The sequence below is a fragment of the Gemmatimonadaceae bacterium genome (genome assembly GCA_020852815.1).
In the GTDB taxonomy this organism is placed as follows: Bacteria; Gemmatimonadota; Gemmatimonadetes; order Gemmatimonadales; family Gemmatimonadaceae; genus SCN-70-22.
This window is the reverse complement of sequence record JADZAN010000015.1, coordinates 172,659-230,329: the sequence shown is the minus strand read 5'-3', so window position 1 is coordinate 230,329 and position 57,671 is coordinate 172,659. Positions and strand designations below refer to the sequence as shown.

Annotated in this window: 40 protein-coding genes (2 of these 40 cut by a window edge); 29 read left to right on the top strand and 11 right to left on the bottom strand. The window is 68.3% G+C overall.

Annotation, left to right across the window (positions count from 1 at the left end):
* Positions 1–479, top strand: the 3' portion of a protein-coding gene (locus tag IT359_09000; protein MCC6929112.1) for a hypothetical protein. The gene continues 1 nt to the left of window position 1, outside the view; only the last 479 of its 480 coding nucleotides appear in the window; only part of the start codon is in view: it crosses the left edge, with 2 bases visible at positions 1–2; its stop codon occupies positions 477–479.
* Here the strand turns inward: IT359_09000 and IT359_08995 are convergent.
* The gene (locus IT359_08995; GenBank protein MCC6929111.1) at positions 476–3,046 is read right to left on the bottom strand and encodes a protein kinase; all 2,571 of its coding nucleotides are present in this window, start codon (positions 3,044–3,046) and stop codon (positions 476–478) included. The two genes, IT359_09000 and IT359_08995, sit on opposite strands and share 4 nt — an antisense overlap.
* Before the next feature lie 227 nt (positions 3,047–3,273).
* Here IT359_08995 and IT359_08990 point away from each other — a divergent pair, with 227 nt between their 5' ends.
* Positions 3,274–4,464 (top strand): ATP-dependent 6-phosphofructokinase, encoded by a 1,191-nt coding sequence (locus IT359_08990; protein ID MCC6929110.1) that lies wholly within the window; start codon positions 3,274–3,276, stop codon positions 4,462–4,464.
* Positions 4,465–4,518: 54 nt separating this feature from the next.
* Here the strand turns inward: IT359_08990 and IT359_08985 are convergent, their stop codons facing one another.
* The 3 genes from IT359_08985 to IT359_08975 form a co-directional block, all read right to left on the bottom strand.
* Positions 4,519–5,622, bottom strand: a complete 1,104-nt coding sequence (locus tag IT359_08985) for an MBL fold metallo-hydrolase (GenBank protein MCC6929109.1) — start codon at positions 5,620–5,622, stop codon at positions 4,519–4,521.
* 57 nt (positions 5,623–5,679) lie between these two features.
* Entirely contained in the window at positions 5,680–6,069 is a 390-nt protein-coding gene (gene apaG / locus IT359_08980) for a Co2+/Mg2+ efflux protein ApaG (GenBank protein MCC6929108.1), read from the bottom strand.
* 111 nt (positions 6,070–6,180) lie between these two features.
* Entirely contained in the window at positions 6,181–8,625 is a 2,445-nt protein-coding gene (locus IT359_08975; protein MCC6929107.1) for a S9 family peptidase, read from the bottom strand.
* Positions 8,626–8,842: 217 nt separating this feature from the next.
* Here IT359_08975 and IT359_08970 point away from each other — a divergent pair, with 217 nt between their 5' ends.
* The 5 genes from IT359_08970 (at position 8,843) to IT359_08950 (ending at position 18,544) form a co-directional block, all read left to right on the top strand.
* Complete coding sequence (locus IT359_08970; protein ID MCC6929106.1) at positions 8,843–10,516, top strand: beta-lactamase family protein; 1,674 nt, start codon at positions 8,843–8,845, stop codon at positions 10,514–10,516.
* A 17-nt stretch (positions 10,517–10,533) separates the two neighbouring features.
* Entirely contained in the window at positions 10,534–12,417 is a 1,884-nt protein-coding gene (locus IT359_08965) for a CocE/NonD family hydrolase (GenBank protein MCC6929105.1), read from the top strand.
* On the top strand, positions 12,414–12,983 hold the full coding sequence (locus IT359_08960) for a nuclear transport factor 2 family protein (GenBank protein ID MCC6929104.1): 570 nt from the start codon (positions 12,414–12,416) through the stop codon (positions 12,981–12,983). Before IT359_08965 ends, IT359_08960 begins: the two co-directional genes overlap by 4 nt.
* An 831-nt stretch (positions 12,984–13,814) precedes the next feature.
* On the top strand, positions 13,815–17,153 hold the full coding sequence (locus tag IT359_08955) for a PD40 domain-containing protein (protein ID MCC6929103.1): 3,339 nt from the start codon (positions 13,815–13,817) through the stop codon (positions 17,151–17,153).
* Between the two features lie 35 nt (positions 17,154–17,188).
* Positions 17,189–18,544: an amidohydrolase family protein gene (locus IT359_08950; protein MCC6929102.1), complete on the top strand. Its 1,356-nt coding sequence runs from the start codon at positions 17,189–17,191 to the stop codon at positions 18,542–18,544.
* A gap of 46 nt (positions 18,545–18,590) precedes the next feature.
* Here IT359_08950 and IT359_08945 read toward each other — a convergent pair whose 3' ends face one another.
* On the bottom strand, positions 18,591–20,537 hold the full coding sequence (locus IT359_08945; protein MCC6929101.1) for a S9 family peptidase: 1,947 nt from the start codon (positions 20,535–20,537) through the stop codon (positions 18,591–18,593).
* Between the two features lie 179 nt (positions 20,538–20,716).
* Between IT359_08945 and IT359_08940 the strand changes: the two genes are divergently transcribed.
* The 10 genes from IT359_08940 to IT359_08895 all read left to right on the top strand — a co-directional run bounded on the left by IT359_08940 (position 20,717) and on the right by IT359_08895 (position 32,926).
* Positions 20,717–23,827, top strand: a complete 3,111-nt coding sequence (locus IT359_08940; GenBank protein ID MCC6929100.1) for a SusC/RagA family TonB-linked outer membrane protein — start codon at positions 20,717–20,719, stop codon at positions 23,825–23,827.
* Between the two features lie 52 nt (positions 23,828–23,879).
* Complete coding sequence (locus tag IT359_08935) at positions 23,880–25,229, top strand: hypothetical protein (GenBank protein MCC6929099.1); 1,350 nt, start codon at positions 23,880–23,882, stop codon at positions 25,227–25,229.
* A 213-nt stretch (positions 25,230–25,442) separates the two neighbouring features.
* A complete protein-coding gene (locus IT359_08930; GenBank protein ID MCC6929098.1) occupies positions 25,443–26,267 on the top strand; it encodes a hypothetical protein in 825 nt (274 codons plus the stop codon).
* 3 nt (positions 26,268–26,270) lie between these two features.
* Complete coding sequence (locus tag IT359_08925; protein MCC6929097.1) at positions 26,271–27,089, top strand: BtpA/SgcQ family protein; 819 nt, start codon at positions 26,271–26,273, stop codon at positions 27,087–27,089.
* Positions 27,086–28,495, top strand: a complete 1,410-nt coding sequence (locus tag IT359_08920) for an amino acid permease (GenBank protein ID MCC6929096.1) — start codon at positions 27,086–27,088, stop codon at positions 28,493–28,495. The genes IT359_08925 and IT359_08920 overlap by 4 nt, the downstream gene beginning before the upstream one ends.
* 44 nt (positions 28,496–28,539) lie before the next feature.
* A complete protein-coding gene (locus IT359_08915) occupies positions 28,540–29,862 on the top strand; it encodes a M20/M25/M40 family metallo-hydrolase (protein ID MCC6929095.1) in 1,323 nt (440 codons plus the stop codon).
* 419 nt (positions 29,863–30,281) lie between these two features.
* Positions 30,282–30,752, top strand: a complete 471-nt coding sequence (locus IT359_08910; protein MCC6929094.1) for a hypothetical protein — start codon at positions 30,282–30,284, stop codon at positions 30,750–30,752.
* A gap of 85 nt (positions 30,753–30,837) precedes the next feature.
* On the top strand, positions 30,838–31,833 hold the full coding sequence (locus IT359_08905) for a c-type cytochrome (protein ID MCC6929093.1): 996 nt from the start codon (positions 30,838–30,840) through the stop codon (positions 31,831–31,833).
* Positions 31,830–32,309 carry a copper chaperone PCu(A)C gene (locus tag IT359_08900; GenBank protein ID MCC6929092.1) on the top strand — a complete coding sequence of 160 codons (480 nt, stop codon included), beginning with the start codon at positions 31,830–31,832 and terminating at the stop codon, positions 32,307–32,309. Before IT359_08905 ends, IT359_08900 begins: the two co-directional genes overlap by 4 nt.
* Positions 32,306–32,926 (top strand): SCO family protein, encoded by a 621-nt coding sequence (locus IT359_08895; protein MCC6929091.1) that lies wholly within the window; start codon positions 32,306–32,308, stop codon positions 32,924–32,926. The genes IT359_08900 and IT359_08895 overlap by 4 nt, the downstream gene beginning before the upstream one ends.
* Here the strand turns inward: IT359_08895 and IT359_08890 are convergent.
* The gene (locus tag IT359_08890; GenBank protein ID MCC6929090.1) at positions 32,859–34,718 is read right to left on the bottom strand and encodes a M20/M25/M40 family metallo-hydrolase; all 1,860 of its coding nucleotides are present in this window, start codon (positions 34,716–34,718) and stop codon (positions 32,859–32,861) included. The genes IT359_08895 and IT359_08890 overlap by 68 nt on opposite strands.
* Before the next feature lie 246 nt (positions 34,719–34,964).
* On the opposite strand from IT359_08890, the gene IT359_08885 reads away from it, so the two are divergent.
* The gene (locus IT359_08885) at positions 34,965–36,659 is read left to right on the top strand and encodes a beta-lactamase family protein (GenBank protein ID MCC6929089.1); all 1,695 of its coding nucleotides are present in this window, start codon (positions 34,965–34,967) and stop codon (positions 36,657–36,659) included.
* A 77-nt stretch (positions 36,660–36,736) separates the two neighbouring features.
* Here the strand turns inward: IT359_08885 and IT359_08880 are convergent, their stop codons facing one another.
* The 4 genes from IT359_08880 to IT359_08865 form a co-directional block, all read right to left on the bottom strand.
* Positions 36,737–38,308 carry a serine hydrolase gene (locus IT359_08880; protein MCC6929088.1) on the bottom strand — a complete coding sequence of 524 codons (1,572 nt, stop codon included), beginning with the start codon at positions 38,306–38,308 and terminating at the stop codon, positions 36,737–36,739.
* Positions 38,305–40,503: a DPP IV N-terminal domain-containing protein gene (locus IT359_08875; protein MCC6929087.1), complete on the bottom strand. Its 2,199-nt coding sequence runs from the start codon at positions 40,501–40,503 to the stop codon at positions 38,305–38,307. Before IT359_08875 ends, IT359_08880 begins: the two co-directional genes overlap by 4 nt.
* A 613-nt stretch (positions 40,504–41,116) precedes the next feature.
* Positions 41,117–43,507, bottom strand: coding sequence for an ABC transporter permease (locus tag IT359_08870; GenBank protein ID MCC6929086.1), 2,391 nt, complete (start codon positions 43,505–43,507; stop codon positions 41,117–41,119).
* 9 nt (positions 43,508–43,516) lie between these two features.
* Positions 43,517–46,900: a PD40 domain-containing protein gene (locus tag IT359_08865; GenBank protein MCC6929085.1), complete on the bottom strand. Its 3,384-nt coding sequence runs from the start codon at positions 46,898–46,900 to the stop codon at positions 43,517–43,519.
* Between the two features lie 881 nt (positions 46,901–47,781).
* Between IT359_08865 and IT359_08860 the strand changes: the two genes are divergently transcribed.
* From IT359_08860 to IT359_08820, 9 genes are all read left to right on the top strand, one after another.
* Positions 47,782–48,888: a polyprenyl synthetase family protein gene (locus IT359_08860; protein ID MCC6929084.1), complete on the top strand. Its 1,107-nt coding sequence runs from the start codon at positions 47,782–47,784 to the stop codon at positions 48,886–48,888.
* Between the two features lie 53 nt (positions 48,889–48,941).
* Positions 48,942–49,310: a hypothetical protein gene (locus IT359_08855; GenBank protein ID MCC6929083.1), complete on the top strand. Its 369-nt coding sequence runs from the start codon at positions 48,942–48,944 to the stop codon at positions 49,308–49,310.
* Between the two features lie 42 nt (positions 49,311–49,352).
* Complete coding sequence (locus IT359_08850) at positions 49,353–50,159, top strand: hypothetical protein (protein MCC6929082.1); 807 nt, start codon at positions 49,353–49,355, stop codon at positions 50,157–50,159.
* An 11-nt stretch (positions 50,160–50,170) separates the two neighbouring features.
* Positions 50,171–50,875: a hypothetical protein gene (locus tag IT359_08845; protein MCC6929081.1), complete on the top strand. Its 705-nt coding sequence runs from the start codon at positions 50,171–50,173 to the stop codon at positions 50,873–50,875.
* Positions 50,876–50,901: 26 nt separating this feature from the next.
* A complete protein-coding gene (locus IT359_08840) occupies positions 50,902–51,666 on the top strand; it encodes a hypothetical protein (protein ID MCC6929080.1) in 765 nt (254 codons plus the stop codon).
* The gene (locus IT359_08835) at positions 51,663–52,118 is read left to right on the top strand and encodes a hypothetical protein (GenBank protein MCC6929079.1); all 456 of its coding nucleotides are present in this window, start codon (positions 51,663–51,665) and stop codon (positions 52,116–52,118) included. Before IT359_08840 ends, IT359_08835 begins: the two co-directional genes overlap by 4 nt.
* Before the next feature lie 3 nt (positions 52,119–52,121).
* A complete protein-coding gene (locus IT359_08830) occupies positions 52,122–53,177 on the top strand; it encodes a hypothetical protein (protein MCC6929078.1) in 1,056 nt (351 codons plus the stop codon).
* On the top strand, positions 53,174–53,626 hold the full coding sequence (locus IT359_08825; protein ID MCC6929077.1) for a hypothetical protein: 453 nt from the start codon (positions 53,174–53,176) through the stop codon (positions 53,624–53,626). The genes IT359_08830 and IT359_08825 overlap by 4 nt, the downstream gene beginning before the upstream one ends.
* 114 nt (positions 53,627–53,740) lie before the next feature.
* A complete protein-coding gene (locus IT359_08820; protein MCC6929076.1) occupies positions 53,741–54,037 on the top strand; it encodes a carboxypeptidase regulatory-like domain-containing protein in 297 nt (98 codons plus the stop codon).
* Between the two features lie 214 nt (positions 54,038–54,251).
* On the opposite strand, the gene IT359_08815 is transcribed toward IT359_08820, so the two are convergent.
* The gene (locus IT359_08815; protein ID MCC6929075.1) at positions 54,252–55,721 is read right to left on the bottom strand and encodes an amidohydrolase family protein; all 1,470 of its coding nucleotides are present in this window, start codon (positions 55,719–55,721) and stop codon (positions 54,252–54,254) included.
* 254 nt (positions 55,722–55,975) lie between these two features.
* Here IT359_08815 and IT359_08810 point away from each other — a divergent pair, with 254 nt between their 5' ends.
* Both IT359_08810 and IT359_08805 read left to right on the top strand, forming a co-directional pair.
* Positions 55,976–57,382: a cbb3-type cytochrome c oxidase subunit I gene (locus IT359_08810; GenBank protein ID MCC6929074.1), complete on the top strand. Its 1,407-nt coding sequence runs from the start codon at positions 55,976–55,978 to the stop codon at positions 57,380–57,382.
* On the top strand, positions 57,379–57,671 hold the 5' portion of the coding sequence (locus tag IT359_08805; protein ID MCC6929073.1) for a cbb3-type cytochrome c oxidase subunit II. The gene runs 739 nt beyond the window's last position; only the first 293 of its 1,032 coding nucleotides appear in the window; the start codon lies at positions 57,379–57,381; the stop codon falls past the right edge of the window. Before IT359_08810 ends, IT359_08805 begins: the two co-directional genes overlap by 4 nt.

Here is a 57,671-nt window from a genome sequence, read left to right as displayed (position 1 = left end):
TGGCAAGGATCAGCGCGAACCAGCTCCGGTGGCTGGCCGAGGCGGCGGATGGAATTCGCGGCAGCTCGGCGGTGATGGTGGAGCGGGCGAACGGCGACATCGATGTCATCTCGGAGGCGAAGCGCACGGCCAGTGACAAAGTCCTGGTCGAACTCGAGACTGGCCTGCGCGGGCCAGGCATCGACGGCAGCGCCTTGGTGCGTGTGTTCGTGGACGGGAGGACACTGGACCCCGCGGCCGGACTCACCGAGCGCGTGGACGCGCTCTTCGTCACCCAGTCGGCGATCCAGAAGTTCCTGCTCCCGTACTACATGCGGTTCATGTCCGCCGCGCAGGTGCAGGCGCTCGAAAACCGCCTCTTCAACGATGCCAGGGTGAAAGCGGCCGTGCACATTCCGCCGTCTTCAACCGGAGGATTTCGCGTCGGGTGCGTCTGTACCGAGGCCGGGCGCGACGAGCCGTTCGTGAGCTTCAGCTAAGCCGGCGGCCTAACGAGCGCCTCGAACGCCGGGTCGCCGCGCAGCGCACGCCAGCGCGCGTGCCGTGCGACCAGGACGCGCATCGATTGGCGTGTGCGCAGGTACTGCGCCAGCAGCCGCAACGATTCCGCGCGTTCACCCAGCAGCAGGCGCAGGTACGCTTCATCGTACGCCAGGTCCGCCGTGAGCTCCGCACTCGGCGCGGCCTGGCGGCGAAGCTCCAGCGCAATCCGTCGCGCGGCGTCCCGGTCGCCTGCGCGGGCGAGCACAGCCGCCACCATGAGTTGGCGATAGAGCGGGACATAGTCACGACCCTGCTTCCGCGCACGCTCAGCCGGCTCGAGCGAGTCACAGATGGCGGCCAGCCGGCGCGCACGTGCGCGATCGGGAGCGATCGACGGGTCCTCGGCGAGGCGGGTCAGATCACACTGCACGAACGCGGCACGCGCGGGAAAGTCGGCGTGCGCGCGCGCGCACCACAGCGCGACAGCGTCATAGTCGCCGCCCACCAGGTACGCGTCGATGAGCGCCTGGTGAATCGTCGCCGCATCGTCGAGAAACGAATCGGCGGCGAGCGCGAGACGCGCCGTGCGCGCTGCAGCCGGGATCGCCCCGCTGGCCACCTGCACCAGGCTCAATGTTCCGAGCGCCGCGGCGCGCGACGAGTCGAGCGCGATGGCCTCGCTCAAGTCAGCCTCGGCGCGGCCAATGCGATCGCGAAAGAGCGAGTCGGCAAGCGGGAGTCGCGCGGCTTCCCAATACCGCGTGGTGCCTCGCAGTTCGAGCGCGGCGGGGGTGTGCGGCGCCGTCGCCAGCGCGCGCTCGGCGAACGAGACGGCGCGTTCGAAGGACTGTCGCTGTGGCTCGCCGGCCTGGCGCAACGCCAGGTCGAGGGCGATACGCCCCCTGTCGAGCGCGAGCTCCTGCCATTGCGGGTCGGCGCGTTGCGCCTCCTCCAGCAACGAGTCGGCGCGCTCGAGGCGCGTCACCCCTTCGGCCAGGTCCGACGCTTCGGGGCTCGCCGTCACGCGCAGAGCATGTTCGCGCTCGCTGTTGGCGCGAAACGAGAGGTCCCGCGCGCGCGCGTTCCGCGTCGAGGTGATCGACCCGCGCACGCGGACCTCGGCGCCGATTCGCCGGCGCAACAGCGACGCCACCTGGTGCGTGACGTCGTCCTCCAGCCGAAACACCTCGCCAATCTGACGCTCGATGGTGGCGCTCTCCAGCGGTGAGTGCGTGGACGGATCGACCAGCTGCACGAAGACACGCAACCGGCCGTTGGACTGCTGCACGCTCCCTTCCACCAGGCTGCCGATGTGCAACTGCGAGACGATGGAGTCGAGCGAGCTGCCACGCTCCCTAAGTGTGCGAAGCTGGTTTCGCGAGACGACCTGCAGCGCGGGCACCGCGGCCAGTTCGTGGACCAGGCTCACCGTGAGTCCGCTGGCGATGTGCTGCAGCGCGCCGCCTTCGCTATGGTCCTCGAACTCGGTCACGGCGATGCGCGTCGGGACGGCTCGCTCCTCGGCACGGGGTTGGCCGGCATCGCCGAGAGGGAGGAAGCGCGAGGCGATGCCCACGGCGACCGCGCCGGCGAGCGCGGCCAGGAGCCAGCGGCGAGGCAGGCGCCTGGTCCTGACGCTTCCCGGGGTCCTTGCACCTGCTCCCGCGCCGTGAACGTTGCGCGCCGCCACGCTCCCGGCCGGCGTGCCGCGACCCATCACCCATGGCGGAGCCAGCGCCGCGGCAAAGATCGCGGCGCTACGCGGGCGGTCGGCCGGTGCCTTGGCCAACGCCCACTCGATCGCGCGTTGCACCTCGGGGGCGAGCTCCGGTCGCAGGATGCGAAGCGGGCGCGGCGACTCCTGCATGTGACGCGCAATGACGGCCTGCGCGGTCGCGCCGGTGAAGGGGGGTTCTCCCGCCAGCATCTCATACGTGACACAGGCGAGCGAGTAGATGTCGCTGCGTCCGTCCACGTGCGACTCCGCCGCGGCCTGCTCGGGACTCATGTACGTCGGGGTCCCGAGCGTGAGCCCGGTGCTGGTCACGCTGGCAAGGTCGGCCGATCGTTCGATGGCCCTGGCGATGCCGAAATCGGTGACGAGCGCATGACCGTCGCGATCGATCAGGATATTGTCCGGCTTGATGTCGCGGTGCACGATGTTGTGGCCGCTCGCGTACTCCAGCGCGCTGGCCACGTCGCGGGCAATGCCGAGCGCCTGGTCGATGGGGAGCTGGCGCTCGCGCGCGAGCAGCGAGCGGAGCGACTCCCCCTCGACAAAGGGCATGATGTAGAAGAGGTGCGCTCGCGCCTCGCCCACGGCGGCCACGGGGACGATGTGCGGGTGCCGCAGGACTACCGCCACCTGGATCTCGCGGCGAAAGCGCTCCTGGTTGACCGAGGTCGCCAACTCGGGATCGAGCACCTTGATGACGACCTGCCGCGCGTGCGCCGTGTCGTCGGCGAGAAAGACGTGCGACATCCCGCCGCGCGCGAGCCGCTGCCTGATGCGATAGGCGTTCCCGACCGCCTCCTGGATTTCCCGCTCGAGCTCGTGCGACACTCTCGACCTCCCGACGGCAGCCGGTGGTTGGAGAATAGAGGGAGCGACACCGCGCCGAGCAAGAGCGCCGAACTTCTCGTCCCATCCAACCGGACGAGTTTCCCCCGTTGGCCGGGACCGCCGCCGCCGCCGTCGTCGCCCCCCGCGAAAATCGCCCCCGCACGCCTTAGTTTCCGGGCGATGGCCCGACCACACCGAGGCCATTCGAACCAGGAACGGAGACGCACATGTCGGGCTCGAAGGGGACGATCGGTATCCTCACTGGCGGGGGCGATGTCCCCGGCCTCAATCCGGCCATTCGCGCCATCACCATCCGCGCCCTGCGCGAGGGCTACCGCGTGATCGGCATCCGGCGCGGATGGGCCGGACTCGTCGACTACAACCGCGAGAAGGGGGCCGACAACAGCGACAACATCCAGGTGCTGAGCGAGGCGATCGTCAACCGTGCCGGCCGTACCGGCGGGACCTTCCTGCACACCTCGCGCACGCGCCCGTCGCACCTCCCGCTCGAGCGCGTCCCCGCGCACCTGACGGGCTACAGCGAGAAGATCAACGACGTCACCCCCGACATCCTCAAGAACCTCGAGGACATGGGGATCGACACGCTCATCCCCATCGGGGGCGATGATACGCTCTCCTATGGCAAGCGCTTGCACGACGCGGGTGTAAACGTTGTCGCTATCCCCAAGACGATGGACAACGACGTCTACGGGACCGACTACTGCATCGGCTTCTCGACCTGCGTCACGCGCACGATCGAGCTCACGCACGCGCTCCGCACCTCGGCGGGTTCGCACGAGCGCTACCTCGTGATCGAGGTCTTTGGTCGTTATGCGGGGTTCACCGCCCTCCTCCCCACCATGGCCGGCGCGGCCGATCGCTGCGTGATCCCCGAGCACGCGGTCGACGTCGAACTCCTGGCCGAGCTGCTCACGTACGACCGCAATCGCCACCCGTCGCGGTATGCGGTCGTGCTCGTCTCCGAAGGGGCGCAGCTGGCGACGCATGAGGGGATGAGCTTCGAGGGGAACGAGGCCGACATGTTCGGCCATCGCAAGCTGGGCGGCGTGGGCGACAAGGTCGCTGCCGCGCTCAAGGAGCTCTCCCCCAAGTACAACAACGGGCGCCGTATCGACGTGGTCTCGCAGCGCCTGGGCTATCTCGTCCGCTCCGGCGACCCCGACGCGCTCGACTCGATTGTCCCGATGGCGTTCGGCAACCTCGCCCTCGACCTCATCCTCAAGAAGCGATTTGGGAGGCTGGTCTCGATCCACCGCGGCTTCTACGACAGCGTCCACATCGGGAGCGTGACGTCGGAGAAGAAGGTGGTCGACGTTCCCAAGTATTACGAGACGACGCGCCTGCGCCCCATCTACGACTTCGACAGCGCGCCGCTGTTCATCATGACGAGCGACTGACGCGCACTACCGCGCACTGACGCGCACTTCCGTGCATCGGCGTGCATCGGCGGCTCAGTCCGGGAGCCACTCCAGCGACTGGCGCGAGAGCCCGTCAGCAGCAATTCCGTCGGTGCTGGTGGCGCCAACCTCGCGCCACCACGGGGTGAGCCGCTCCACCAGCGCCGGTTCGATGGGCTCGCCCATGCGCGGCATCAGCAGTGGCACACCGGCGTTGGGGGCCAGGCGCAGGATGGTCTCCGCGGGCTCGTCCCACGCGTGCATGGCGAGGTTGAACGTTCCCCAGTGAACGGGGAGGAGCGCCCCGCTCCCCAGCATGCCGCGCGCGGCGAGCGCGTTCACCGGCCCCAGGTGAATGTCGCCCCACGACGGATGATAGGCGCCGATCTCCAGCGCCACGACGTCGAACGGTCCCAGGCGCTCGCCGATTTCCTGGAACTCGGGGGTGAGGCCGGAGTCGGCGCCGAAGAAGAACGAGTGGCGCGCCCCCTGGAAGTGCATCGACGACCAGAGGGTGGCGTTGCGGTCCTTGATGCCGCGCCCGGAGAAGTGCTGCGCGGGAGCAGCCGTGATCGTGACACCGGCAACCTCGGCGCGTTCCCACCAGTCGAGTTCGGTGATGCGCCCCGGCGGCACCCCCCAACCTTCGAGATGCGTCCCCACGCCTAACGATGCGACGAACGGGAGGTCCTGCCGCGCCAGCGCCCGCACGGCCTGGCGGTCCAGGTGGTCGTAGTGATCGTGCGAGAGGACGACGACGTCGATGGGCGGGAGCGCAGTGAGCGGGACCGGCACTGGGTGAAAACGCTTGGGGCCGGCGAAGGCGAGCGGCGAGGCACGCGGGCTCCAGACGGGATCGGTGAGGATGCGCGCGCCGTCGATCTCGACGAGGAGCGTGGAGTGGCCGAGCCGGGTGACGCGCAGCCCGGTGGCCGGCGCCGACTTCCACATGGGGCGCGGGTCGACGAGTGGGAGGGGCGCCGAGGGGACGCGCCGCTCGCCGCTGCACAGGAAGTCGCGCAACGTGGGCCGCTCGACCCCGGGCTTGAGCCCGCTGGAGACGGGATACGTATTGGCAAACGTCCGCCCGTTGAACCGCGGGGATGCTTGGATACGTGCAATACGCGCGGCCGCCGACCCACGGAGCTTCGTGCTCATCGACGCGTTTCCTGGTACGATGACGGAAGATAGCCGTCCGCGCGCGGCGATCGCTCGCTAGGCATGCAGCAGGAAGCGCGGGATGAGGGCGTCAAAGGCAGAGCCGTCGTCGCGCAGGAAACCATACGATCCCTCCATCCATCCGCGCGGGCAGGTGAGGACACAGAACGACCGGTACTCGTGCACGTCGCCCGGGCTCAGGTACGGCTGCTCCCCTACCACCCCGTCCCCTTCCACCACCTGCTCCCCCGCCGCCTCGTCGTGGATGACCCACCGGCGCGTGCGCAGCTGCGCCGACTGCTCACCGCAGTTCTCGATCCGGATGCGGTACTCGAAGACGTACTGCCCGATCGAGGCGCTCGAGCGTTCGTGCAGGAAGGTTGGTCGCGCGGTGATGCGGATACCGTCGGTGATCCGGTGGAAGAGCGGAACGCGCGTCGGCGCCATCGAGGAACCTCGCGGAGTGGGAGGGTGTGCGATCGGTATTCTAGCGCGATCGGCGCCCCATGCGACAACCGCCACGCCAGCATTCCGCTAAGGCAGCGCACGGTTCACTCGCTACTTGTCCACCAGGTGCTGCCGGAAGAAGGCGGCGAGCCGCTTGTGGAAATCGACCAGCGTCGCTGCTCCCTCGATCACGTGCGGCTCGGTGGGATAGAACGCCATGTCGAACGGCTTCCCCAGCTCGAGGAGTCGTTGCACCAGGCGGGCCGCGTCCTGGAACTCGACGTTGTCGTCGATCATCCCGTGCTCGATGAGCAACGCGTCACGCAGCCCGGCCGCATGGTTGATGGGGCTCGAAATGGCGTACGCGGCGGAGTCGTCGCTGGGGCGCCCGAGGATGCGCGACGTCCAGTCGTCGGAGTAGTGCGCCCAGTCGGTGACGCCGGCCGCCGAGATCCCGGCGGCAAAGGTCCCCGGATAGCGAAAGAGCGACATCAGCGTCATGAAGCCGCCGTACGAGACGCCGTAGATCCCGATGCGCGATGAGTCGACGCCTTGCGTGCGCGTGAGCCAGCGCGCCGCCGCCACAGCGCCATCCACGTCCTTGACCCCCATGGAACGGTGAATGTCGGTGCGGTAGCCGCGCCCGTAGCCGGCACTCCCGCGGTAGTCGAAGTCGAGGACGGTGTAGCCGTTCTGCACGAGCCAGTTGAGCATCCCGTAGTGCGAGGCGTGCGAGAAGCCGTACACCGACCAGCCGCGGTGGGCAAACTGCCGATAGCCGCCACCATGCACGTAGACTACGGCCGGGTGCTTGGGGTTCGGCTGCGCGGGGCGATAGAGCCCGGCCCACACCACGCCGCCGTCGGGGTGCGGAATGGTGACGATCTCCGGACGCAGCCAGCGGTGCTTCCAGTAGTTGTCGCTCCCACTCACGGTCACGCGCGTGGCCTGGGGCGCAGCCGCGGCTGCGGGATCGCGCAGCCAGAGGTCGGGGAGCCGGTCGTTGCGCGACGAGATCACGGCGAGGCGCTTGCCGTCGGGCGACAGCGTCCCGTCGTGGCGCCCTTCCTCCGTCGTGAGGCGGGCGAGCGGGCCGCCGGTGGCCGGCATGGTGTAGAGGTGATCGTCCGACGGGTGCTCGCGCGAGGCGCCAATGAGCCACGTCGACCGGTCGCGCGACAGGGTGGCGGCGCGCACTTCCCATTCTCCGCTGGTGAGCGGACGCACGGTGCCGTCGGCCTCCGCCAGGTACAAATGGCTCCACCCGCTCCGTTCACTCGCAAAGGCAAGCCGCCCGCCCGGCAGCCATTCCACGAGCCCCGGCTGCGTATAGTTGGACTGCACCGGCGGCCCGCCAAGCCAGGCGTCGTCGTGCTGGTGGTCGACCACGGTCGTTGCACCTGTGGCAACGTCCAGGCGGGCGATCCACAGGTCGTGATCGTCCTGCGTGATGACCTCGATCACCGCCAGGCTGCCCTCCAGGCTCCACCACGGCCCGTGCACGTTCACCGCGCGCCCCTTGGACTCGGGGAGTGCAAGCCACTGCACGCGCACGCTGTCGGCCGGGATGCGCCGGTCGGCGCGCACGATCCCCAGCCGTATCACGTCGCGCGGCTCGCCGACCTTGGAGCGCGACGCCTTCGACTCGGCGTGGCCCGACGCGGTCACGAAGTCCATGTACAGCGTGGGTTGGCGCGTCCGGTCCGGCGTGATGGTCCGCACCGTGAAGGCGCTCCCGTCGGGTGAGCGCTGCACGTCCTCGATGGTCGCGTTGGGCTCCACGGGGATGACTTGCGGCGCGTCGGGGTCGAGTCGGCGCGCACGATCGCCGGCGGCACGCACGCTGTCGGCCTGCTTGCGCACGAGGTCGAACAGTTGCAGCTGCTGCGTCGCCAGCCAGCGACCGCCCTCGGTGCGCGCATCGGCCGCGCGGTGCAGCGCCTGCGTCAGCCTTCGCACCGAGCCGCGCGCGGCGTCCCAGCGGAACAGGTCCTCACCCATCATGAAGTCGACCGCGCGCTCGCCGGCCACCATGCGCACGTGGCGCGCCGGGAGCGCGCCGGCGCTGACTACGCGCGTCGCATCGCCCCCCGTGCGCGCGGCGTCCCACACCACCACGCGCCCGCGCCAGGTCCATGCCGCCAGCGTGGCGTCGCGATTCCAACTCACGCTCCCCTCCGGTATGCGCCACACGAGCGAGTCGGCGACCGGCTCGGCGCCGCGCCCCGCACGGTCCACGCGCCACCACGGATCGTCGTCCGGGTTGTCGCGCGTGGTGGGACGCTCTGGCCAGCGGAAGTAGAGCCACGCCCCGTCGGGCGACCAGCGCGCGTCGCGCGCGCCCACGCCAATCCACCGGTCCAGCTGCGACACGTCGCCCAGCGTCAGCGAGTCCCGGGCCGCCGATTGGTCCAGCGACGACTGCCGCAGCGGGAGCGTTCGTGCGGCGGGGCGCTGGGCGTGCGCGACGCTGGGCATGACACCACTCCCGGCAATGGCGAATGTGGCAAGCAGGACGAGATTCGCGGCGCGACGCGTGAGGCGAGAGCCTGACATGGTGGAGGCGTGCGGGGTGGGGTAGCCGGCGTCCGAAGCTGCGCCGCGCTGGCGCGTCTCGGAAGAGCCAAACGTGTGACGCGCGGTACGAGCCGGCCGCGTGGCGTGTCGTGCATTCCTTGACGCGGCGTGTCGAAGGGGGGATGCTATGCACGCCGCGCCCGATGCCGCGCCGGCGGGGATTGCACCTGCCGGAACGCCCCAACTCCGCCCTCCCATGATGCGCTCGCACGCCCGTGCCGTCGCGCTCGCGCTCGCCCCACTGGCGATCGTCGCGACCGCACCCTCGCTCCGCGCCCAGTCCGCCGCGCCCCTCATCGTCCCCGCCAAAGTCGATGCGGTCTTCAAGAACTTCACGCGCGCCACCCCCGGTTGCGCCGTCGGCATCTATCAGAAGGGGAAGGTCGTGTACGCGAAGGGGTACGGCATGGCCGACCTCACCTTCGGGGTCCCCATCACCCCCATCACCGTCTTCGACATCGGCTCCACGTCGAAGCAGTTCGCCGCGGCCTCGATCATCGTGCTGGCCAACGAAGGGAAGCTCTCGCTCACCGACGACGTGCGGAAGTACGTCCCCGAGCTCCCCAACTACGGAAAGGTCATCACGATCGACCACATGCTGCGGCATACCTCCGGCTTGCGCGACTACAACGGACTCCTCTACCTCGGCGGACACCACTTCGAGGACTACACCACCGACGACGACGCGCTCTCCATCATCCTGGCGCAGCGCAACACCAACTTCGTCCCGGGGACGCGGTGGGACTACAGCAACTCCGGCTTCTTCCTCCTCTCCGTCATCGTCAAGCGAGTCACCGGACAAACACTCGGCGATTTCGCCAAGGCGCGCTTCTTTGCGCCGTTAGGGATGAACGTCACGCACTTCCGCACCGATCACACCGCACTCGTCCCCAACCGCGCCACGGCCTACGAGCCCGCGGACAAGGGGTTCACCATCGACATGTCCGACTGGGATCAGGCCGGTGACGGCGCGGTGAACACCAACGTGATCGAGCTGGCCAGGTGGGATGCGAACTTCTACGACGCCAAGGTGGGGGGGCGAGCGCTGGTGGATCGCCTGCAGGAGGTCGGGGCGCTCGACGACGGGACCTCGCATGGCTACGGGCGCGGGCTCTTCGTCGACACGTATCGCGGCGCGCGCCGAGTGCATCACGGCGGGTCGTGGGCCGGCTATCGCGCCATGCTCATGCGCTTTCCCGAACAGGGGGTGGCAATCGGGCTCACCTGCAACCGGGGCGACGCCAACACCCAGCGGCTCGCCGAGCAGGTGGCGGACGTGGTGCTCGACAAGTCGTTCAGGGAAGGGAAGTCGTTCACGCCGCTGCGCCGCGCGCCTGGCGTCGCGCCGGCAGCTGCAAACATCGACCCCACACCGTATGTCGGGACCTTCTTCTCGGAGGAGGAGCAGGGGGCGCTGGGCGTGGAGGCCAAGGATGGCGCGGCGGTCCTCTCGTACAGCGGGCGAAACATCCCGCTGACGCGCATTGCCGACGACGAGTTCATCGGCATGGAGGGGATGATCAAGGTGAGCTTTGTCGATGCGCGGCAGGAGGCGCGGCTCTCCATCGCCGGCCGCCCCGCTACTGCCTATCGACGCGCCGAGCGGTGGCAGCCCAGTGCGGCAGAACTCGCGCCGCTCGTGGGGACGTATCGCAGCCCCGAGCTGCTGTCGTCCTGGACGATTCGCCAGTCGGGTGACTCGCTCTTCATCAAGGGGCGCGCCGTGGGTGAGTCGCCGCTGGTGCCGGTGATCCGAGACGGCTACTCGTCAGGCAGCGGCTTCGTGCGCATCACGCGCGACGCGAACGGCGCCGTGTCCGGCTTCGAGTTGAGCGCCAGTCGCATGAAGCGTATCCGCTTCGATCGATGAGCCACACGATGAGCCGCATGATGAGAGGCATGGTGCGCGTAACTCGGCGGCGTCGTGCCCCGGCCATCGTGTTGCTGCTGGCGGTGGTGCTGCCGCTGGCCTCCGTCGCGGCGCAATCGCTGGCCTGGCCCGACACCGCGTGGCTGCGCGCGCACTACGCCAAGCGCGAGGTGATGATCCCGATGCGTGACGGCGTCCGGCTCTTCACCGCGATCTACACGCCGCGCGACAGCTCGAAGTCGTATCCCATCCTCCTCACGCGCACGCCGTACAGCGCGCAGCCCTATGGCGAGGCGCGCTATGCGCGCTACCTGGGGCCCGGCCCCGGCTTCGCAGCGTTGGGGTACACCTTTGTCACGCAGGATGTGCGCGGGCGCTACCGGTCCGAGGGGCGCTTTGTCCACATGACGCCGCACAAGGCGGTCAAGCGCGGAGCGCGCGACGTGGACGAGAGCACCGACACGTACGACACCATCGACTGGCTGGTGACGCACGTCGAGCGCAACAATGGGCGCGTGGGGTTGTGGGGAATTTCGTACGGCGGCTTCTTTGCGGCTGCCGGGATGCTCGACGCGCACCCCGCGCTCAAGGCGGTGTCGCCGCAGGCCCCTCAAACGGACTGGTTCGCCGGCGACGACACGCACCACAACGGCGCCTTCCTCCTCGCCTCGACCTTCAACTTCATGGCGATGTGCGGGAAGAAGGGGGCGGGGACGTCGATGTCGTGCGGGAAGCCGTTCGACTTCGGGACGGCCGACGGTTACCGCTTCTTCCTCGACATGGGGCCGCTGGCCACGGCAGAGCAACGCTGGTTCAAGGACTCCGTCCCCGGATGGAGCGACATGATGCGCCACGGGACGTACGACGCGTTCTGGAAGGCGCGCAACATCCTCCCGCACGTGAAGCGGGTGAAGCCGGCGGTGCTCACCGTAGGCGGCTGGTACGACGCCAACAACTTCTACGGCGCGTTGCACCTGTACCTCGCCATCGAGCGGCAGAGTCTTGCCACCGACAACGCCGTCGTCCTCGGCCCGTGGTACCACGGTCAGTGGGCGCGCGACTCGGGGAGCAAGGTGGGCGACCTGTCGTTTGGCGCGCCCAGCTCGGACCGGTACCAGCGCGAGATCCTCACGCCGTTCTTCGAGGGGCACCTCAAGGGGAGCGGGATGGGGACACATCCCAAGGCGTGGGTCTTCGAGACCGGGACCAATCGGTGGCGCACCTTCGACCAGTGGCCGCCGCGCGAAGGCGGGGCGCGGTCGCTGTACCTGGGGGCGGGCAACACGATCGCGATGGAGCCGCCAGCCGCAACGCAAGCGCCGTCCTACGACCAGTGGGTCAGCGATCCCGCACGCCCGGTCCCCTTCGCGGGCGCGCCGAGCACCGACATGGACCACGACTACATGGCGAAGGACCAACGATTCGCCGAGTCGCGCCCCGATGTGGTGACATACCGTGGCGAGGTCTTGACGGAAGACCTCACCATCGCCGGCCCGGTGAAGCCGTCGCTCCACGTGACGACCACCGGGACCGACGGCGACTGGGTGGTGAAGCTCATCGACGTGCATCCTGACGGCTTCCAGGAGTTGGTGCGCGGCGACGTGGTGCGTGCGAAGTTCCGCCACTCGCTCTCCAAGCCCGAGCCGCTCGTCCCCGGGCGGGTCACGCGCCTCGACTTCGAGATGCCCGACGTCTTCCATACATTCCGCCGGGGACACCGCATGGTGGTGCAGGTGCAAGGGAGCTGGTTCCCCCTGGTCGACCGGAACCCGCAGACCTTCGTCGACATCTACAAGGCCAAGGCGAGCGACTTCCGTGCGGCGACGCAGCGCGTGTACCGGAGTGCGGGCTACCCCTCGCGCATCGAGGTGCGCGTCCTTCCACCACAGGTTGTGCCATGACAGGCGTCTTTCGCCGCTCAACGTTCCGGTTGGTGCTTCTCGCGGCCACCGTCGCCGTTGCGGTCGCCGCCTGCGGGCCGGGTGCCGTGCCCGGCGCGGGGGATGCGCGCGTCACGGGCGAAGCGACCGTCGGCGCGGCGCCAGCCGCAATTCGCGCCGACGCACCGCCGGCCACTGATCCAGCCGCCGACGAGGCGGCGATCCGCGCCGTGCTGGACCGGTGGTACGTCGCCATGCAGGGCGCCGACTCCGCGGGAACCCTCGCCCCGCTCACGCGTGACTTCCTCCTGCTCGAGGACACGTTGCCGCTGACGGGCCCCCAATTGGCCGCCCGCCTCAGGGAAGGGGCGGGAACCCGGTGGACCGCATCGTTCAGCGACTTCCGCACGCGCCTCAACGGCAACGTGGCCTGGACCACGCTCAGGAACCACGAGGAGTCGACCGGTGGCGATGGCAAACGCTGCCAGGCCGACTTTCTGGAGACGATCGTCTTCGTGCGCGAGGGCCAACGGTGGCTCATCGACCGCTATCACGCGGCTGCGCTGCATCGGTGGAGTTGCAGCTAACGGAGCATGGGCGGGGTGCGGGGCGCGCTGCCGAGCGCTCGTGCGCGGCGCGCCGGGAGATGGGTCCCAGCTTTCGCTGGGACGGGGGGCGTTGCGCTGGCGAGCGCGCCGCTCGCCTGCGCGCCCCCGCCTTTGGCGTCTTTGCGGCTTCGCGGGAGACCGAGCTTTCTCTCCCGAAAGCCACCGCCAGTGCACGGCGTACCGGCAAATGGGTCCCAGCTTTCGCTGGGAAGGGGGGGTGCGGCTTCGTGCCTTCGTGTGACACCGATCTTTCTCGGCCGGGAGCCACTGGTCGTGCACGGTGCAGCGGCAAATGGGTCCCAGCTTTCGCTGGGAAGGGGCGCGGGGGCTTCGTGCCTTCGTGTGACACCGATCTTTCCCGCCCGGGAGCCACTGGTCGTGCACGGTGCAGCGGCAAATGGGTCCCAGCTTTCGCTGGGAAGGGGGGGCGCGATGCTCGCATGCTCGCTCCCCCCCCGTTGCGCGTTCGCGGCTTCGTGTGACACCGATCTTTCTCGCCCGGGAGCCACTGGTCGTGCACGGTGCACCGGCAAATGGGTCCCAGCTTTCGCTGGGAAGGTGGGGGCGCGATGCTCGCATGCTCGCTCCCCCCCGTTGCGCGTTCGCGGCTTCGTGTGACACCGATCTTTCGCGCCCGAGAGCCGCCGGTCGTGCACGGTGCAGCGGCAAATGGGTCCCAGCTTTCGCTGGGAAGGTGGGCCCCCGCTCGCTCCCTCTCTCGCGCCTTGAACGCGGCGAGGCCCCTTGCCGCGCGCCGGAGCGCCGCATAAGTCAGCGGGCGTTGCACACGACCGCCGCCCAGGAGCGACCATGCTGCGCCTCCCCGCCTTCGCCCGTCCCACGTTTGCCCTCGCGCTGCTCTCGGCGCTCGCCGCCGGCGCCCTCGCACAGGGCGCCCCCGACTCCACGCGCCGCACCGCCCCCGAGTCGGACCTTCCGCTCATTCCCACTCGCCCACTCTCCTTCACCACCGACGAAGGGACTTGGCTCTCGCTCGACCTCTCGCCCGACGGGCGGACGATCGTTCTCGATCTCCTGGGCGATCTCTATACGCTCCCGGCCGGCGGCGGCGCGGCGACGCGCATAACGAGTGGCTCCGGCTTCGACGGGCAGCCGCGCTGGTCGCCGGATGGGCGCGCGATCGTCTTCGTCAGCGATCGCTCGGGGAGCGAGAACCTCTACCTCATCGACCCCGACGGAAAGAACCTTCGGGCGCTCACGCGGGGGACGGGGATGGCGTACGTCTCTCCCGACTGGACGCCCGACGGGGCGTACATCGTCGTCTCGCGCAGCAACGACCTCTGGCTGTATCACAAGGACGGCGGGAGCGGATTGCGGCTGACGGGGCAGACGCCACCGGCCACCGGCGGCGGCCCCGGCGGCGGCACGGCCCCGGCCAACTTCATGGGCGCCGCCGTTGCGCCCGACGGACGCTACATCTACGCCAGCGCCCGCACCGGCCCCGCCGGCTACAACCAGATGATGGGCTCCACGCAGGTCGTGATGTACGACCGCGAGACGGGACGCGTCGCCACGCGCACGCTCAACCTCGGCACCGGCTTCCGCCCCGCTGTGAGCCCCGACGGAAAGTGGCTCGCCTACGCCTCGCGGCAGATGGCGGTGACCGGACTCAAGCTCCGCGACCTCGCCACCGGCGACGAACGCTGGCTGGCCCACGATATCCAGCGCGACGATATCGAATCGCGCGGCTCGCGCGACCTCCTCCCCGGCTACTCGTGGACCCCCGATTCGAAGGGGATCGTCCTCGCCCACCACGGAAAGCTCTGGCGTCTCGACGTCGCCAGCGGCCAGCAGGCAAACATCCCGTTCACCGCCGAAGTGAACCAGATGATCGGCGAACTGGTGCGCTTCGAGTATCCGTTGGACGACTCCGTGCTCACCGTGCGCCAGGTCCGCGGCGCGCGCCCTTCGCCCGACGGGAAGCGACTCGCCTTCTCGGCGCTCGACCGGTTGTGGATCATGGATCTCCCCAACGGCAAGCCGCGGCGCCTGACCACTTCCACCGACGGCGAGCACTCGCCCACCTGGTCGCCCGACGGGAAGTACATCGCCTACGTGACGTGGACCGAGGACGGCGGCGATATCTGGCGCGTTGCGCCTGACGGCGGCCGGCCGGAGAAGCTCACCACGCAGACGGCGTACTACGACGACCTGATGTATGCACCCAACGGTGCGCGCCTCGTCGCCGCACGCGCGCCCCGCACGCAACGCGCGATCGTCAACGACGAGATCAACCCCAAGCTGGTGATCACCGACCTGGTCTGGATCCCGGCCACCGGTGGGGCCGCGACCTACATCACGACGCTCACCAACGCCAATCGCCCGGCCTTCACGCGCGATTCCTCGCGCATCTGGATCTATGAGGCGAGCGATGGACTCGTCTCGATGCGCTGGGACGGCACCGACCGGCGCGCACACCTCAAGGTGACCGGCTTCGCCGCCCCCGGCGGCGGACCCAACGCGCAGCCCCGACAGGCGCAAGACCTCATTCCATCCCCCGACGGGATGCGCGCCCTCGCCGTGGTCGACAACAAGCTCTTCGTCGTCCCGCTCCCCATGACCGGCGGCGCCACGCCGACCGTCTCGGTGCAGCAGCCGGCGGGGGGCGCGCTCCCCTTCCGCCGCCTGTCGCGCCTGGGCGGCGAGTTCGCCGGCTGGACCGGTGACTCCCGCGGCATCTTCTATTCGTTAGGCAAGACCTTCTTCCAGTATGACCTCGCGCGCGCCGACTCGCTCGCCGCCGACTCGGCGGCCAAGGCGCCACCACGCCCCGAAGGGCGCCCGGACGCACGCGGCGCCACCGCCGCCGTCAAGCCGCTGTATGAACCCGCGCGCACCGACATCGTCATCACCGCGCCCAAGGATCGCCCGTCAGGTACGGTCGTCCTCCGCGGGGCGCGCCTCATCACGATGCGCGGCGATGAGGTCATCGCCCGCGGCGACGTCGTCATCACCAACAACCGAATTGCCGCCATCGGTGCCCAGGGTTCGGTGACGATCCCCGCCGGCGCGCGCACGATCGACGTCGCCGGGAAGACGATCATGCCCGGGTTGGTCGACGTGCACGCCCACATGTGGCCGCAGTGGGGCGTCCACTCGCCGCAACCGTACATGTACACGGTCAACCTCGCCTACGGCGTCACCACCACGCGCGATCCGCAGACGTCGCAGTCGGACGTGGTCACCTACGGCGATGCGGTCGAGGTGGGACAGATCATCGGCCCGCGCATCTACGCCACCGGCCCCGGGATATTCGCCTACGACAACGTCGCCAGCGCCGACGACGCACGCGAGGTGATGACGCGCTACTCGGAGTTCTACCTCACCGAGACAATCAAGCAGTACCAGGCCGGCGACCGCCGCCAGCGGCAATGGATCGCCATGGCGGCGCGCGAGCAGAAGATCACGCCGACGCTGGAAGGTGGGCTCGACTTCAAGAAGAACATGACCGAGGCGATGGACGGCTACGCCGGGATCGAGCACACGCTCCCCATCGCCCCCCTCTACAAGGATGCGTTGCAGCTCTTTGCCCGCAGCGGGACGACGTGGACCCCCACGCTCCTGGTGGAGTACGGCGGCCCGTGGGCGGAGAACTGGTGGTACGAGCACTACGACATCCTCGCCGACGCCAAGCTCACCCGCTTCACCCCGTTCTCCGAGCTCGAACGCCGCGGCCTGCGGCGCCCGCAGTGGTTCCGCGACAGCGAATACTCGTTCAAGCTCTTCGCCGAACAGGCCAGGAAGCTCGTCGAGGCCGGGGGACGCGTCGGGCTCGGCGGGCACGGTCAGCTGCAAGGCCTCGGCGTGCACTGGGAGCTGTGGAGCATCGCCAGCGGCGGGATGAAGGCGATGGACGTCCTGCGCGTGGCGACGATCTATGGCGCCGAGTCGATCGGGCTGCAGCAGCACCTGGGGTCGCTGGAGAGCGGGAAGCTCGCCGACCTCCTCGTGCTCGATGGCAACCCGCTCGATGACATCAGGAACACCAACACCATCCGCTACGTGATGAAGAACGGGCGACTGTACGACGGCGACTCGCTGGCCGAGGTCTGGCCGCGCCAGCGCCCGCTCCCCAGGCAGTGGTGGATGACGCACGATGCGACCCCCGCCGGGGCCGGCTCGCGCTAACCTTCGATCTTCCGTTGCCTTCTTCAGGACGTGGTATGCGCATGACTGCACGCGGCTTGCTCGTGGCCTCCCTGCTTCGTTCGCGGCTGGCGCCGCTGCTCGCCCTCGCCCTGCCGTTGCAGCTCGCGGCGGCGCAAGCCGCGGCGAAGTCGCAGCCGCCGCGGCGCCTGGCCGTGAAGGCCGCGCGCATGATCGATCCCGAGAAGGGGACGGTCGTGGCCAATCCCGTCATCCTCATCGAGGGGGACACGGTGACCGCCGTGGGGAGCGCGCTGGCCATTCCCGCGGGCACGGCGGTCGTCGACCTGGGGAACCAGACGATCCTCCCTGGCCTCCTCGACATGCACACGCACGTGACGTCGCAGCCCAGCGAGAACTACTACGACGACATGTTCCGCCGTTCGCCGATCGATGCGGCGGTGACGGCGCACGTCTACGCCAGGCGCACGCTCGACGCCGGCTTTACCACGATCCGCGATGCCGGCGCCGCGGAACTCATCGACATTGCCCTGCGCAACGCGATCAATCGCGGCGAGATCCCGGGGCCGCGCATCCACGCCGCCACGCTCACCGTTGGTGCCACCGGCGGACACGGCGACATGAGCGGCTTCTCCCCCTACCTGAAGATGGGAGGGATGTCGGGGATCGCCGACGGCGAAGCCGAGATCCGCAAGCTCATTCGCCAGGAAGTGAAGATGGGCGCCGATCAGGTCAAGCTCATCGCCACCGCCGGCGTCCTGAGCGAAGAGGAGTCGGTCGGGGCGCCGCAGTACTCGCAGGCGGAGATGAAAGCGGTGGTCGACGAGGCGTCGATGTGGGGAAAGCGCGTGATGGCGCACGCCCACGGCGCCGAGGGGATCAAGCGCGCCATTCGCGCCGGCGTGGCATCCGTCGAGCACGCGTCGTTCATCGACGACGAGGGGATCCGCCTGGCGAAGGAGAAGGGGACCTACCTCGTGATGGATGTCTACAACGACGACTGGATCCTGAGCGAATACCAGAAGCTTGGCTATCCGCAGAAGATCCTCGACAAGGAGCGGATGGTTGGGCGCACGCAGCGCGAGAACTTTCGCAAGGCGGTGCAGGGCGGGGTGAAAATGGCGTACGGGACCGACGCCGGCGTCTACCCGCACGGGATGAACGGGAAGCAGTTCGCGAAGATGGTGGAGTGGGGGATGACGCCGATGCAGGCCATCCAGGCGGCGACGGTGAACGCCGCCGACTTGTTAGGCACGCCGGGAAAGGTCGGCGTCCTCAAGCCTGGCGCCTGGGCCGACCTCATCGCCGTGAAGGGCGACCCGCTCAAGGACGTGTCGGAACTCGAGCGGGTCAAGGTGGTGATCAAGGGCGGGGTGGTGGTGAAGAAGGAGGCGACGCCACCGACCACGTGAATACCGCCTGACGAACGCCTGACAACGCCTAACGCCCGTGGGACGCCTACTTGAGGCGTTGCACGAAGAACTCGGCCCACTCGCGGTCGATGTCGCGGGCGCGCCAGGGGTCGGCGGGGAAGTGCCCGGCCACCGGCCACAGCTTCATGCGCACCTCGCGCCCGCGCTCCTTGAGGGCGTTGTAGAGCTTGTACGACTGCGTCACGGGTACGCGCACGTCGCCCGTGTTGGAGAGAAGAAGGAGCGGCGTGCGCATGTTGTCGACGTACGTCATCGGCGACTGCTCCTTCATGAGCGCGAGATCCTTGGGGAAGGACAGCGTCTCGCCGTAGGCGCGGATATAGAGGCTCAGGTCGTTGAGGTTGTAGTCGTCGACGAGATCGATGACCGCGGCGCCGGCCATCGCCGCCTTCCATCCCGTGTAGTGGCCAATGAGCCACGTAGTCATGTAGCCGCCGTACGACCAGCCGGAGACGCCGATGCGCGTCGTGTCGACCCAGGCGCGCTTCTTCAGGATGGCGAGCCCCGCCATCACGTCGCGCCCGGGGCCGGCGCCATGGTCGCGATAGACCGCCGAGTAGAGCGCATTCCCCATGTTGTCACTCCCGCGGTAGTTCGGCTCGAAGACGACGAACCCCTTGCCGGCGAGGAGCTGGTTGCGCGCCGCGAAGACCTCGCGCGAGGAACCCCACGGACCGCCGTGGATGTTGAGCAGCAGCGGGTAGCGGCGCGATGGGTCGAAGTCGGGCGGGAAGGTGAGGATTCCCGAGAGCGGGAGCCCGTCGTCGCTCTTCCATGTCATGGCCTCCACCTTGCCTAACGTCAAGGCGGCCACGGTCGCGTGGATGTTCGTGAGGCGCTCCGGGACGCTGGCACCGGCGCGCAGCAGGTAGAGTTCCGGCGGACGCAGCGCCTCGCTTCCGATGAAGACCAGCGACCCGTCGGCGGTGAGGTCGAGATCATTCACGCCCACGCGTCCCACATCGATACGGCGCGGCGCGCCGCCCAGCGGCAGCTCCCAGACACCGCTCGCCGTACCGTCCGGAGCGGCGGCAATGACGGCACGCGAATCGCCGCGCCATGTGCCGCGCGAGAAGTTGCGATCGAGCGAAGCGGTCAATCGCGTGAACACCCCCCCATCCAATGAAAGGACGGCGAGTTCACTCTGGTTCTTCACGTGCCCGTCGACGGGGCAGGAGACGAGCAGGCGGCTGCCATCGGGCGACGGCCAGCCGGCGCCGCAGCGCTTGTCCTCGAGACCGGGTACCGGCGTGATGCGCCCCGTGGCGATGTCGACCACGGAGAGCTCGCGCCGCTCCCACTCGCGCGTCCCCGGTGACTCCTGTCGCGTGAAGTACAGCTTCTTTCCATCGGCCGACCAGCTCACGGTGGCAAAGAGGGAGGGGATCGACCACTCCCCCTCGGCCACGCGCGTTGCAGCTCCGCCGTCGGCAGCAATCGTCCAGAGATGGACGGTGCGCGGCGCGGCCAGGGTGAGGTAATCGTTCCCATTCACCTCGAACGCGTCGTCCCAACGGCCGCGCGACGCCGGTGACGGAGCCGCGGTGAAGGCGAAGCCCAGACCGTCCGGTCGCCAGGCGAAACTCCCGACGCCCGTGGGCGATCGCGTGACCTGCACCGCTTCGCCGCCGCGCGTGGGGAGCACGAACAGTTGTGTCTTCCCCTCGACGGCCGCGAGGAAAGCCAGGCGGTCCCCGTCCGGCGACCAGCGTGGCGACGATGCCGTCTTGCGCTGCGTCAGCGTGCGTTGCACCCGCGTTCGCAGGTCGACCTCGACGATCTCGGACTCGAAGGCGTTCGATTCGTAGTTGGGCCAGGCGACGACGAAGACCGCGCGATCGCTCGCGGGCGCCAGGCGCAAGTCGGAGACGCGCGCGATGTTCGCGAAGTGATCGAGTGAAAACGTTTGCGCGGTACCAGACGTGGCGAGCGCAGCCGAGCTGAGCGTGAGGCCGATCAACCGAAGGCGCATGCAGGTTCCTCGTGCGTGAAGGCGATGGAAGCCCAAGCTACCTTGTGCAGGGTGCACCGCCAGTCGTGCCCGGTATTCCACGCTAGACAGCCGGTGACCGCCGATCCATAATCGCCACGCACCTGCCCCCACAGGGGATCGCTCACAACCAGGATCGCGGGACCACACCGGAGGGAGGCATGCAGCGGTACGTCTCAGCAAGACGCGCATCGTGGCATCTGGCGGCACTCGTCGCGATGGCGATCGCGACAATGGCAGGGCCGCTCACGGCGCAACAGACCGGACGCATACGCGGCCGCATCACCGACGCCGACGACAAGTCGGCGCTCCCGGCCGCGCAGGTACAAGTGGTGGGCACCACCCTGGGAGCCGCCACCGGCGCCACAGGGCAGTACGTGGTCTCCGGCGTTGCTGCCGGAACCGTCACGCTGCGCGTGCGGCGCATCGGGTACACCAGCGTCACGCAGCAGGTCGTGGTGCCCGCGGGTGGCGAGGTCACGGCCGACATCGCGCTCACGCGCGCGGCCACGCAGCTCGCCGAGGTCATCACCACCGCCACCGGCGACGTCGAGAAGAAGTCGTTCGGCAACGTCGTGGCAACCGTCAACGCCGACTCACTCCTCGGCAAGGCGCCCATCACAAACGTCAACGAGCTGCTGCAGGCGCGCACCGCCGGGCTGCAGGTCATCCAGGGGACGGGGCAGACCGGTGCCTCGAGCTCGATCCGCATTCGCGGTGCCTCCTCGCTCTCGCTCACCAACGAGCCGCTCATCATCATCGACGGTATCCGCTTCGACAACTCACCGGCGGCCAGCAACTTCAGCTCGATTCGCGTCAACCGCCTGGGCACCCTGAATCCGGACGAGATCGAATCACTCGACGTCATCAAGGGACCGTCGGCTGCGGCGCTCTACGGAACGGCCGCCGCCAACGGCGTCATTGTCATTCGCACCAAGCGTGGCACGGTCGGCGCACCAAAGTGGACGATCTTCGCGGAGGGGGGCGCCGTGTCGCAGCCGGCGAGCTTCACCTCCAACTACCAGGGATGGGGGACCAACCTCAACGCAGCCGGCCAGCGCGTGGGTGGCCCGGTGCAGTGCAAGGTCTTCGCGGCCGCCCGCAAGGCGTGCGTCGTCGACTCGGTGACGAGCTACAACCCGTGGACCGCGGCCGAGACCGATCCCTTCCAGACGCAACCGCGCTACACCACGGGGTTGCAGGTGTCGGGAGGGAGCGACCAACTGCGCTACTTCCTCTCGGGCGAGTACCAGAACGAAGTGGGCCCGTACACGATGCCCGACTACGAGATCAATCGCATCACCACGCTCCGCGGCTCGCGCCCGACCGACCGGGAGATCAATCCCAATGAGCTGACGATGGCCGCGATGCGCGGGAACTTCTCGATCAGCATCCGTCCCAACCTCACGCTCGACGTCAACTCGGGCTACATCAGGCGCGACCTCTACAACGCCTTCGAGGGGACGTTCTTTGCCGGGATGACGTTCCAGTACATGACGGGGCCCGGCTTCAAGAACGCCACCAACGGCCTGCAGCGCGAGTTCGTCGGCGACGTCTTTGGCGTCGAGGGCAAGCTGCGCGACGATCGCTTCACGGCGAGCAGCGCGCTCAACTGGCAACCGTACAGCTGGCTCACCGCCCGCGCCGTCGTCGGGCTCGACCAGACCAACTCGTTCGGCTATCGCCAGCAACTCAGGGGACAGGGGCCGCAGGTCGGCGTGTCGTGGGGCCCCATCTCCAACGAAGGGGGAAAGGACTACGACCGCTCGAACAACTCGCGCTACACGCTCGACGTGGGCGCGACGGCGACGAAGGACTTCACCAACCAGATCTCGCTGCGCACGTCAGTGGGCGCGCAGCGCTTCTTCGACGCGCTGTACCAGTCGCAGGGACGCGGCTATGGCCTCCCGCCAGGTGCATCCACCCCAAACTCGGCGCGGCAGCGCGAGTCGTGGGAGTTCACCTCCGAGGAAGCCACTTACGGCGCCTTCATCGAAGAAGCGGTGTCGTGGCGCGATCGCCTCTTCCTGACCGGGGCCATGCGCACCGACCAGACCTCCGCCTTCGGGCGCGAGGCCAAGCGCACGATCTATCCGCGCGCCGCGGTCTCGTACGTCATCTCCGACGAAGCGTGGTTCCCGAAGCTCCCCGGCGTCGATCGCCTGCGCCTGCGCACCGCGTACGGCAAGGCCGGCGTGCAGCCGAGCACCATCGCCGCGCTTCAGTTCCTTGGTGCCGCCGCCTTCCCGACCGGGACGTCGGCCGATGAGCCTGGGCTACGCCTCGCCTCCATCGGCAACCAGGACCTGAAACCCGAAGTCACCACCGAAGTCGAAGGCGGATTCGACGTCGGCTTCCTCGATGGACGCATCAACGTCGAGGCGACGATGTTCCGCAAGCTGTCGCGCGACGCGCTGTACAATCGCCCGCTCCCGCCGTCGTACGGCACGGCGATCGGGTCGGGCTCGCCGACGCAGTGGCAGAATCTGGCCGCGGTCGAGAATCGCGGCACCGAACTGACCGTCGATGTGGCGGTGCTGCGCAGCCGCGCCTTCTCGCTCGACCTCCACGCCAACGGCTCGCTCCTCAAGAACAAGCTCGTCGATGCCGGGAGTGTCCCGCTGCCCACGACGCCCGGTGCGCGCAATGAGGTCGGCTATCCGCTCTTTGGCCTGTGGGACCGCAAGATCGAGTCGTTCGCCGATGCCAATGGCGACGGACTCATTGGCGACAACGAGATCGTCGTGTCGTCGGCCCTGGCCTACAAGGGCTCTTCGCTGCCTCAGCGCGAGGCGGGGCTCAGCACCACGCTGGGCTTCCTCAATCGCGCGTTGCAACTGTCGGTGCTCATGGATTACCGCGGCGACTTCTACAAGCGGTGGCAGTACGAGGAGTGGCGCTGCCAGTCGAGCGGCAACTGCCAGGCCGTCAATGACCCCAAGGCGTCACTCGCCGACCAGGCGGCGGCCACGGCGGCCAACAGCTCCAGCAAGCGCACCGTCTGGGGCTACTACGTCCGTAACGACTTCATGAAGCTGCGCGAGATTTCGGCAAACTACACGCTGCCGGCCAACCTGGCGGCGCGCTGGCTGCGCTCACGCTCCGTGTCCATCAACGTCGCGGCCCGCAACCTGGGCTATCCGTGGAGCAAGTACCCGGGCATCGACCCGGAGTCGAACAACTCCGTCGCCAACACCGGTGGAGGCAACAGCGAACTCACGGCCCAACCGCCGCTTCGCTACTTCATCTCCCGCGTCAACATCCAGTTCTGACGCGTTGCCCGGTGCATCCTCATCGACATGAGCCAACCGAATGAGCCAACCGATGACCAATAGATCACTCTCCACGGTGCTCGCGGCCGCAGCCCTCGCATGGACCAGCGCCGCGTGCAGCACCTCGAGCATGCTCGACGTGCAGACCCCGGACCAGATCACTCCCGACAAGGCGGCCAGCGCCGTGGGCGCGGCCGCGCTGCGCGCCTCGGCGATCGGCAATTTCGCCGCCTTCTATGGCGGCGACTACGGCGGGTCGTTCCACGGCGTCAACATCACCAGCGGCATGCTCACCGACGAAATCGAGTCCGCGCGCGGTGGAACCGAACACCTCGACAGCCGCGCACAGAACGAAGCGGTGCAACCGCTCAGCACCACGTGGGCCTTCGTGGGACAGTCGACCACGCAGACCATCCGCGCCATCAAGTCGTTGAAGGAGTTCGCCCCCGAGGGGACGGCCACCGAGAAGGCGACCAAGGCGACGCAGGTGGGGCACCTGTACGCGCTGCAGGGCTTCGCCTATGTCATTCTCGGCGAGAATTACTGCAGCGGGATCCCGGTCGCCAACGCCAACGACCTCGATCCGCAGACCGACATCCTCACCACCGCGCAGATGTTCGCGCGCGCCGTCGCCTATTTCGACACAGCGGCAACGACGCTGGGAACCACCACCGCCGACCAGCCGTTCCGGAACCTCGTCGCGGTGGGGCGAGGCCGCGTGCTCACCGACCTCGCGCGCTACAGCGAGGCTGCGACCGCGGTGGCGAGCGTGCCGAGCAACTTCGTGTTCAACGTGTCGTACTCGTCCACGTCGGTCGTGAACGCGATCTACGACTGGATGAACGGGACGCTCAACTACGCACCCGCCGACAAGGAGGGTGGCGTGGGGATGGACTACATCTCGGCGCGCGACCCGCGCGTCACCGTGATCCGCAACGCCGCCGGGACACCGACGCCGCGTGCGGGCCAGGATGGCGCGATCCACTTCACGCAGACGGTCTTCGCCACCGCTAACGCGTCCGTGCCGCTGGCCACGGGGGTGGAGGCGCGGCTCATCGAGGCGGAGGCGCTGCTCAAGGCGGGCGACGCCACCGGGTGGCTGGCCAAGGTGAACGACGCGCGGGGGACGCTCGCCGCGCTGACGCCGCTCACCGATCCGGGGTCGACCACCGCTCGTGAAGACCTCCTGTTCCGCGAACGCGCCTTCTGGTTCTGGGGAACGGCACATCGGTTGGGCGACATGCGGCGCCTGGTGAAGGACTACAAGCGCGCTGCAACCTCGGTGTACCCCAATGGGCCGTACTTCAAGGGGGGCGCCTATGGCAACGACCTCGTGCTGATCCCGGCGCAGGCCGAGCGCAACAACCCCGCGTTCACCGGCTGCACCGCGACGACGCCGTAGCAGCGCGCGGCAACGCCGATCCCGTCAGCAGCGATCCCCGGAAGCCGATGCGGCTTCCGGGGATCGTGTCGTTTGGGGGAGTGCGTTCGGGAGCGCCCTCGGGAGCACCTTCGGGAGTGCCTCGCCGTCGGCGGAGTTACGCGGTAGGTTGTCGTCGTCGGCGCGCAGGGTTGGTGTCGCGCCTCCTCCCTTCACCGAACCGCTCCCCGCGTCATGCGCGTCGCCGCCGTCGGCGAATGCACCATCGACCGCTACGTCGAGCGGGGCACGGAGCGCGTGGGCGGGATATCGCTCAATTTCGCCGTGCATGCGTTGCGCGCCGGCGCTGCCAGCGCGTCGCTCGTCAGCTGCACCGGAGACGATGATGCGGGTGCTCGGGTGCGCGCGGCGCTGGCGCGTGAAGGCGTCGACGCCACGCACGTGGCGGCGCGCCCGGGGCGAACGGCGTCGCAGGATATACGGCTTGTGGCTGGCGGAGAGCGGATCTTCCCTGGGGGGTACGACGAGGGCGTGCTCGCCGACTTCCGGCTCGACGACGCAGCGATGGCGATGCTGCGCTCCGCCGACATCATCGCCGTCCCGTACTTCAGGCAGGTCCTTCCACTCGTTGCACCGGTGCATGCCTTGCGCGACGTGAGCGCGCTCCGTGTGGCCGACCTGCTCGACGGCGCCGACCTGGGAGATGCGCATGGGGCGCTCGATGCGCTCATGGACGACCTCGACATCCTTTTCCTCAGCGCATCCATGGATGACGTCGAGCAGCTCTTGCCGCTCAGTCGTGGGCGCCGTAGCGTCCTCGTCGTCACGCACGGGGCAAGCGGGAGCACGGCGCTGGTGAACGGGGCGATGACCTTCACCTCAGCGGTGCGGGTGCCGGCGGCGGAGTGCATCGACAGCACGGGTTGCGGCGACGCCTATCAGGCCGCCTTCTCCGTGGCGTACGCGAAGGACCGCGACATCCCCGCCGCCATGCGCGCCGGCGCGGCGCGTGCGGCGCGCGTCATCCGACACCTGGGAGCCTTTGCCGATGAGCGTTAGGCTGTGAGCCGCTTTCGCACGCTTTTCCCCATGGCGCGCCCGGTGATCGGGATGATTGCGCTCCCGCCAATGCCGGGATACCCGGCCTTCACGTCGATACACGCCGTGATCGCCGCGGCGCTCAGCGACCTGGAACGACTCGAGGCCGGCGGCGCCGACGGTGCACTCGTGGAGAACGACTTCGACCAGCCGCACACGATGGTTGGGGGGGCCGAGGTTCACGCCGCAATGACGCGCGTGACGCGCGAGGTCGTTGCGCACGCGAAGATCCCCATCGGCGTGGAGGTACTGCTCAATGACTGGCGCGCCTCGCTCGCCATTGCCGCGATGACCGGGGCGCAGTTCATACGCATCGACTTCTTTGTCGACCGCGTGATGACCAAGCTCGGCCCCTTCGAGCCCGAACCGGAGGCGATTCTCGCCTATCGCCAAGCCATCCGGGCCGAGCACGTGCAGCTGTACACCGACCTGCAGGTGAAGTACACGACGATGCTCGATGGCCCCAAGCCGCTGGCGCAGTCCGCGCGCGAGGCGGCGGCGGCGGGGAGTGACGCGGTGATCATCAGCGGTGCAGAGACGGGGATCGGCCCCGACCCGGACGACCTGCGCGCGGCACGCGCCACTTCGCTCCCCGTCCTCATCGGGAGCGGGCTCACGCCGGAGAACGCGTCGGTGCTGATGCCGCATGCCGATGGCGCGATAGTCGGGACGTCGTTGCGCAGCGGACCGCATCACAGCGATCGCGTGGTGCAATCGCACGTGACGCAATTGGTGCAGGCCGTGCGAGCCCTCCCTGGCGGCTCGTCGGCGCCGGACGCGTGAGCGACTCGTCAGGCAGCCGCGACGAGCGACGCGCCAGCCGCAACGACGGCGCCCTCAAGCGCCAGCTCGGCCTCGCCGCAGTTGTCGCCCTCGTCGCCGGCAACATGCTCGGCTCCGGCGTCTTCTTCACGCCGGGAGAGCTGGCGGCGGTGGCGCAGCATCCGTGGCAGGTGCACTTCATCTGGGCGTTGTGCGGGCTCATCACGTTGTGCGGCGCGCTCACGCTCGCCGAGTTGTGCCGCCTCCTCCCGCACGCGGGGGCGACGTATCACGTACTGCGCGAGGGGTACTCACCGCTGTGGGGCTTTGTGCTGGTGTGGATGGAGCTGTGGGTGAGCGGACCGGGATCGGTGGCGGGGATCGCGATTGCCTTCGGCGAGTTCATGCAGCGCGTGGTGGGCTCGTCGATCGAGATCGCACCGGTGTGGTGGGGCGCGGCGGCCATCGCCTTCTTCGCAGCCATCAATCTGGCGGGAGTGAACTGGGGCGGGCGCGTGCAGGTGCACGTGACGACAGTGAAGGTGGCCGGTATCGTCGCCCTCATCGCCGGCGCGTTGTTCCTGGCGGCGCCAACTGGTGCGTCGGTGAGCGCACCGACCGCTGCGCCTGACGGGAGCGGCCCGCTCGCCTTCTTCCGCTTCGTCGGGCTCGGTGTCGCCGCCGTCCTCTTCACGTACGATGGATGGATCGACGTCTCGCACGTCGCGGGCGAGGTGCGCCGCCCGGGGCGCGACCTCCCGCTCGGGATGGCGATCGGCGTCGGGGCGCTCACGTTGCTCTATCTCGCGGTCAACGTGGCGTTCCTGCGGGTCATCCCGCTCGCCCAGATGCGTGCAGCGCCAGCGACGATCGCCTCCACCGTGGCCACCGCCGCCTACGGCTCGCGCGGCGGCCCCTGGCTCGATGTCCTGATGATGGTGTCCATCTTTGGCGCACTCGGCGGTTTGGTCATGACCCTCCCGCGCCTCTTCTATACCATGGCCGAGGCGCACGCCGCGGAGTCGCGCGGGGCGCTGCGCTGGTTCTTCGCGAGGATGGGGCGCGTCGCCTCGCGCACCGCGACGCCCAACATCGCCATCCTCTTCACCGCCGCGACGTCGATCGCCGCGCTCCTCTTCTTCGGTTCCTTCTCGCGCCTGGTGAACTTCTTCGTCGTCCCGTTCCAGGCGATGAACATCCTGATGGTCGCGGCAATCTTCCGGTTACGCCGGCGCTATCCCGAATCGAGCGGTTATCGCACTCCCGGTTACCCATTCACGCCGGTGGTGTACATCGTGGTGATGGTTGCCTTCCTGGTGAGCGCGGTCGCCGCGCGAGCGCTGGAGACGTTGATCGGGACCGCGCTCGCGATGACGGGTATTCCGGTATACTGGTGGCTGGTGCACGTGAAGTCTTCACACAAGTAGCCCTGACTCAGCCGATGTCGATCGCTCGCGCCCTGCCCCGCGCCTTGCCTCGCGTACGTTGCGTCCTCGGTACGGCCGCCCTGTTGTGGTGCGCCGTCGCGCCTAACGCCGGCGCCCAGTCGCTCGCCCCCGCCGAGCAGGCCATCGCGCGCGCCGTCGACGCGCGCAACGGCGAGGCGCTTGCCCTCCTCGAGCGCATCGTCAACATCAACAGTGGGACGATGAACCTTGCCGGCGTGCGCGCAGTGGGCGACGTGATGCGCAAGGAGTTCGATGCCCTTGGCTTCACCACGCGGTGGGTCGATGGCGCACCGTTCCAGCGCGCCGGCCATCTCATCGCCGAGCATGAGGGAAGTGGCCCGCACATCCTGCTCATCGGGCACCTCGACACCGTGTTCGAGCCGTCGCACCCGTTCCAGAAGTTCGAGCGCCTGACCGACAGCACCGCGCGCGGCCCGGGGATCATCGACATGAAAGGGGGCGACGTGATCATCGTCTACGCCCTCAAGGCGCTCAGGGCTACCGGGGCGCTCAAGGACATGCACATCACCGTCATCATGCATGGCGACGAGGAGAAGGAGGGATCGCCGCAGGAGCTGGCGCGTCGCGACATCCGCGACATCGCGAAGACCACGCAGTATGCCCTCGGCTTCGAGGACGGCTCGGGCGACCCGAAGACCGCCGTCATCGCGCGCCGCAGCGCCGGTGGGTGGGTGCTCACGTCGACCGGGAATCCGGCGCACTCGTCGCAGATCTTCCGTGACGAGGTCGGCTTCGGCGCCATCTACGAATCGGCGCGCGTGCTCAACGCCTTCCGCGAGCGCCTCGCCTCGCAGCAATACCTGACTTTCAACCCCGGCGTGGCGTTAGGCGGAACGGCGGTGACGCTCGACAGCACGCGCACCGACGGTGCGGCGGCTGGCAAGACCAATGTTGTCGCCAAGTCGATGCAGGTGAGCGGCGACATCCGCACCATCTCCCCCGAGCAGCTGGCGGAGGCGAAGCGTGTGATGCAGGAGATCGTGGGGCGGCCGCTGCCGGGGACCTCGTCGACCATCATCTTCGAGGACGGGTATCCGCCGATGGCGCCGTCGGAGGGGAACAAGGCGCTGCTGTCGCGCTACGACCAGGGGAGCCGCGACCTGGGGTTTGGCGCGGTGGTGGCCGTCGACCCCTCGAAGGCCGGCGCCGCCGACGTTTCCTTTGTCGCCCCGTTCGTCGCCTCGGCCATCGACGGGATCGGCCTGGCCGGGTGGGACGATCACACCGACAAGGAGACCGCGAACCTCAACATGCTGGCGCCGCTGACCAAACGGGCGGCGGTGCTGTTGTATCGGTTGCGGGGGGGCGGATTTCCCAGGATGTGAGCGGGCCGCCGCTTGCACCGATCGGCACCAGTTGGGGTCAGCCAAATTGGGGTCAGAGTCACCGAACCAATTTCTCGGTGACTCTGACCCCAAGTTCGAACCCCCGTACCGGCTGCGGGCGAGCGGATTTCCCGGGATGTGAGCTGCCAGCCGCTTGCACCAATCGGCACCAATTGGGGTCAGCACAGAATTGGGGTCAGAGTCACCGAACCAATTTCTCGGTGACTCTGACCCCAAACTCGCTCTGACCCCAAACTCGCTGACCCCAAATTCGCTGACCCCAAACTCGTCCCAAGTCGGCCTAGCTCGTCCCAGAACGATCGGTTCGTCCCAAAGGCGCCCCCACCATTCCCCTCGCGCCGCGCCGGGGGAAGCTCCCTTGACGGGGCGGCCCACTGCCGGCAATCATCGCCATCAGGATGCGTGATTTCCGCCGTCTGTTCGCGTCGCGCCTGCTGAGGACTGGGCTCCTCTTCCTCTTCCTCGTCGGAGCGCCATCCGTCGGGGGGGCCTTCCGTTGTTGTTCGACGGGGGACCACGATGGAGGGCGGCGCGCGTCGGCTGCTGCGGCGGGCGGGCACCAGCCGCGCGACGCGCATGCGGCGCATGCGGCGCACGACGCCCACGCCGGGCACGGAGTCGCACCCTCGGCGCATTCTGAATCGAAAGGGCCGGCCGAGGAGGGAAGCGCAGGCGCCCCCTGCACCTGCGTCGGTCATTGCTGCGTCGCGCCGTCGATCGCCCTCGGTGCCCAGGGCATTCGCCTCCCCGACGCGCTGCAGTTCCGCGTCGCGCCGGTCGCAATCCGCGATACGGGGCTCCAGCTCGACTCGCGCGACGCGCATCTCCTCCCGTTCGGCAACGGGCCGCCTCCGTCCCTGGCCTCGTAGCGTCCGCGCCTGACGAGTGTGCGCCCGACACGGCGCGCCTCGCAGGCATCCGTCTGCAACGGAACGCCCGTCGTCCGGAACCTCCATGCGAATGCCGATGGTGGTCGCGTTGAGGCGCACCTACATGGCGCGCCGCGCGCGATCGCGTTTCAACCGTACCTCGAACGAACATCCGCCCGTCACCAGTGCGCGCCGCCCTGGTGCAATGCGTGTTCTCTCGCGCGTCGCGGGGGCGACGGCGTTGCTCCTGACGGCGGTACTCGTTGCGTGCACGAGCCACGGCGTCGTCGTCGTGGAGCGGGCGATCATCGTCGCGGGCAATGGTCGCGTTCCGCCGACCCTGTACTTCACCGTGCGAAACAGCGGGACGGTCACCGACACGATCGTCGGCGCCGCGGTGGAGGGCGCGGGCGGTGTGATCTTCGCGCGGCATCGCGATCACGCCTTCCATGTCGCCGATCGCGATACCAGTGCGGACGCAGCACAGGTGCGTGTCGAGCGCGTGCCGCTCGAGGCGGGCACAAGCGTCGCGCTCGAGCCCAACGGCACCTTCGCCGTCATCACGCCAGGTGCACATCAACTCCTCGCGGGCGACACGGCGCTCGTCTCGGTTCGTCTTGCGCGCGCGCCAGCGTCCAGCACGTACGCGCGCGTGGTCGAGTATGCGCAGCTCGACTCGGCGCTCACCGCACCCATCGCCGGTGGTGTGGCTCGCTGGTTCGTGCGCTCCTTCGATGCAGCTCCGGGCGTGCCGAACCGCGCGCGCAATCCCAAAGCGACAGTGCAGGCGGGGCGTGATCTCTACGCGGCCAACGGGTGCATTTCGTGCCACGGCCTCAACGGCCACGGTGATGGACCTGTGGCGGTGACGCTCAACCCACCGCCGCGTGACTTCCGCGCCGCGGCGGCCTTCCGCACCGGGCTCGACGAACGCGCCATCGCCCAGACCATTGGCACCGGTATTCCCAACGGCGGCTCCATGCCGCGCTATCCACACCTCTCCGAGACGCAGCGCCGCTCGCTGGCGCTGTACGTCCTTTCACTGGCTCGACCAAACACCTCATCATCCACGCTCCCATGAACATCACGCTTTCGAACATCACGCTTTCGAACATCACACGCGCCCTCGTCGGCGCCGTTGCGCTATGCACGCTGTCGGCGGCAGGTGTCGACGCGCAGGGCATCTCTGTCACAGCCCACGATGCCTGGGTCCGCGAAGTCCCCGCCGGCCGCAAGGTGACGGGTATCTTCCTGACCCTCGAGAACAAGGGAACGGTGGCCCGCGCCCTCGTCAGCGGTTCAACCGAAGTCGCCGACACGCTCGAGCTGCACGAGATGATTCGCGAGAACGAGATGATGCGCATGTCGCCCGTGAAGCAGATCGCCATCCCCGCGGGCGGGAAGGCCGAGCTCAGGCCGGGCGGATTGCACCTGATGATCTTCGGCGTGAAGAAGCCGCTGGCCGCCGGCGACACCGTGCAGGTGACGCTCACCCTCGACGATGGCACAAAGCTCCAGGTGGCCGCCGAGGTGCGGAAGATGGGAGGGATGCGATGAACGGTTGCTGCGTGCCGCTGCCAGGCGCGAGGCACGTGGCTCGTCAGGCGCGCAACGCGCTCCTCGCGCTCGCGTTGCTCGCCGCGAGCACGGGATGCTCGAAGAAGCCCTCGCTCCCCATCGAGCCGATCGGCGGCGACTTCACCCTCACCGACCACAACGGCCAGCGCTTCGAGCTCGCCTCGCAGCGCGGCAAGGTCGTCCTGATCTTCTTCGGCTACTCGTTCTGCCCCGACGTCTGCCCCACCACGCTCTCCAAGCTCACCACGGTGGCGCAGTTGCTCGGCGAGGATCGCGACAAGGTCAAGACGCTCTACATCACCGTCGATCCGGAGCGCGACACGCCGGATGTGCTCAAGCTCGACCTCTCGAACTTCAACCTCGACGCGCTGGGATTGACGGGAAGCAGGGGTGAGATCGACCCCGTGGTGAGACTGTACGGGGCGTCGTACCAAATCATTCCCACGCCCAACTCCGCGGCCAAGTATACCGTCACGCACTCGACCAATCTCTACGCGCTCGACCGCGACGGGCGGGTACGGCTGATTCTCAAGTACGAGGCGACGGCGGACGAGATCGTACAGGGAATTCGGGAGATCCTCGCCGACGCCAGTTGAGAATCCGCCGTTTGGGGTCAGAGTCAGCGAACCAAATTCTCGCTGACTCTGACCCCAAATTCGCCCCAAATTCGACCCCCAGAATTCGCCCCCCCCACTCCGACACCGCCTTCGCCTTCTTGTCGCTCACCACAACCGGCCACCCCGCCTTCCCGGGCAGCTTGGTCGACCGCTGCGCCGCCTGCCACACGAAGCCCGCGACCACCGCGGCGTTGTGCTTCATGTCGTCCGGCACCAGCCGCTCGTACACGTCCTGGTTGGAGTGGTGCGTGCGCGTGTCGTAGTCGACGGGGTCCTGGATGAACTGCCACCCGCCCAGCCCGACGGCGTCGAACGCCTGATGGTCGGTCCCGCTGGTGTTGGCCGGCGTCACGGTCGTCACTCCCTTGTCCTTGAACGGGGTGATCCAGGCGCTGAATGCATCCTGCACCTGCGTGTTCCCCTGCAGATACACACCGCGGATGCGCCCAGTCCCGTTGTCGACGTTGAAGTAGCCGGCGTGCTTCTCGTACTCCGGCAGCGCCCGCACGGTATCGGTAGGGGCAAAGCCTGACGAGTCGCTCCTGAAGACGCGCTCGCCGAAGTGGCGCGCCACGTACTCGCGCGACCCGAACAAGCCCTGCTCCTCGCCGGTCCACAAGCCGATGCGGATGGTGCGGCGCGGCTTGAGCCCGCTCGCCTTGATCAACCGTATCGCCTCCATCATCACCGCAGACCCCGCGGCGTTGTCGGTCGCCCCCGTGGCCGCATGCCACGAGTCGAAGTGCGCGCCAAGCATCACGACTTCGTCCTTGAGCGCCGGATCGCTCCCCGGGATCTCGGCGACAATGTTGAACGATTCGGCTTCCGGCGTTTGGGTATTGGCCATGTCGAGCGAGAGCGTGACGGGAACGCCCTTCTCGAGGATGCGCGCAATGCGCCCGTAGTGCTCCCCCGCCACGTGCACCATCGGCACCAGCGCCACGCCGGCCGTTCGCGGATAGCCGTTGTCGGTGAAGATGGTCCCATCGTCGCCGCGCGCGGGGAGGAGGATCCCCACCACACCCTGCCTCGCGAACCAGCGCAGCGCCGCGGTGTCGTTCGCCGGACGGAAGGCGTTTCCGCCAAAGCGGCGCGCCATGTTTCCCATGGCCGCCGGGTCGCGCGGGATCGCGAAGCCACCCGTGCGAGGGTCGGGGACGCCGGCGCCGGCCATCTTGTCGAGCTCCTCGTCAGAGTAGCGCTTGGCGTCGGGCTTGGCGTGCGGCGCGAGCGTCGGCGCCGCGCCAAGGAGGACGAACTTCCCCTTGAGCGTCCCGGCGTACTTCGCCGTATCGCCCCACGAGCCCAGCATTGCCACGACCGCCTCCCCCTTCACCGCTCCCCTGGTGCTCGGCGACCAGGCGCGCGGCGCCACGGCGACGTCGAACGCCAGCGGTGCCACCACGCGCAACGTCAGATGGTCGTTGCGCCACCCGGGAAACTTGGGGCTCCAGTACTCGAAGCCGACGTTGGCCAGCCCCCACTCCTTCATCGTCTTCACCGCCCACTCCCCCGCCGCCCTTGCGCCTGGCGACCCGGTGAGGCGCGGGCCGTGCACGTCGGTGAGCCAACTGGCAATCGACATCACCTCGCCCTTGGCCATCTCGTCGGCGTAGAGCTGGCGCAGCGTGGTGGAGTCGACCACTTCCTGTTGCGCCGCGAGCGGCGCAGCGACGAACGAAAGCGCGACCACCGCCAACGCCTGCACGAGGCGCGCGGAACCTGCGATGCGGCGGAACTGTGGCTGGCGGAGCATGGGTTGACGATGCATGGAGGGTTCGTGACGGAGTGAGGCGACGACGCTCCCTGCACTCTCGCACCACCCCGCGCCGCCCGCCAGTGGCCGCGCCGTCAGGTTGTCGCAACGAACGGCGCGTTGGCGATCCCCGCGAATCGCCGCCACGTCGCGTCGGCTCGCCCTCGCGCAAAGCCGAATCGTGCCGCATCATCGTGTGCGACCGGCTGCGCATCCCACCGGCGATCGCCCCGTCCAGTCACCCCCGCTCGAGTCACCGACATGCGTGCGTCGTTCCTTCCACGGATCCTTCCGTCCGCGTTGCGCCTCGCGCTGTTCCTTGTCCCCACAGCGGCAACAGTAACGGCACCAGCAGCGGCAACGGCGCAGGCGCCGCTCTCCGCCGATTCACGCGCCCGGATCGACGCCGTCTTCGCCCGATGGGATCGCACCGACTCCCCCGGCTGCTCGCTCGCCATCTCGCAGAATGCTCGCGAGGTCTACGCCCGCGGGTACGGCATGAGCGACCTGCAACACGCGATCGCCATCACGCCGCAGTCGATCTTCCACGTCGCTTCGATCTCCAAGCAGTTCGCCGCCTACTCGGTGGCCCTCCTGGCCGAGGACGGTCGGCTCACGCTGGACGACGACATCCGCAAGTTCATCCCCGAGATACCCGACTACGGCACCACGATCACCATCCGCCACCTCATCCATCACACCAGCGGCTTGCGCGACCAGTGGCAGCTGCTCGGCTACGCCGGCTGGCGTTTCCCCGAGGACCTGATCACCGAGCAGGACGTGATGCGCATCGTCACCCGGCAGAAGGGGACGAACTTCAAGCCCGGCGCGGAGTGGGTGTACTCGAACACCGGCTACACACTGCTGGCGGTGATCGTGAAGCGCGTCAGCGGAAAGTCACTGCGCGAGTTCGCGCAGGAGCGGATCTTCGAACCGTTAGGGATGACGTCGACGCACTTCCATGACGATCACGCGATGATTGTCCTTGGACGCACCTCGGCGTACGAACCGCGCCGGGACGGCGGGTGGAAGATCTCGATCCCCGTCTTCGACACGTACGGGGCCACGTCGCTCTTCACCACCGCGGGCGACCTCCTCAAGTGGATGGCCAACCTCGACTCGCCCATGGTGGGGAGCAAGTCGCTCGTCGCCGCGGCGCAGACGAGCGCCACGCTCAACGACGGAACGCCGGCCAACTATGGCTACGGCCTCTCGGTCCTCACCTATCGCGGGCTGTCGGCCGTCGGCCACGGCGGCGCCGACGCCGGCTATCGCGCGCAAGTGGAGCGCTACCCGGGGCGCGGCATCGCCATCGCGGTGCTCTGCAACGCCGCCAGCGCGGTACCTAACGCCCTGCTGCGTAACGTCGCCGACGTCCTGCTTGGGAGCAGCGCTCCGAGCGCCGTGGCGATGGTCGACACGGTGGAACGCCCGATCTCCGCGGAACTCCGGCAGCGCTGGGTCGGTACCTACCGGGACACCATCAGCCAGTCCGTCCTCCGCATCCGGCTCGATGGCGAGACGATCAAGCTGGCCGACGGTCGCACGCTCACGCCCACGAGCGACACCACCTTGCGCCTGGGCCCGGGAGCGCTGGTGCTCCGGTCGTCAGGTGCAAACACCGTTGGCGTGACGCAACTGCCGCGCTCCACCCGCGAGCTGTTCTACCGCAAGGAAGCGCCGTTCACGGCCGACTCGGCCACGCTGGCCTCCTTTGCCGGATCCTATTACAGCCAGGAGCTCGACGTCCGCTATGACCTCTCGGTAAAGGACTCGACGCTTGCCGTCTTCAACCGGAAGCTCGATGGCGCCTCGATGGTCCCGGCGTTTCGCGACGGCTTCGTGGCCAACTTCGGCGCGACCGTGCAGTTCACGCGCAACAAGGCGGGAATGGTGAGCGGTTTCACCCTCGCCGATGGCCGCGTGCGCGGGGTACGATTCGAACGTCTTCCCTGATTGAGCGACGCGCTCGATGTTGCAACAGGGGCGCCGGTGAGCGACACCGGCGCCCGTCGGCGTTGCGGCTGACGGTATCAGCGCCGCCGCGGCTTCAACTCCAGGTCCTGGAAATCGAACGAGAAATCCACATCCGGTGACGCCGGCACCATCTTCGCGTGATCGACGCCTCCGTCCGGCGTGAGCATGAAGGTGATGTAGGCGTCGGCGCGCAGTTCGCGGTCGCGCCACCGCACCAGGAAGGTGTCATGCTGCCAGGGGACCAGATCGCCGACCAGCTGCGGGCTGTGTGAGAAGCGAATCGCCAGTCCTCCCTTCTCCTGCGCGATGTCGATGTCGCCATACCAGGCGTCCTCGTAGCCGCCCGCGTACTTCTCCAGCGCCAGAGACGGACGCGAGAGCGAATCGCGCGCCGCGTGCGCCTCGCGGGCTGCGGCGGCGAGACCCTGCCGCTGGCGCTTGAGCAACGCATCGTAACCGGCCAGGAAGTCGAACGGCCGTGACACACGCAGTACGCGCTCCATCAGCGTCCACGTGAGCGCCAGGAAGGTCGGCGACTCATCGTTGGTGAGCACCACCACGCCCGCGCGCTCCGACGGGATCCACGCCACCGACGACAGGTAGCCGGGAAGCCCTCCGGTGTGGTGCAGGATCTTGCGCCCGCGATACGTCCCCACGTCGAGCCCCAGCGCGTAGAACGAGAAGTCGCTGGCCAGCGGGGCGAGCTCCGCTGGCGGGGAGCCGTTAGGCATCGGCGTCACCGGTGCCTGGATCATCCGTGCCGTCGCCGGCAGGTACAACCGGCTCCCATCTCCCACTTTGCCCGAATCCAGGAGCGACAGCACCCACTTCGCCATGTCCTCGGCGCCGCTGTTGATCCCGCCGGCAGGATTGGTGTTGTCACTCGTCATGGGAGCGATCGCCGTGAGCCTCCCCTCGAGGAGCGTGTGCGTCTGCGCCACGTCGCCCGGCGAGACGGCGTCGCCATGTCGCGACGTGCTGTGCGTCATGCCTACCTTGTGCAGGATGCGCGTCTCGATGAACCGCTCCCACGGCATCCCACTCACCGCCTCGATGATCTCGCCGGCCACGAGATAGAGCACGTTGTCATAGGCGTACGCCGAGCGAAATGACGTGGCCGGCTTGATGTAGCGCAGCCGCCGCATGATCTCGGCGCGGTTGTACGTCGAGGCCGGCCACCAGAGCAGATCGCCAGCGCCGAGTCCGAGCCCACTGCGATGCACGAGCAGATCCTTCACCGTGATCTCGCGCGTGACGAAGGGATCGTACATGGCAAACTGCGGCAGGTAGCGAATCACCGGCGCGTCCCATGCAAGCTTCCCCTCCTCCACCAGCATCCCCAGCGCAATCGCGGTGAAGACCTTCGTGTTGGACGCGATGCCGAAGCGCGTCTGCGGCGTCACCGGCGCGGACTCGCCGACCTTCTTCACGCCATACCCCTTCGCGACGACCACCTTGCCATCCTGGATGACGGCGACGGCGACCCCGGGCGTGGGGAAGGTCCTGAGTGCGACGGCGACGATGGAGTCGACCGTGCGCGCGGCGAGCGGCGCAGGAGCGGACGAACGTTGCGCCTGCAGGGCAGGCGCAACGAGTGTGAGCAGTGGGAGAACGAGATGCCGCTTCACGGCACCACCCGCGGCTTGCCGATCTGGTACTCCCTGGGTGGCGTGTTCCCCTGCAGGTTGGTCACGAAGTAGTCCCAGCGCCGGCGCATGATGTACGCCGCGTCGGGGCCGAAGCCGTGGCGGGCGTGCGGGAGCATGATCTGGTCGAAGTCCTTCCCCGCCTTCATCAGCGCGTCCACCACGAGCTGCGTGTTCACCGGCGGAACGTTGTCGTCCATCTGCCCGTGAATCAGGAACAACTTCCCCTTGAGGTTCCCTGCATACGTCTGGTTGGCCTCGGCGGCGTAGTTGTCGTTAGGCCCGGACCTGGTGAGCAATCCCTGGTAACGCTCTCCCCAGTCGTCCTCGTAGTTGCGGTTGTCGTGGTTTCCCGACTCCGCAATGCCGACCTTGAAGAAGTCGGGGTAGCGGAACATCGCCGACGCGGTAGCGAAGCCGCCGCCCGAGTGCCCCCAGATCCCCACCTTGTCGATGTCGATGAACGCATAGCGCGTCGCCAGGTCCTTCATGGCCGACACCTGGTCGGGGAGCGTGTTGTCCCCCATGCGCCCATAGTAGAAGTCGCGCAAGGCCTTGGAGCGCCCCGGCGTCCCCAGCCCGTCGATCTCGACCACGACGAACCCCAGCTCGGCCAGCGCCTGGTTGTCACCGCGCGACGGGATGAACATCCGCGGCCCCACGCTTCCCGACTGCGGCCCGGGGTAGATGTGGTTGATGATCGGGTACTTCTTCGCCGAGTCGAGCTTCGTGGGGACGTACATGAGGCCGTATACGTCCGTCTTCCCGTCACGCGCCTTGGCCGTCACGGGGATCGGGGCGCGCCACCCGGAGGCTAACAATCGGGAGATGTCGCCCTTCTCCAGCGGGAGCACCACCTTCCCGTTGGCGTCGCGCAGCACCGTCACGGGGGGTGTGTCGGGCGTGGAGTACGTATCGACGAAGTACCTCCCGTCAGGTGAAAGCGAGACCGTATGGTTGCCCACCTCGGGCGTGAGCAGCGTCAGCCCCTTGCCGTCGAAGCCGATGCGATAGAAGAGCTGGTGATACGGGTCGCGCCCTGCTTCGCGCCCGTTGGCGGTGAACCAGATCAACCGTTTCTTCTCATCGATGCGCACGATGTCGGTCACGTTGCCGTCGCCGGTCGTGATGCGGTTCTTGAGCGCACCGGTGGTGAGATCGTGGAGGTAGAGGTGCGTCCAGTTGTCGCGATCGGACCACCAGATGAACTCGTTCGTCCCGGGAAGGATGCGCCAGAGGTTCTCCGGCTGCGACGCGTCGCCGATCTGCGTGGCGCTCTTCTCCTCGAGCACCGTGCGCACCTCGCCCGATGCGGGATCGGCAATGCGAAGCCACGCCTGCTTGTGATCGCGCGACGACGAGATGAAGGCAAAGCGGGAGCCGTCTGGATACCACTGCGTGTCGCAGATGATGTCGCCGCAGGCAATGTGGTCGCTCACGGTCGAGCGATGCGCATCGGGCGCCATCTGCAGCCGCGTCATCGCCCACGTGCCGTCGCCTCCCTTGCGCAGGATGACGCGCGAGACGCGGAAGATCACGCTGTCGCCGGGCATCGGGTACTTCCACGCCTCCAGCTTCGGGCTCCCCACGTTGGTGCTGACGAGGTACATGTCGCGCACCCCGCGCCCGTCGTGCTGGAAGGTCGCGATCTGGCGCGAGTCGTCGGACCAGGTCACGACCGGCGAGTCGTTATGCACCCACCCCGCGTTGTTGGTGGCGTAGCCGAAGTCCTTGATCCCGTCGGTCGTCAGCTGCACTTCGTTCCCCGCCTCGAGGTCCTTGAGCCAGAGGTTGTAGCTGCGAATGAAGACCGCCGACTTCCCGTCGGGCGAGGTGGAGGCGTTGGGTGGCGCCGCGATCCCCTTGGGGAGCGGGGCGCAGGCGTAGCCGGTGAGGTCGCAGCGGTATCGCTGGGCGCGCACGGTGGCCACCAGCGACTTGCCGTCAGCCGCAAAATCCATGGTCGTGAACGGAAGGCGCTCTCCCTCGAACGTCCCCCCGGTGGCGGCGCCGAGTGCGGTGGCGAGGCGTGCCTGGTCGAAGGCGGCCCCCCGCGCGCGCTTGGCCGGATTCACCAGGACGAACGAGGCGCCGTTGGCCGTGGTCACTCGGTAATGGAAGCGCCCATCCGGAAGCCACGTTGGCCGACCGGTGGTCCCGCTCACCAGCGGGTTCATGGTGGCGCCGAGGAATCGCTCGGCGCGGGCGTAGTCCTCGATGGCGAACTGGTAGCCCTTGGGCGGGGCCCCCTGCGCGCCAAGCGCGAGCGGGAGTAGCGGAGCGACGGCGAGAGCGCGCAGCGTGACGGAAACGCGATACGGGCGCATGGTCCTGGGAGGCGCGAGAAACGGACGAGAAGGGAGCACGGACACAGGGAAGGGCTGGAGATGCGAGAAGAAGCTACAGGCGGAGCCGGACCCCTCGCCACACCGCCGGGACCGGCGCACGGCCTGCAGACCTCGGCAAACGCCGACAAAGGCCGACAATCGCCGGCCGATGCCGCTTCGGCGCTCCGCGACGCGCTGTGTCTCGCCGGATTGGTCCCCGCTGGCTCCTGAAGGCGGTGTCATCAGCGGATACGCGATCGGATCTCGACTCGACGTCACCGAGAGGTCGACGTCCAACTGCGGCCAGGAGAGGTTTGTCCGGCGTCGGCCATCAGCAGCCAGAAGCCGTGCCGCGAGACGTTGGTGACTTCAGCTGAGAAGAGAAACAGCCGACAGGGACGCCGCGCAGTTCAACGAGCAGCGCTGTGGTTCAAGAGCGCTGACCCTAGTCGTGCCTAACACCTCACGGCGCCCGCAACATGGAAGCGGGATCGGTCGCCATCGCGCGGCGCACTGGGATGAACGCCGCGAGAACCGTCGCCGCCAGCAGCACACACTCAGCTGCGCCGAGCGTCCATGCATTCACGTGATACAGGTCCAGCAGGAACGGATCGATGAGTCGCGCTACGCCGAGCGAAAGCAGACCGCCGAAGGCAGTACCGGCGAGCGCCAGCACCGTCGCGTCACGGCTCACCAGGCGCATCAAGTCCACCGGTGTTCCCCCGACCGCGAGTCGTATGGCGAGTTCACGACGGCGCGTCACCGTTGCGTAGGCGAGGACGGAGTAGATGCCGAGCATACACAAGGAGACGGCGCACACGGCGAGCGCGACGAACAGCATCGTGATGAAGCGATGTGCGTCTTCGAGGCGACGCTGGGCACGGTCGGCGCGCTCGATGCCGACCTGCGTTCCGGGCGGCAGGGCATCACGCAGGCGGTTCGCGAGACGCGCCACGGCGCTTGCCGCAGTGCTCTCGTCCACGCGGATGACGAGATGCCGCGTCGTTCCTGTGGGATCACGCGACAAGTACACCGCGCCCGGCGCGACGTCGAAGACGTCGAAGCTCGAGAACATGCGGCGCATTCGGGACGACACACCGATCACGGTTGCGTATGATCGCATCCCGTTTGGCCCCAGCACGGCGAGCTGTCGGCCCAAGGCGTCCTCGTCGGGCCAAAGCTCTCGCGCCACACGCTCGTCGACGACCACCTTCGCCGGGCCCTCGTCGTCGCCGACCTGAAGATCGCGCCCTCGACTGATGCGCGTTCGCATCGTCCCGAGGAAGCCCGCCCCGACCGTGAGCAGCTCGGGGTTATAGAGCACGTGGGTCGAGCCTCCCGAGCCGAATCCCATGACGGATAGCCCGACGACTCGTGGCTGCACCCACCAACTCACGTCAACGACGCCGGGCGTAGCACGCACTGCCGACTCCGCGGCCATGAAGGATTTGTTCGCCGAGCCGCTGTCGGTCCTGTAAGCGGCGGGAAGCAGCACGCGTGCCTCGTAGAGCCCGCGGCGCTCGAAGCCCAGACCCACCGTTGACAGTCGGCCACTCGCGCGCGCCAACAACCCTGCACTGACGAGCATTGCAAGGCTGGTGGCCAACTGCGCGACGATAATCCCTGTATAGAGGCGTCGCGAACCACCCGTCCGCTCGACGGCAGCCCGTGCCAGCGATATGGATGGATCCGACGCAGACGCTCGAAGGGCGGGGAATATCCCGAAGAGGCATGCAGCGAGGATCGAGACGACGATGGCGCCTGTCACCACCATCCAGTCGAGGCGAAGGTCGAGTCTTCCGATGTAGGGAACGTCTGTGGGAATCGCCGTTCGGAGTGCGCCCTGCAATGCGAACACACATAGCGTACCGATGGCTCCTCCCACCACGGACAGAATCGCGCACTCCGCGAGAATGTCCATCACGATACGTCCCCGTGTGGCGCCAATCGCTCGGGCGATCGCGTGGGCGCTCTCCCGGCTAAGCGCCCGTGCAAGCGCCAGGTTCGCCAGGTTGGCGCACGCAATGAGCACGATGGCTCTGGTCGACCATGCCAGCGACCGCTGCAACTCCGAGAACTCCGCCAACGCGACGGCGAGCGCTCGAACATGGAAGCGGGGCGCGGTCGCACTCGGCGCCTGCGCGGCAACGTGTAGCCCCATGGCGCGCAGGTCGCGCTCCAGCGTGGCCTGTGACGCGCGCGGGCGTAATCGCGCGACGAACTCCGGCGGCATCAGACCGCTTGTTGACTGAACCGCACCGCGCATCGAAAGCAGCCACAAGTCCGCTCCCAGCATTCGCTCCAAGCCCGGGGGCGCGACGCCGACGACTCGGAAGGTAGTGCCGTCTACCTCGATAGTGCCTGCCGAGAGGTCGCTGGCACCGTGGAGTCGTTCACGCCAGAAGCGATCGCTGACAACTGCGAGAGGTGCCTCGCCGAACGCGCGATCGGTTGGTAGGAAGAAGCGCCCAGCGCTCGGTCGCGTCTCGAGCACCTCGAAGAAGTCTTCGTCGACATACATCACATGTCGCTGTTCTGCCTCGCCTCGTGAAACCACCGCGGCGTAGTCCCCACGAACGGTCGAAATGACTTCCAGCGACGGCACCGACGCTCGCATCTGACGAAGGTCGATGGCGGAAGGCGTTGCGCTCTGTTTCCCGCTAACGGTCGCCTGTACGCGATAGAGTAACTCAGCCCTCCGGGCGACGCTCGCCGGTCGCAAGACCGCATTCACGGTGCCAAGTACAAGCGCGCTGAGCGCAATCGCCACCGCCATCGTGAGCGCCACGAGTGCGGAAAAAGCGGGAGCTGCTCGAAGCGATCTCCAGGCATTGCGAAACGAGAAGAGGATCATCTCGAAGTCCTATCGCTTCTTGTCGAACGTCTCCACCCCCTTCACGTTCCGCTGCAGCATATCCTCGTTCACCCAGTAGGCCGGGCCGAACGGTACCTGCTTCGGCCACAGCTGGTCGAGCGACATCGCGTCGTACAGCACCCCGCCCTTCATCACGTACTGTGCATCGGCGGTCGCACGGATGTTCTGCAGCGGGTTGCCGTTGAGCACCACGAGGTCGGCGAGCTTCCCGACCTCGAGCGAGCCGAGGTCCTTGTCGGCGCCGAGCAGGCGCGCACCGTGCAGCGAGGCGACTTCCAGCGCGCCATGGTTGCCTAACGCCGACGCCCCCATCCACAGCTCCCAGTGCGGGGCCAGCCCGTGATGCTCGCCGTGGGAGCCTAACGCTCCCCACCCACCCTCGGCGATGATGTCGGCCATCGACTGCGCCACCACCGGATACGAGTAGTCTGTCACCGGTCGCGTCATGCGTACGCGCGTGTGCGGGACCAGCGCGCGCCACGGGAACCAGCGCCGCTGCTTGGCGTCCTGCCAGACGTTCGACTCCTGGAACCAGTAGTCGATGTTGGACGGACCGGCGCCGGAGACGACGAGGGTGGGGGAGTACGTGGCCCCCGCCTTGCCGAGGAACTTGGCGCCGTCGCTGTACATCGGCACTTCCTCGAAGGCGTGCTCGAAGGCGGTCTGTCCGTCCATGATGAAGCCCAGGTCTTCGAGGAAGAAGCCTCCCTCCGACGTGAGGTTCATTCCCACCGTGCGTGCCGCCTCGGCCATCCACTGCCGCTGGTCGCGACGCGGCTGGGCGTACTGCTTGATCGAGTTAGCTCCCCAGTCGGCCATGCGGCGCACGGCGGCGAGCGCGTCGCGCGGGTTGTTGATCTCGTTGGCGCGCGTGGCGTCGCCGGCGGTGATGTTGTCGCCGGTGCTGAAGCCGCGCGGCCCCACCATCTCCCCCGCCTCGATGAGCTCCGCGGTGGGGAACATGTTCTGCGCGTGCATCGACACGTCGTGCGTGGTAGTGACGCCGTAGGCCAGATAAACGGCCTGCTCGAAGTCGTGCCGCGGACGCATGCCGCGCCACTCGCGATAGTGGTGCGAGTGCATGTCGACGAACCCGGGGATGATCGTCTTCCCGCTGGCGTTCACGACGCGGTCGACCCCCGCGGTGCTGCACGACCCGACGCAGGCGATGCGCCCGTTGCGCGCCACGATCGTCCCGCGCTCGATGACGCGCCGCTTGTCGAGCGTGACGAGGCGGGCGTTGGTGAGGGCGATGCTCCCCGAGGGCGTCGCGCGCGGCACCGTCAGACGCAACACGAGCGTGTCGGTGCGCTTCGTGTCGAGGTGATGGACGTAGAAGTGCGGGCCGCTGGAGAACTCCAGCGTCAGGTGGTCGCGCCAGCGCGGGTAGAGTCCGCCGTCGCGCGTGAGCGCGGTGATCGGGAACTGGCCGCGGCGCTTCTCCACGCGCTGCGGATCGCTGCCGACGCCGCCGTATGCCATGGGCGCGACATAGACGTTGTCCCCCTCCTGGAAGGCGACCCATTCCCCATCCGGCGACGGGACCATCTCGTCGGCCGCAGGAAAGGAGAGGTGCTCCCGGCGGTCCTTCCCGTCCGGCGCGATCGAAACCAGCGCTGTCCCCGCTGGGCGGCCGGCGTTCGCGACGCGCTGCTCAGGCCAGAAAATGCGCCCCTCGGGGCCGATGGAGGGGCGTGGCAGCTGACGGCGTGCCTCCCCGCCCACCGAGACGCCGGTGGGGCGTTCGATGGTCCCGACGATGACGCCGGTGTCGCCCTGCGCCGCGTTGACATCGAGGCGCACGACGTCGAACCAGGTGTTGTGCGTCATCGTGCGACCGCGCGCGGTGGCACCTTCGCCGCGGGCGACGATCACATGGCGCCCGTCGGCGCTCCACACCGGCACGGTGTAGTCTCCAGCTTCGCGCGTGAGGCGCCGCGGGGCGCCGCCGTCGGCGAGCGCCGTCCACACGTGCCCGCGCCCGGTGTCGTCCCAGGTCACGAAGGCAAGCGAACGCCCGTCGGGGCTCCACGTGGGGGCGAACTCCAACGGCGAAAAGCCGGCGGGCGTCACGCGGCGCGGCGTGCCGGTGATCCCGTCCTGCACGTAGACGCGCCCCACCACCTGGAAGGCGATGCGCTTCCCGTCCGGCGAGGAACTCGGCCAGCGGAAGTAGCGCGCCGCGAGCGAGTCGTCACGGATGCGGAACTCGCGCCGCGCCATCTGCGACATGGTGCGCTTGACCGTCGCCGTGAAGGGAATCGTCGTCACGTTCCCCGTCGACACGTCAACGCGCCGCAGCTTGCCCCCCTGCGTGATGACGATCGACTGACCGTCTGCTGCCCACTTGTAGCGCGGGAGGATGCCAAGCGTCTTCCCCGCCACCGCGGTCATCGGTTCGATCGGGTCCATGAGGAGGCGCTCGCTCCCCGCGCGGAGGTCGCGCAGCCAAAGGGCGGTGCGCGGGCCGAACTCGTGTCCCTTGAAGGCGAGCGTCCCGTCGGGGATCTGCCGGGCAAAGGCGAGCCAGCGCCCGTCGGGGGAGACTTCCGGCGCGGCGGCGCCGCCTGACGAGAAGCGCGACGCCGCGGCGCTCCCGCTCTCCCCGTTGGTGATGTCGATGATGTCGCCGCCGTCGAACGCGAAGCGTCGCAGCTGCAACGTCCCGCCGAGGATCTCGCGCGGCTCGGCGTTCATCCCCACCTGGTAGTAGAGAAAGCGTCCGTCACCGGAGATCGTGGGCCATGAGGGCGTGGCGTTGGCGCCCCCCTGGCCGGCGGCGACGAGCGAGACGCCGCTCCCCCCGTCCTTGTGGTACATCCAGAGGCCGTTGCCGGCGGCGCCAGCGCCGCCGCCCCCTCCGCCGAAGTTCCCGCGCACCGCGCGCCGCACGACGATGAAGCGCCCGTCCGGTGTCCACGCCGGTTCGAAGACCGCGACGTTGAGGTCGGTGAAGACGGCGCGCGCGTTGGCGCCGTCGGCATCCATGATCCACAGGTTGTATTGCCCGCGTCGATCGCTGATGAAGGCGATCGACTTCCCGTCGGGTGAGATGCGCGGTTGGAAGTTGAGGGCGACGCCACTCGATTGCGTCAGCACCTCCGCCGTCCCGCCCGCAGCGGGCATCCTATAGATGTGACCGAGGAGGTCGAAGACGACCCAGCGCCCGTCCGGCGAGAGATCGGAGGCCATCCAGGTTCCCTCGCTCGTGGTGAACTCGATCGTGCGCGTCGTTCCGCGAGCGAGGGTCACGTCCCAGCGAGCGGCAGAGTCGGCCGCGCCTGTGGCGGCCGGGCGTTGCGCGGCGAGGTTGCTCGCGGCGGCCGCGGCCAGGGAGAGCGCGAGGAGGCAGGGCGTGGCGGGGGAGTGCATGCGCGCGGGGCGGTGAGAAGCGTTGGCGAGTCGGAGCGCGCGACGTGATGACTGGCGCGCGCGCTCCAACGTCCGACCTACCGCCCCCCTTCGCAAGATCGTAAGGCGATCTGGGCAGCTCGCAGCGTTGGTCGCAGTGATGGAGCGGTAGACTGGCCGCGTTGCACGGTCGTTCGTGCGCGTTGCGGGGTTGGTCGTGCGCGACTCGCTGTCGCTCGTTAGCGCTGCGCAGTCGTTGCTGCGGACGGCGAGGCCGTCGCTGCGGACGGCGCAGTCGGCTACCGGGACGGGTCAGTAGACGATTCAACGGAGAACGCGATCGGAACAGCGCAGCAAGTGTTTGCGGTGGAGAGGGTTACGCGGCCGGGCACGTGCTTGAAGCTCCGCAAATGAAACAACATCCCACTGCAAGCAGGGGCAGGTTCCGCCGCCGGGAACCACATGACACCGTGACGTCCCCTCTGGTGGCGCCCACTTCACGAGCCACGCGGAAATCGAAGCGGGACGCCGACTCTCGCAACGATCTTCGTTCTTTGTGCCTTCGTGCCTTCGCGTGAGACCGTAGTTCTCCACCCGCTCGCCACCGCTCGCGCCGTACGCCAGGACAAATGGGTCCCAGCTTTCGCTGGGAAGGTGGGCGTGGGGGCGAGGCGGGGTGTGCGACGTCCATCGACGCCGACATCCCAGCTTTCGCTGGGAAGGTGGGCGCGGGAGCCCACGGCTGAGAACGCTCGCGCCCTTGCCTCCCGTCGTGCCTGCTTTCATCGCTTAGGCACCGCCGAGTTTGGTTGCACCATTCGGGAACGAGGTACAGACTTTGCCCGTCGTGTCGACTCGCCCGACTCCCCTCACACGATCAACGTCGTCACCGAGACGCTGCCGTGTCCCCCGCTGTCGCCGCCCCCGCCGCCCCCGTCGCTCCTCCAGTCGCGCCGCGCGGCGCGCCTTCCGTCGCCGTCGCATCCCCTCCCGGCTTTGTCGCCGACCTGCTGCGCTATCGCGACGCGGTCATCGGCGAGATGCAATCCATCATTGCGGAGAAGGGCTTCGACGATGTGCTGGCGCGCCGCATGTCGGACTACCCGTTGCGTACAGGCAAGGGGCTGCGCCCGGCGCTCTGCCTCGCGACCTGCCAGGCCTACGGCGGTGAGGCGGCGCACGCCCTTCCCACCGCGGTGGCGCTCGAACTCTTCCACAACGCCTTTCTCGTGCATGACGACGTGGAGGATGAATCGTTGCACCGTCGCGGCGCCCCCACCATGCACCAGGATTGGGGAATCGCGATCGCGGTGAACGTGGGCGATGCGCTCAACGTCCTGGCGATGACGCCGCTCCTCAACAACCTCGAAGTGGTGGGGCTGGAGAAGACGCTGCGGATCTTTCGAGAGATCGAGCGGATGGCGCGCGAGTCGGTGGAAGGACAGGCAATGGAGCTGGAGTGGGTGCGCGCCAACGCGTGGGAGCTGCGCGACGCGCACTACTTCCGCATGTCGTGCAAGAAGACGTGCTGGTACACAACCATCACCCCTTGCCGACTCGGCGCCCTGCTCGGCGGGCCGCTCGACGTCTCCCTCGAGCCGTGGGAGGAGTTCGGATACCACCTCGGCGTCGCGTTCCAGATCCAGGATGACCTGCTCAACCTCGTTGGGGAAGAGGAGCGCTATGGCAAGGAGCGCGCGGGCGACATCTGGGAGGGGAAGCGCACGCTGATGCTCATCCAGTTGCTGCAGCGCGCAGGTGGGCGGGAGCGACAGCGCATCCTGCGCGTCCTCGGCACGCCGCGCGCCCGCAAAACGCAGGACGAGGTCGACATGGTGCTCTCCGCCATGGAACGCCACGGTGCGCTGGACCATGGACGCGAGCTGTCGCGCGACTTCGCCCGTCAGGCCCGGCGCGAGTTCGAGACCATCACCGCCTCACTCCCGCCGTCCACGCACCTCGACTTCATCGAGTCGATGATCGACTACGTGATCCACCGCGACCTGTAGGCGCTGTGTAGTCCCAGGATCCTCCCGCTCACGACCCGCATCACGGAGCCACCATGAGCAGCCCGGACATCCCCAGTGAATACACCACCCACATGGACCTCACGCTCGCCGGTGGCGTGGACATGGGGCTGGACGACATCCGCATCAATGCGCTCCCGCCGATCACGCTCAACAGTACGAGCGTGCTCACGAGCACAAGCGCCCTCACGACGACCAACGCGCTCTCTCTGAGTGTCGAGCGGCTGCCGCGCATTGCGCTGGACGTGACGATGGCGATGCGTCCCACGCGCATCTCGTTCCCCGTGAACATGAAGTTCGGCGTGAAGAGCATGGGGATGGAACTGTTCTGCTTCCACGTGTGCGGGGAGAGCATGGTGATCGTGGAGGACTACATTCCGCGCCCGGCGGAGCGCTGCCCATGACGACGCGCGACATCCCACCGATCGCCCAGGGAGGGTGACGCGATGCAACGCTATTCATTACCGCCCGGCGAGGGATGGCGCACCGGTCACGAGTCGATCGTCCTGCGCGGTGCTCCTCCGGTGCTGTGGGGCGACGTGACGCTCGTGAACGAGAGCGACGAGAAGGTGAAGGTGCGACACCTCGAAGTGAGAGCGCGTCGCGACGGCGATGCGGAGTATGGAACGCATGCGGCACTGGCACCCAGTGCGTTGCGCATCGGGGCGCGGTTGGCGCCACGCGTGGCGACGCGCGCGCGCGCCTCGATGACGATCGATCCGCAGACGCCGCCGGGGCGCTACACGGTGGACGCCGAGGGCTTCGCCGAGGGCGGAGTGGTGCTCGAGGTGCTGGAACGCGTGTCGGTGCAGCTCACGCCGTCGCGGCTCGAACTGCGCGGTGCTCCTGGCGACGTGCTCGAGGCCGCGCTGTGGGTCAGCAACCGCGGCAATGTGCCCGTGGCCATCCCGCGTGCGGCGCTCGTTCACCTGGAGGAGAAGTTCTGGATGGGGCGCTCGCTGACCTACGTGCTGCGCGACATCTCGCGCGACGCCGGCGCGACCGCCTTCCTGGACAAGTTGCTCGCCGAGCTCAAGGACACCGACATCCGCCCGATGCGCGTCGATGTGGAGTCGAAGGAGGAGGAGCTGGCCGCTGGCGCCAGCGCAGCGTTGCACCTGCGCTTGCACCTGCCGGAGGAACTGCGCAAGGGGCGCGACTACGTGCGTTCCATCTCATTCATGCATGCCCGCCTGTTCGTCGCCCTCACCTGCGATGGCAGCGCGGCGTCCACCAAGCGGAGGGCGTTATGAGCCGTGTATCCATGAAGCACACCAGCGCGTCGGCGCCGGCGGCGGCCGACCTGCTGACGGTGGCGCCGCGACTCCTCGTCCTGTCGATGGAGAGTGCGCGCGACTTCGTCTCCCGCGCCTCGGCGACGATGCCGGCCATCCCGTCACTCGATACGCTGCGCCGCACGGCGACCGGGAGCGAGGACTGTGGGTGCGACATCCCCGAGACCGACTGCCCGCCGCATTGCGTCTGCGAGCTGCACTGGGAGGGGAGCCCCGGTGAGACATTCCGCGCCACGATTCGCGTGCGCAACACGGGGAAGGTGGCGCGGAGTTTCGCCATCGCCTCCACCGACCTGTCGTCGCCGCTGGCGGGGAAGATCGCTGTCGCGCCCGGTCAGCTGCAGCTCGCCCCCGGTGGTGCGGGGGATGTGGCGCTGGCCTACACCGTCCCTGCAGGGGCGCAGGCGGGCGATGCGACGGCGGAGGTGCTCGTCACCGGGGCGTACGAGCAGTGCGTCAAGGTCACGCTCACCGTGCAGGCGGAGGCCACGATCACCTGCGAAGTGGCGCAAGGGGAGCCGCCGCGCCGAGTGCGTACGATGCACTGGTACCGGCACTGGCAGTGCGAGGAGCCGTGCGACCCGCCGCGCACCACGCCGGACAACCCCAACACGCCAGGCACCATCCCCGGTGTCCCGACCACGGGAACACGCCCCAACCAACCGGTTGCCTGACCATCACCCGCCGCACCCGAGCGACCATGGCCACCGCCGAAACGTTCATCGAAGAGCTCAAGGGACTCCTCACGCGCAACATGGAGGCAAACACGCAACTGGCGTCGCGCGTGTCGACGTTGGTGCAGCAGGCCTCGCGCGAGGGGTTGCCGACCAACGCCAACGACCTCTTCGCGCGTTGGCTCGACTTCAACCTTGCCTCGGCGACACTGATGACGTCGCATTCGTCCGAGGTGATGCGCGGGTTGGTCGACGCCGCGGAGCGATCGCTGCTGGGGCGTACGCTGTCGTCAGCTGCACCGTCGGCGGGAGACGATGGCGGCACGGTGCCTGCGTCGTCGGCCGGGGCCATCGACCTGCACGTGCAGGGGGCGCCCGGTGAGACGGTGCGCGCCCCCTTCCTCATCGCCAACGAGTACGATCGCCCGCTCGAGGTCTCGTTCGAGGCGTCGCCGCTGCGGAGTGAGGGGGGCGCGGAGATCCCGGTCGATCGGGTGTCGTTCGAGCCGCCGTCGCTCTCGCTCGGGCGCGGGCAGCGCGTGGTGCAGGCGGCGATCGCCATTCCTGCGGGCGCGACGTCGGGGACCACGTACCGCGGCGACGTGCGGGTCAAGGGGTACCAGGCGCGGACGATCGCGATCGCCGTCTCGGTGAACGCGCCGGTTGGGGAGGCCGGGAATGGTGATGCAGGGAAGGGGAGCAGCGCGCGCGTCGCCTCACGTGCGGCGGGGCGCAAGGGTGACCCTACAAAGGGGAAGCGAAAGCGACCTGGCGGGGCGTCGTCGGCATGACGCGGCGCCGCGCGCGGGGCGCTGCCCCTTCGGCGCTCCCCTGCGTCACCATTGCGCGTTCACCGGCCAACGACGTGCGGGTGATTGTCGATGCCTTCGTGTCGACGCCGGTGCTGGTGCAACTCCTCACCGATCGCGGCGGCTTGATTCTCGAGCATCGCGCGGAGCTGCGGGCGCTGCTGCAGCAGCTGTCGGGTAAGCTGGCGGCGGCAATCGAACGCCCCGCCGACGTGGTGCAAGAGGTGGCGCAGCTCGCGACGCGCGCGGAGGCGTTGATGATGTCGCCGAGCGAGGGTGCGGCGGCTCTCGCCCCTGAGGACGCCGGCCCGACGCCGCGTCCCGCCGAGCGACGTCGCCCGGCGCGACACGCGGCGCCATCGCGATTCCTGGCCATCGCGACCGCGCCTGAAGCTTCCGGCGCCGACTGGCCAGGCGGCCGGCTGCTTCGTTAGGCCGTGCAAGTCCGTCCCTCGCTCGATGCGGCTCGCGACGATGCCTTTCACCCACCGGTGGCGGGCGCGCCCGACCTCGAGCGCTACTCCGAGTGGCATCACTTCAACTTCAACGACGACGCGTCGGAGGTGTACGGGCTGTTCAACCTCGCGCTGTCGGGCGACGTGCATCATCCGTCACGGGCGCGGGCCGGAGTGTCGCTCGTCGTGTGCGAACGCGGCGTGGGATGGCACGGGACGATGAACCTCCATCCGCTCGAGGAGTGCACCTTCTCGGGCGGGAGCGCCGACGTGGCCATCGGGGGCAACGCGGTGCGCCTGCGTCGCGGCGCCTATGAGGTGAGTGGGGCGCTCAAGGATGGCTCGGTCGCGCTTAACGCGCGGTGGACGCCGCGTGCCTCACCCATGCGCCTCGACCACATCGGTGGCGTCGTGAGTTCATTCCTGCAACCGAGCTTTGATGTCGAGGGGACGCTCGTGCTGCAGGGGCGCGAGATCCCGCTGCGAGGGGCGAGCGGCTACCACGACCACAACTGGGGGAGCTGGGACTGGGGGCGCGACATCGGGTGGGACTGGGGCTACATCCTCGAGCCGCAAGCCAACGGGCGCGGCAAGCGCGCGATGCGTGCCAGGCCGCCGCTTTCCATCGTCTTTGGGCAAGTCACGGACGGGTCGCGCGCCTCGGCGCGTTCGGACCTGGTGATGATGGTGTGGGAAGGAGAGCGCTGGAGCCGCGCCTTCGTAGGTGACGCCGTCACCATCGCCGTGCACGGAGAACGGCGCTATGGCGACGTGCCGCGCATCCCGGGTGTGATGTCGCTGCTCGTCCCCGAGCGCTCCTACATTCCCGAGTTGGTCGAGATTCGCGCCGCCGACGGCGATGACGTCCTCGAGATCACCCTCCGCGTCGACTCGGCCATGCAGTTCCTCATTCCCCACCCGGCCACCGACGGGCGCACGACCATTTCCGAGTTGGTGGGAGAGTACACCGTGCGAGGGACGCTGGACGGGCGCGAGATACACTTCTCGTATGTCGGCTTCGCGGAGTTGGCGGGGTGAGTACGCCGCGGGGTTCGCGTGACGTGGTGCGGCGCGACGCACGCATGCGCCCGGCCATGCGCGCGGCCATCGACGTCCTCGCGGTGCTGCGCGACGAATCCCCGCAAGTGTACGCGCGCGTGGCCGAGCTCCTGGCACAGGCGCCGGCGCAGCTCGCCATTGGTGACGAAACACTCGGTGTCAGTGCCGGCCACGGGATCGTCGCGCTGCGCGACGTTGCGCCCGACGGCTGGTTGATGCAGGTTGTCCTCGACTACCAGTCCGTCGTGGCGCTGGTGGATGGTACCGTGACGCTGGAGCAACTGCTGACGTTCGGGCTCCTGGATGTGCGCGGACACCCCGATGCGCTGCTCGCCTTCCTGGCGGCGTCGCGCGCCGTGGGCGCGGCGGGGACGCGATCGTCGGCGCTGCAGCGGATCTTTGAGCGGTTTCGGGGGGAGGTGGGCTAGTCGATCACGCGCTCGTTGATTGTCGCGGTAGTGCTCGCGGGTGTGGCCGTGCTTGGCTGGTGGGTGAGGACGCCGACCCGCTTCGTCGATGCGGCGAGTCGCGCGGATTGACTCGTGCTGACGTCCGACGGCGCTCCCGTTGCTGGCGCGACGGTGCACGTGATGCTCCGCTCTGCCTCCAAGAGCGTGACGACCGACGCGCGCGGCTGCTTTCACATCTTCAGGATCCACAGCCCGCGCGACCACAGCGCAACACTCGGCGTCACGCATCCCGCCATGAAGTCATGGCTCCAGCAGGTGCGTGTCGTCGGCAACCTCGCCGCCGAGGTCCGCCTCGAGCCACTCGCATCCCCCACCGCGAGCCGCGGCTGGTTCCGGCGTCTTCGGAAGAGCGATCTCGAATTGTTCTAGTGTCGTGAGCTGGTGGACTCGTTAGGGCGGTGATGGAAGGGTGGCGTGCGGGGGCGACCGCTCGTGCCGCGCGCAACGACAAATGGGTCCCAGCTTTCGCTGGGACGGTGGGGGCTTCGCGTGATATTGTAGTTTCACGCCAAGCGGCCACCGCTCGTGCCGCACGCAACGACAAATGGGTCCCAGCTTTCGCTGGGAAGGTGGACGCGAGGGGCTACCGCACCCCCACCAACCCCCGCGCCGCCGCGCGAAGCTTCGCCGAGTCATAGCCCACCCCCGCGCGAAAGACGGTGACCACGTTGTACAGGTCGCGCGCGTTGGCCGCGGGATCGCCGCGCACCACGACCAGGTCGGCCTGGCGCCCTGCGGTCACCGCGCCGATGTCGCGGTCCATGCCGAGGATCCGCGCCCCGTTGTAGGTGAGGATCTGCACCGCCTGCGCGGGCGAGAAGCCGGCCTCGCGCAGCATTTCGTAGTTGCGGATGTTCCCGAACCCCGGGAGGAATCCCGTCCCCCATGGGTCGGACCCGGCGCCGAGCAGGCCGCCAGCCGCAACGAAGTCGCGCTCCCACCGCATCATGCTCTGGAGGAGCCTGTTGGTCACGATGAGACCGCCCTGCCGGATGTTGGCGAAGTTCTGCTCCACCTCGCGCCGCACGTCCGGCTCGAGCATCGCCATCGCCGCGGTGTCGAGCTGGAAGCGCTCGGGGGAGAAGGTCTCGTAGACGGCGAGCGTCGACACCACCGCCGCCTTCGTCTTCGCCAGCGCCTTGATCGACGCCTGCACCGCCGCGCTCCCCACGTCGACGTCGGTCTGGACGTGCATGTTCTCCGGCGGGCACACGTCGGGCTTCTTCCCCGGGACGTAGTCGCTGGCCGTGATGAAGCCGTGCTGCAACGCGTCGATGCCTAACGCGGCAGCCTCGGCGAACGTCACGGAGCAGAGGTGCCCCGTCACCTTCATCCCCCGCGCGTGCGCCTGGCGGATCACGTGCCCCAGCATCGCGCGCGAGATACGCCCCTGCACCTTCACCCAGCGCACCCCCTCGGCGTGCCAGAAGGCCAGCGAGCGCGTCGCCTCCTCCTCGGTCTTGAGCGCCTTGGCGTTGGCGCTGGCGGTGGCGCCGCCGTCGAGGTACGGGCCGGTGATGAGGAAGCGCGGCCCCGGGAGACGCCCCTCGTTCACTGCGCGCGCCATGTTCAGCTCCTGGTAGGGGAGCATGCTCCCCGCGCTCATCGCCGTCGTCACCCCAAAGGCGAGATATAGGAGCGGCGCCGAGGTGCTCATCTGCGTGATGCGCTTGACCCCGCCGAAGTACGTGTGCTCGTGCAGGCCAACGAGGCCGGGGATCACCGTGTGCCCAGACAGGTCGATCACGCGCGCGCCGGCGGGAACGGTCGTCCTCGACGACGCGCCCACACTCGTTATGCGCGTGCCACTGATGATCACCGTCTGGTCGTCGCTCGGCGCCGCCCCGGTACCGTCGATGATGCGGACGTGCGCGAGCGCGACGACCGGGGCGTCGATGCTCACGTAGGGGCGGACATCGCCCGAGACCGCCGGGCGCGATTGCGCGGCGAGCGGTGCACCGAATGCACCGGCGGCGATGGCGGAACGGGCAACGGCCGCAAGGGACCGACGGAAACGGCGAACAGCACCGCGCGACGCGACGAAGCAAGGCATCAGAGAGAATCCCATCTATGAAGTAGAGCCATGGTCGAGGCGTGAAAGTGCCCCCGCACGCCGCTCGACGCCATCGACCCTCCACTCGACAGAGGGGTATGTTGTCAAGGAAAATCCCTTGACAACACGAATCCCCAAGTCCATTCTCTCTCCACACCACGCGGCGATCCCGCGACTGGCGGTCCTCGAGACGAGATGAGCGATTGGCGGTGGGAACCTCAGCGATAGCGGCGCATGTCGCGCGCCCCCTGACGGTGGCGAAGAGCCGAGTGGACGAGCGGTACGACACCGACCAGCGGCTCACACGACTGGTGTACGCCTACCTCGCGACCTCGGCGGTCTGGCTCCTCCTCGGCACGCTGGTCGGCTCGTATCTCTCGCTCAAGTTCATCTGGCCCGACCTGGGAGTGGCCCCCGCGCTGTCGTTCGGACGGCTGCGCCCAGTCCACGTCAACCTGGTCTTCTGGGGCTTCGCGTCGCCGGGGATGCTTGGATTGGCGCTGTGGGTCGTGCCGCGCACCTGCCGCACTGCGCTTGCCAGCCATCGCCTGGCGTGGATCGCGCTCGCACTCATCAACCTCTCGGTGCTCGCCGGCGCGTTGCAGCTCCTGTCGGGGATCACCAACGGCGCGGGGGAGTTTCGCGAGTTCACGTGGCCGGTGATGGGGCTCTTCGCGATTGCCCTGGTCCTGCTCACCATCACGCTGTATCGCACCATCGCCCAGCGCGCCACGCGCGAGCTCTACATCTCCAACTGGTACATCCTGGCGGCGTTGCTGTGGACCATCACCCTCGTGGTGATTGCCTACGTCCCGTGGATCCAGAGTGGCCTCGCCGACACGGTGGTGCAGGGCTACTACATGCACCAGGGAGTGGGGATGTGGTTCACGCCGATGTCGCTCGGCCTCGCGTACTATTTCCTTCCCAAGCTGCTCAACAAGCCGATCTACTCGTACTCGCTCGGCGTGCTGGCCTTCTGGACGCAGCTGCTCTTCTACACGATGATCGGCGGGCACCATTTCGTCTTCAGCCCTACACCGTGGCTGCTGCAGACCGTCGCGATTGTGTTCAGCGTGGGGATGCTGGTGCCGGTCGTGGCGGGGACGGGGAACTTCCTCCTCACCATGCGCGGGAGCACGCGCTCGTTTGCCCGTAGCTACTCGCTCCCCTTCATTCTCATCGGCGTGGTCCTGTACTTCGTGGGCTCGACGCAGGGGACGCTGGAGGCCCTGCGATCGCTCAACGAGCTGTGGCACTTCACCGACTTCACCGTCGGACACGCGCACCTGACCATGTATGGCTTCGTGGCCTTCCTCATCTGGGGAGGGGTTTACGCGCTCGTCCCGCGCCTCAGCGGGCGGGAGCCGTCGCACGGGGCGATCGGGCTTCACTTCTGGCTGTCGGTCGTTGGGCTCACGGTGTACGTCGGCGCGCTGTCGATCGGCGGGACGCTGCGCGGGTTGAGCTGGCTCTCCGGTGCGCCCTTCATCGAGTCGGTGCAGCTGATGGCGCCTTTCTGGCTCGGCCGCGCCGTGGGAGGGGGGCTCATGCTGGCGTCGCACGTCGTCTTTGCCTGGAACCTGTGGCAGATGCGGCCGGCAACGGTCCGTGAGGTGCAAGCGGTGACCGACGTCGTCGCGCTGGAGGCACACGTCGCATGAGGCTCGACTTCCATGAAGATCATCGCCTGCTGTTCGGGACAGTGCTGGCCGGCTTCGTTGCGCTGAGCGTCGTCGTTGCGGTGGCGCCGGCGGCCTGGTTGCAGCGCGCGGTGCCGCCAACTCCCGGGTCGCGCCCCCTCACCGCGCTCGAGCAGCGGGGGCTCGACGTCTATCTCTCCGAGGGGTGCGTGTACTGCCATACGCAGCAGGTGCGTCCACTGGCGCAGGACACCACGCGGTACGGCCGCGCGTCGATTGCTGGCGATTATGCCCGCCTGCGGCCAACCGG

What these genes read in the sequence shown, in the direction of transcription:
- IT359_08940 (MCC6929100.1), top strand. Translation starts at nt 20,717, where the DNA reads ATGCAGCGGTACGTCTCAGCAAGACGCGCATCGTGGCATCTGGCGGCA.
- IT359_08900 (MCC6929092.1), top strand. Translation starts at nt 31,830, where the DNA reads ATGAACATCACGCTTTCGAACATCACGCTTTCGAACATCACACGCGCC.
- IT359_08910 (MCC6929094.1), top strand. Translation starts at nt 30,282, where the DNA reads ATGCGTGATTTCCGCCGTCTGTTCGCGTCGCGCCTGCTGAGGACTGGG.
- IT359_08885 (MCC6929089.1), top strand. Translation starts at nt 34,965, where the DNA reads ATGCGTGCGTCGTTCCTTCCACGGATCCTTCCGTCCGCGTTGCGCCTC.
- IT359_08895 (MCC6929091.1), top strand. Translation starts at nt 32,306, where the DNA reads ATGAACGGTTGCTGCGTGCCGCTGCCAGGCGCGAGGCACGTGGCTCGT.
- IT359_08955 (MCC6929103.1), top strand. Translation starts at nt 13,815, where the DNA reads ATGCTGCGCCTCCCCGCCTTCGCCCGTCCCACGTTTGCCCTCGCGCTG.
- IT359_08835 (MCC6929079.1), top strand. Translation starts at nt 51,663, where the DNA reads ATGACGCGGCGCCGCGCGCGGGGCGCTGCCCCTTCGGCGCTCCCCTGC.
- IT359_08950 (MCC6929102.1), top strand. Translation starts at nt 17,189, where the DNA reads ATGCGCATGACTGCACGCGGCTTGCTCGTGGCCTCCCTGCTTCGTTCG.
- IT359_08840 (MCC6929080.1), top strand. Translation starts at nt 50,902, where the DNA reads ATGGCCACCGCCGAAACGTTCATCGAAGAGCTCAAGGGACTCCTCACG.
- IT359_08935 (MCC6929099.1), top strand. Translation starts at nt 23,880, where the DNA reads ATGACCAATAGATCACTCTCCACGGTGCTCGCGGCCGCAGCCCTCGCA.
- IT359_08930 (MCC6929098.1), top strand. Translation starts at nt 25,443, where the DNA reads ATGCGCGTCGCCGCCGTCGGCGAATGCACCATCGACCGCTACGTCGAG.
- IT359_08870 (MCC6929086.1), bottom strand. Translation starts at nt 43,507, where the DNA reads ATGATCCTCTTCTCGTTTCGCAATGCCTGGAGATCGCTTCGAGCAGCT.
- IT359_08975 (MCC6929107.1), bottom strand. Translation starts at nt 8,625, where the DNA reads ATGTCAGGCTCTCGCCTCACGCGTCGCGCCGCGAATCTCGTCCTGCTT.
- IT359_08905 (MCC6929093.1), top strand. Translation starts at nt 30,838, where the DNA reads ATGCGAATGCCGATGGTGGTCGCGTTGAGGCGCACCTACATGGCGCGC.
- IT359_08890 (MCC6929090.1), bottom strand. Translation starts at nt 34,718, where the DNA reads ATGCATCGTCAACCCATGCTCCGCCAGCCACAGTTCCGCCGCATCGCA.
- IT359_08875 (MCC6929087.1), bottom strand. Translation starts at nt 40,503, where the DNA reads ATGAACCCGCTGGTGAGCGGGACCACCGGTCGGCCAACGTGGCTTCCG.
- IT359_08945 (MCC6929101.1), bottom strand. Translation starts at nt 20,537, where the DNA reads ATGCGCCTTCGGTTGATCGGCCTCACGCTCAGCTCGGCTGCGCTCGCC.
- IT359_08850 (MCC6929082.1), top strand. Translation starts at nt 49,353, where the DNA reads ATGCAACGCTATTCATTACCGCCCGGCGAGGGATGGCGCACCGGTCAC.
- IT359_08985 (MCC6929109.1), bottom strand. Translation starts at nt 5,622, where the DNA reads ATGAGCACGAAGCTCCGTGGGTCGGCGGCCGCGCGTATTGCACGTATC.
- IT359_08960 (MCC6929104.1), top strand. Translation starts at nt 12,414, where the DNA reads ATGACAGGCGTCTTTCGCCGCTCAACGTTCCGGTTGGTGCTTCTCGCG.
- IT359_08815 (MCC6929075.1), bottom strand. Translation starts at nt 55,721, where the DNA reads ATGCCTTGCTTCGTCGCGTCGCGCGGTGCTGTTCGCCGTTTCCGTCGG.
- IT359_08965 (MCC6929105.1), top strand. Translation starts at nt 10,534, where the DNA reads ATGATGAGAGGCATGGTGCGCGTAACTCGGCGGCGTCGTGCCCCGGCC.
- apaG (MCC6929108.1), bottom strand. Translation starts at nt 6,069, where the DNA reads ATGGCGCCGACGCGCGTTCCGCTCTTCCACCGGATCACCGACGGTATC.
- IT359_08865 (MCC6929085.1), bottom strand. Translation starts at nt 46,900, where the DNA reads ATGCACTCCCCCGCCACGCCCTGCCTCCTCGCGCTCTCCCTGGCCGCG.
- IT359_08970 (MCC6929106.1), top strand. Translation starts at nt 8,843, where the DNA reads ATGATGCGCTCGCACGCCCGTGCCGTCGCGCTCGCGCTCGCCCCACTG.
- IT359_08855 (MCC6929083.1), top strand. Translation starts at nt 48,942, where the DNA reads ATGAGCAGCCCGGACATCCCCAGTGAATACACCACCCACATGGACCTC.
- IT359_08845 (MCC6929081.1), top strand. Translation starts at nt 50,171, where the DNA reads ATGAAGCACACCAGCGCGTCGGCGCCGGCGGCGGCCGACCTGCTGACG.
- IT359_08990 (MCC6929110.1), top strand. Translation starts at nt 3,274, where the DNA reads ATGTCGGGCTCGAAGGGGACGATCGGTATCCTCACTGGCGGGGGCGAT.